The sequence below is a fragment of the Leucobacter sp. L43 genome (assembly GCF_016597785.1).
GTDB lineage: Bacteria > Actinomycetota > Actinomycetes > Actinomycetales > Microbacteriaceae > Leucobacter > Leucobacter alluvii.
In genome coordinates this window covers 171,801-229,471 of the sequence record NZ_JAENJG010000001.1, presented here as the reverse complement: position 1 = coordinate 229,471, position 57,671 = coordinate 171,801, and the positions used below count along the sequence as shown (strand labels likewise).

The 57,671-nt window shown below is 66.9% G+C and carries 50 protein-coding genes and 3 tRNA genes (2 of these 53 cut by a window edge); 36 read left to right on the top strand and 17 right to left on the bottom strand.

Annotated elements, in window-relative coordinates; genetic code table 11:
* The 10 genes from dnaG to clpX all read left to right on the top strand — a co-directional run.
* Positions 1–1,409 carry the 3' portion of a DNA primase gene (dnaG, locus tag JE033_RS01065; RefSeq protein ID WP_200328874.1) on the top strand. Its footprint begins 643 nt before the window's first position, so 1,409 of the gene's 2,052 nt are visible here — the last part of the coding sequence; its start codon lies off the left edge, out of view; the stop codon is at positions 1,407–1,409.
* A gap of 94 nt (positions 1,410–1,503) precedes the next feature.
* Positions 1,504–2,352 (top strand): ABC transporter ATP-binding protein, encoded by an 849-nt coding sequence (locus JE033_RS01060; RefSeq protein WP_090148883.1) that lies wholly within the window; start codon positions 1,504–1,506, stop codon positions 2,350–2,352.
* Positions 2,353–2,442: 90 nt separating this feature from the next.
* Positions 2,443–2,515, top strand: a tRNA-Asn gene (locus JE033_RS01055).
* Positions 2,516–2,579: 64 nt separating this feature from the next.
* Positions 2,580–3,137: a gamma carbonic anhydrase family protein gene (locus JE033_RS01050; protein WP_090148885.1), complete on the top strand. Its 558-nt coding sequence runs from the start codon at positions 2,580–2,582 to the stop codon at positions 3,135–3,137.
* A 72-nt stretch (positions 3,138–3,209) separates the two neighbouring features.
* Positions 3,210–3,280, top strand: a tRNA-Gly gene (locus JE033_RS01045).
* 176 nt (positions 3,281–3,456) lie between these two features.
* Positions 3,457–3,534 (top strand) — tRNA-Pro (locus JE033_RS01040).
* Positions 3,535–3,590: 56 nt separating this feature from the next.
* Entirely contained in the window at positions 3,591–5,120 is a 1,530-nt protein-coding gene (tig, locus tag JE033_RS01035) for a trigger factor (RefSeq protein WP_200328872.1), read from the top strand.
* A gap of 55 nt (positions 5,121–5,175) precedes the next feature.
* Positions 5,176–5,856 (top strand): ATP-dependent Clp protease proteolytic subunit, encoded by a 681-nt coding sequence (locus JE033_RS01030; RefSeq protein ID WP_255536937.1) that lies wholly within the window; start codon positions 5,176–5,178, stop codon positions 5,854–5,856.
* Between the two features lie 27 nt (positions 5,857–5,883).
* A complete protein-coding gene (locus tag JE033_RS01025; RefSeq protein ID WP_090148892.1) occupies positions 5,884–6,555 on the top strand; it encodes an ATP-dependent Clp protease proteolytic subunit in 672 nt (223 codons plus the stop codon).
* Positions 6,556–6,670: 115 nt separating this feature from the next.
* Positions 6,671–7,942, top strand: coding sequence for an ATP-dependent Clp protease ATP-binding subunit ClpX (gene clpX, locus JE033_RS01020; RefSeq protein ID WP_090148894.1), 1,272 nt, complete (start codon positions 6,671–6,673; stop codon positions 7,940–7,942).
* Positions 7,943–8,005: 63 nt separating this feature from the next.
* Here the strand turns inward: clpX and JE033_RS01015 are convergent, their stop codons facing one another.
* The 9 genes from JE033_RS01015 to JE033_RS00975 form a co-directional block, all read right to left on the bottom strand.
* On the bottom strand, positions 8,006–8,596 hold the full coding sequence (locus tag JE033_RS01015) for a histidine phosphatase family protein (protein ID WP_370567878.1): 591 nt from the start codon (positions 8,594–8,596) through the stop codon (positions 8,006–8,008).
* A gap of 2 nt (positions 8,597–8,598) precedes the next feature.
* Complete coding sequence (locus JE033_RS01010; protein ID WP_200328868.1) at positions 8,599–9,258, bottom strand: hypothetical protein; 660 nt, start codon at positions 9,256–9,258, stop codon at positions 8,599–8,601.
* 8 nt (positions 9,259–9,266) lie between these two features.
* Positions 9,267–9,563: a Fe-S oxidoreductase gene (locus JE033_RS01005; RefSeq protein WP_090148905.1), complete on the bottom strand. Its 297-nt coding sequence runs from the start codon at positions 9,561–9,563 to the stop codon at positions 9,267–9,269.
* 2 nt (positions 9,564–9,565) lie between these two features.
* Positions 9,566–12,160: a valine--tRNA ligase gene (gene valS / locus JE033_RS01000; RefSeq protein ID WP_200328866.1), complete on the bottom strand. Its 2,595-nt coding sequence runs from the start codon at positions 12,158–12,160 to the stop codon at positions 9,566–9,568.
* A 130-nt stretch (positions 12,161–12,290) separates the two neighbouring features.
* On the bottom strand, positions 12,291–12,773 hold the full coding sequence (locus JE033_RS00995; protein WP_200328864.1) for a GyrI-like domain-containing protein: 483 nt from the start codon (positions 12,771–12,773) through the stop codon (positions 12,291–12,293).
* An 85-nt stretch (positions 12,774–12,858) separates the two neighbouring features.
* Positions 12,859–13,749 (bottom strand): glycine betaine ABC transporter substrate-binding protein, encoded by an 891-nt coding sequence (locus JE033_RS00990; protein WP_200328862.1) that lies wholly within the window; start codon positions 13,747–13,749, stop codon positions 12,859–12,861.
* Between the two features lie 125 nt (positions 13,750–13,874).
* On the bottom strand, positions 13,875–14,786 hold the full coding sequence (locus JE033_RS00985) for a glycine betaine ABC transporter substrate-binding protein (RefSeq protein ID WP_200328860.1): 912 nt from the start codon (positions 14,784–14,786) through the stop codon (positions 13,875–13,877).
* A gap of 74 nt (positions 14,787–14,860) precedes the next feature.
* Positions 14,861–15,766, bottom strand: a complete 906-nt coding sequence (locus JE033_RS00980) for a proline/glycine betaine ABC transporter permease (protein WP_090148919.1) — start codon at positions 15,764–15,766, stop codon at positions 14,861–14,863.
* Positions 15,766–17,142, bottom strand: coding sequence for a glycine betaine/L-proline ABC transporter ATP-binding protein (locus tag JE033_RS00975; RefSeq protein ID WP_370567877.1), 1,377 nt, complete (start codon positions 17,140–17,142; stop codon positions 15,766–15,768). The genes JE033_RS00980 and JE033_RS00975 overlap by 1 nt, the downstream gene beginning before the upstream one ends.
* A 681-nt stretch (positions 17,143–17,823) precedes the next feature.
* On the opposite strand from JE033_RS00975, the gene ileS reads away from it, so the two are divergent.
* The 5 genes from ileS to JE033_RS00950 all read left to right on the top strand — a co-directional run bounded on the left by ileS (position 17,824) and on the right by JE033_RS00950 (position 24,870).
* On the top strand, positions 17,824–21,219 hold the full coding sequence (gene ileS, locus JE033_RS00970) for an isoleucine--tRNA ligase (RefSeq protein WP_200328858.1): 3,396 nt from the start codon (positions 17,824–17,826) through the stop codon (positions 21,217–21,219).
* Positions 21,216–22,556, top strand: coding sequence for a folylpolyglutamate synthase/dihydrofolate synthase family protein (locus JE033_RS00965; RefSeq protein WP_200328856.1), 1,341 nt, complete (start codon positions 21,216–21,218; stop codon positions 22,554–22,556). Before ileS ends, JE033_RS00965 begins: the two co-directional genes overlap by 4 nt.
* Positions 22,553–23,035, top strand: a complete 483-nt coding sequence (locus JE033_RS00960; protein ID WP_336662038.1) for a DUF4233 domain-containing protein — start codon at positions 22,553–22,555, stop codon at positions 23,033–23,035. The genes JE033_RS00965 and JE033_RS00960 overlap by 4 nt, the downstream gene beginning before the upstream one ends.
* Before the next feature lie 78 nt (positions 23,036–23,113).
* Positions 23,114–23,530 (top strand): nucleoside-diphosphate kinase, encoded by a 417-nt coding sequence (gene ndk / locus JE033_RS00955; RefSeq protein ID WP_200328852.1) that lies wholly within the window; start codon positions 23,114–23,116, stop codon positions 23,528–23,530.
* A gap of 146 nt (positions 23,531–23,676) precedes the next feature.
* Positions 23,677–24,870, top strand: a complete 1,194-nt coding sequence (locus JE033_RS00950; protein WP_200328850.1) for a winged helix-turn-helix domain-containing protein — start codon at positions 23,677–23,679, stop codon at positions 24,868–24,870.
* On the opposite strand, the gene JE033_RS00945 is transcribed toward JE033_RS00950, so the two are convergent.
* Positions 24,871–26,007: a serine hydrolase gene (locus JE033_RS00945; protein ID WP_176698324.1), complete on the bottom strand. Its 1,137-nt coding sequence runs from the start codon at positions 26,005–26,007 to the stop codon at positions 24,871–24,873.
* 101 nt (positions 26,008–26,108) lie between these two features.
* Between JE033_RS00945 and uvrB the strand changes: the two genes are divergently transcribed.
* Both uvrB and JE033_RS00935 read left to right on the top strand, forming a co-directional pair.
* Positions 26,109–28,199, top strand: a complete 2,091-nt coding sequence (gene uvrB / locus JE033_RS00940) for an excinuclease ABC subunit UvrB (RefSeq protein WP_200328848.1) — start codon at positions 26,109–26,111, stop codon at positions 28,197–28,199.
* Between the two features lie 5 nt (positions 28,200–28,204).
* Entirely contained in the window at positions 28,205–28,996 is a 792-nt protein-coding gene (locus JE033_RS00935) for an AraC family transcriptional regulator (RefSeq protein WP_200328846.1), read from the top strand.
* Here the strand turns inward: JE033_RS00935 and JE033_RS00930 are convergent.
* The 3 genes from JE033_RS00930 to JE033_RS00920 form a co-directional block, all read right to left on the bottom strand.
* Positions 28,948–29,373 carry a VOC family protein gene (locus tag JE033_RS00930; RefSeq protein WP_200328844.1) on the bottom strand — a complete coding sequence of 142 codons (426 nt, stop codon included), beginning with the start codon at positions 29,371–29,373 and terminating at the stop codon, positions 28,948–28,950. The two genes, JE033_RS00935 and JE033_RS00930, sit on opposite strands and share 49 nt — an antisense overlap.
* 100 nt (positions 29,374–29,473) lie before the next feature.
* Entirely contained in the window at positions 29,474–30,145 is a 672-nt protein-coding gene (locus tag JE033_RS00925) for an RES domain-containing protein (protein WP_200328842.1), read from the bottom strand.
* Complete coding sequence (locus tag JE033_RS00920) at positions 30,142–30,777, bottom strand: helix-turn-helix domain-containing protein (RefSeq protein ID WP_200328840.1); 636 nt, start codon at positions 30,775–30,777, stop codon at positions 30,142–30,144. The genes JE033_RS00925 and JE033_RS00920 overlap by 4 nt, the downstream gene beginning before the upstream one ends.
* A 120-nt stretch (positions 30,778–30,897) precedes the next feature.
* Here JE033_RS00920 and uvrA point away from each other — a divergent pair, with 120 nt between their 5' ends.
* From uvrA to JE033_RS00875, 9 genes are all read left to right on the top strand, one after another.
* Positions 30,898–33,804 (top strand): excinuclease ABC subunit UvrA, encoded by a 2,907-nt coding sequence (gene uvrA / locus JE033_RS00915; RefSeq protein WP_176698325.1) that lies wholly within the window; start codon positions 30,898–30,900, stop codon positions 33,802–33,804.
* Positions 33,801–35,729, top strand: coding sequence for an excinuclease ABC subunit UvrC (gene uvrC, locus JE033_RS00910; RefSeq protein WP_200328838.1), 1,929 nt, complete (start codon positions 33,801–33,803; stop codon positions 35,727–35,729). The genes uvrA and uvrC overlap by 4 nt, the downstream gene beginning before the upstream one ends.
* The gene (gene rapZ / locus JE033_RS00905; protein ID WP_200328836.1) at positions 35,726–36,604 is read left to right on the top strand and encodes an RNase adapter RapZ; all 879 of its coding nucleotides are present in this window, start codon (positions 35,726–35,728) and stop codon (positions 36,602–36,604) included. The genes uvrC and rapZ overlap by 4 nt, the downstream gene beginning before the upstream one ends.
* A 57-nt stretch (positions 36,605–36,661) precedes the next feature.
* Positions 36,662–37,642, top strand: a complete 981-nt coding sequence (whiA, locus tag JE033_RS00900) for a DNA-binding protein WhiA (protein ID WP_090148955.1) — start codon at positions 36,662–36,664, stop codon at positions 37,640–37,642.
* Between the two features lie 115 nt (positions 37,643–37,757).
* Positions 37,758–38,375, top strand: coding sequence for a superoxide dismutase (locus JE033_RS00895; protein ID WP_090148957.1), 618 nt, complete (start codon positions 37,758–37,760; stop codon positions 38,373–38,375).
* Between the two features lie 29 nt (positions 38,376–38,404).
* The gene (gene pgk / locus JE033_RS00890; RefSeq protein ID WP_370567876.1) at positions 38,405–39,607 is read left to right on the top strand and encodes a phosphoglycerate kinase; all 1,203 of its coding nucleotides are present in this window, start codon (positions 38,405–38,407) and stop codon (positions 39,605–39,607) included.
* Complete coding sequence (gene tpiA / locus JE033_RS00885) at positions 39,604–40,440, top strand: triose-phosphate isomerase (protein WP_200328834.1); 837 nt, start codon at positions 39,604–39,606, stop codon at positions 40,438–40,440. Before pgk ends, tpiA begins: the two co-directional genes overlap by 4 nt.
* Positions 40,441–40,502: 62 nt before the next feature.
* The gene (gene secG / locus JE033_RS00880) at positions 40,503–40,751 is read left to right on the top strand and encodes a preprotein translocase subunit SecG (protein ID WP_090149806.1); all 249 of its coding nucleotides are present in this window, start codon (positions 40,503–40,505) and stop codon (positions 40,749–40,751) included.
* Positions 40,752–40,790: 39 nt separating this feature from the next.
* Positions 40,791–41,156: an RNA polymerase-binding protein RbpA gene (locus JE033_RS00875; RefSeq protein ID WP_090148964.1), complete on the top strand. Its 366-nt coding sequence runs from the start codon at positions 40,791–40,793 to the stop codon at positions 41,154–41,156.
* Positions 41,157–41,224: 68 nt separating this feature from the next.
* Here JE033_RS00875 and JE033_RS00870 read toward each other — a convergent pair whose 3' ends face one another.
* From JE033_RS00870 to tkt, 3 genes are read right to left on the bottom strand one after another with little or no spacing between them, the layout of a single operon-like run.
* The gene (locus JE033_RS00870) at positions 41,225–42,853 is read right to left on the bottom strand and encodes a glucose-6-phosphate isomerase (RefSeq protein WP_200328832.1); all 1,629 of its coding nucleotides are present in this window, start codon (positions 42,851–42,853) and stop codon (positions 41,225–41,227) included.
* 2 nt (positions 42,854–42,855) lie between these two features.
* Positions 42,856–43,965, bottom strand: coding sequence for a transaldolase (tal, locus tag JE033_RS00865; protein ID WP_200328830.1), 1,110 nt, complete (start codon positions 43,963–43,965; stop codon positions 42,856–42,858).
* A gap of 29 nt (positions 43,966–43,994) precedes the next feature.
* Positions 43,995–46,082: a transketolase gene (tkt, locus tag JE033_RS00860; RefSeq protein ID WP_200328828.1), complete on the bottom strand. Its 2,088-nt coding sequence runs from the start codon at positions 46,080–46,082 to the stop codon at positions 43,995–43,997.
* A gap of 88 nt (positions 46,083–46,170) precedes the next feature.
* On the opposite strand from tkt, the gene JE033_RS00855 reads away from it, so the two are divergent.
* Positions 46,171–47,103 (top strand): heme o synthase, encoded by a 933-nt coding sequence (locus tag JE033_RS00855; protein WP_200328826.1) that lies wholly within the window; start codon positions 46,171–46,173, stop codon positions 47,101–47,103.
* A gap of 593 nt (positions 47,104–47,696) precedes the next feature.
* Positions 47,697–48,725, top strand: a complete 1,029-nt coding sequence (locus JE033_RS00850; protein WP_200328824.1) for a hypothetical protein — start codon at positions 47,697–47,699, stop codon at positions 48,723–48,725.
* A gap of 229 nt (positions 48,726–48,954) precedes the next feature.
* Here JE033_RS00850 and JE033_RS00845 read toward each other — a convergent pair whose 3' ends face one another.
* Positions 48,955–49,905, bottom strand: coding sequence for a heme A synthase (locus tag JE033_RS00845; RefSeq protein WP_234037036.1), 951 nt, complete (start codon positions 49,903–49,905; stop codon positions 48,955–48,957).
* A 284-nt stretch (positions 49,906–50,189) separates the two neighbouring features.
* Here JE033_RS00845 and sufB point away from each other — a divergent pair, with 284 nt between their 5' ends.
* The 8 genes from sufB to gndA form a co-directional block, all read left to right on the top strand.
* Positions 50,190–51,608, top strand: a complete 1,419-nt coding sequence (gene sufB, locus JE033_RS00840) for a Fe-S cluster assembly protein SufB (RefSeq protein WP_090149813.1) — start codon at positions 50,190–50,192, stop codon at positions 51,606–51,608.
* Positions 51,608–52,795 carry a Fe-S cluster assembly protein SufD gene (gene sufD / locus JE033_RS00835; RefSeq protein WP_200328821.1) on the top strand — a complete coding sequence of 396 codons (1,188 nt, stop codon included), beginning with the start codon at positions 51,608–51,610 and terminating at the stop codon, positions 52,793–52,795. Before sufB ends, sufD begins: the two co-directional genes overlap by 1 nt.
* Positions 52,795–53,121 (top strand): non-heme iron oxygenase ferredoxin subunit, encoded by a 327-nt coding sequence (locus JE033_RS00830; protein ID WP_090148983.1) that lies wholly within the window; start codon positions 52,795–52,797, stop codon positions 53,119–53,121. Before sufD ends, JE033_RS00830 begins: the two co-directional genes overlap by 1 nt.
* A 3-nt stretch (positions 53,122–53,124) precedes the next feature.
* Entirely contained in the window at positions 53,125–53,883 is a 759-nt protein-coding gene (sufC, locus tag JE033_RS00825; RefSeq protein ID WP_090148986.1) for a Fe-S cluster assembly ATPase SufC, read from the top strand.
* 17 nt (positions 53,884–53,900) lie between these two features.
* Positions 53,901–54,251, top strand: a complete 351-nt coding sequence (locus JE033_RS00820) for a metal-sulfur cluster assembly factor (RefSeq protein WP_234037035.1) — start codon at positions 53,901–53,903, stop codon at positions 54,249–54,251.
* A 153-nt stretch (positions 54,252–54,404) separates the two neighbouring features.
* Positions 54,405–55,940 carry a glucose-6-phosphate dehydrogenase gene (zwf, locus tag JE033_RS00815; protein WP_200328819.1) on the top strand — a complete coding sequence of 512 codons (1,536 nt, stop codon included), beginning with the start codon at positions 54,405–54,407 and terminating at the stop codon, positions 55,938–55,940.
* Complete coding sequence (locus tag JE033_RS00810) at positions 55,937–56,875, top strand: glucose-6-phosphate dehydrogenase assembly protein OpcA (RefSeq protein ID WP_090148993.1); 939 nt, start codon at positions 55,937–55,939, stop codon at positions 56,873–56,875. Before zwf ends, JE033_RS00810 begins: the two co-directional genes overlap by 4 nt.
* Positions 56,872–57,671: the 5' portion of an NADP-dependent phosphogluconate dehydrogenase gene (gndA, locus tag JE033_RS00805; protein WP_200328817.1), read on the top strand. It continues 655 nt past the right edge of the window; the window shows 800 of its 1,455 coding nt (coding positions 1–800); it begins with the start codon at positions 56,872–56,874; the stop codon falls past the right edge of the window. Before JE033_RS00810 ends, gndA begins: the two co-directional genes overlap by 4 nt.

Genomic DNA, 57,671 nt, shown 5'->3' with positions numbered 1-57,671 from the left:
TCGGCTTCGGAGCGCGCAAGCTCTACGAGGACGACAACGGCCCCAAGTATCTCAATACGCCTGAATCCCCGGTTTACCACAAGTCGCAGGTGCTGTACGGCCTCGATCTCGCGAAGCGGGCGATCTCGCGCGGCAAACGCGCCGTGGTCGTCGAGGGATACACCGATGTCATGGCCTGTCATCTCGCGGGCGTGGAGACCGCGGTGGCGACCTGCGGAACGGCGTTCGGCAAGGATCACATCGCCGTGCTCCGACGCATCATGGGCGATGATTCCGCCGCCGAGGTCGTGTTCACCTTCGACCCGGATGAGGCCGGGCAGAAAGCCGCGCTCCGCGCCTTCAGCGAGGAGAAGCGCTTCACTGCGCAGACCTACGTCGCTGTCGCGCCGGAAGGGCTCGATCCCTCCGATCTGCGTCAGCATCGCGGGGACGAGGCGGTTCGCGAGCTGTTCACGCGCAAGATTCCGCTCTTCGAGTTCGCGCTGAGGCAGGCGATCGCGCGTTTCGACCTGAACAGCGTGGAAGGGCGGGTCGCCGCGCTGCGCGAGGCCGCGCCGATCATCGCGGAGATCAGGGACCCGTCGCTCCGCCCGGGATACACGCGAGAGCTCGCGCGCCTGCTGGGCGCCGAGCTGAATGAGGTGCAGCATGCCGTGCGCAGCGCCGAGCGCAGCCCTCGGGGCAGCGATCGCGGCGGCCAGGACCGGTCGGGTCAGGGCCAGAACGGGCCGCAACGGCAGGGCCAGCACGTGCAGAACCAACGACAGCAGCAGCGCGGCGGGTACGGGCAGCGCGGGGCCGCGCGCCGGCCAGGGTCGTCGGGGCAGCAGGAGGATCCGTACGCCTCCGGCCCGAGTGCCCAGTACGACGACGCTTCGGACCCGTACGGCGGACCCTCCGATCCGCAGCGTGATCCGACACCCGCCGCGCCGCGTCGTATCGGACTCTCTTCGCTTCGCAACGCCCCTACGACCTGGCTCGAACGCGACGCCCTGATGGCGATGCTGCAGCAGGGCGAATCGGTGGGCCCTGACCTGCTGCAGCAGGCGGTGACGGCGCAGGTGCTCGAACCCGACCTGCGTGTCGTGCGCGATGCACTCGGCGCCGCATTGCCGGTACTCGGCACGCCGGCGTGGTGGGACGCCGTCATGGCGGCTGCACCCGAGTCGCATCACGGACTCATCCGCGAGCTCGCCATGGCCCCCATGCCGCAGCGAAATCTCGATCAGCTGGCGGCGTACGCCCGCGACGTGGTGGTCTCGCTGCTCGACCGGGATCTCGTGGAGCTCAAACGCGAACTGCTCGCACGCCATCAGCGCATCGGCGACTCCGCAGACCCGCGCGCTCGTCAGATTCAGGAGCAGCTCGTCGCGCTCGAATCAGCTCGCCGCAGTCTGCGCGCAGATTGAGCGGCGTGCCGAAACCGCTCCCGCCGTGCGCATCCCGATGCCCTAGGCTGCTGGTCAGCCGGAGCGCACCACGAGCCACCGAGGAGAATTCAGGATGCCCCACCCCGTAGTCGACGCCGATCCGATGATTCGGGTCTCGGACCTCTCGCTCTCGTACCCGGCGCACGCGGGGGGCCGGGAGTTCGAGGCCGTCGAGGGGCTTTCCTTCGATGTCGCGCGCGGCGACGTGTTCGCCCTCCTCGGCGAGAGCGGTTCGGGCAAGTCGACGCTTGCGAAGTTCTTGGCGGGCCGCGGGCCGGACGCCAGCGAGAAGTCGAGCCGCATTCGGCTCACCGGCGGTGAAGCCACCGTGATGGACGTGCCCATGAACCGCCTGTGGCGCCGCACCCGCGCGCGTTTGACGGCGTACGTCGGCCACCTCGCCCAGGATGCCGGCGCCACGCTCACGCCCGAGCTCAACGTCGGCGACATCCTCTTCGAGCCGATCGTCGAGCGAAGCAAGCACTTCGACCGCGATGAGCTCGGCGAGCGCATCGCGGAGATGATGGACATCGTCGCCCTTCCGCTCGCGAAACTGCAGGAGTATCCGTACGAGCTGTCGAAAGGCCAGCGGCAGCGCGTCGCGGTGATGCGCTCGCTCATGCTCGACCCGCGGCTGCTGATCGCGGATGAGCCCACACTCGGCGTCGACGCGAACAACCGGCCGAAGATCGTCGAGCTGCTGCGGTGGTACCGAGAGCGCAGCGGTGCCACGATGCTGCTGATCAGCCACGACATCGGCATGCTCGAGGCCCTGGTGCAGGAGGTGCTCGTCATGCAGCAGGGCCGGCTCGTGGGGCGCGGGGAGATCAATGAGATCTTCCGCAACGCCGACCACGGGTACGTGCAGCGTCTCGCGCAGGCGCTGCGCGCGACGGCGTACGACGAGATCGCGGAAGAATAGCGTCCGCTCGGCGGGCGAATCGCCCGAACCGGGACGATTTGCACACCCGCTTCGGGGCTTGCTAACCTAGTCTGGTTGCAGTCGCAATGATCCCCTGTAGCTCAGTTGGCAGAGCGCTTGACTGTTAATCAGGATGTCGCTGGTTCGAGCCCAGCCGGGGGAGCGAGCGAAGCCCTTACCCTTGCGGTAAGGGCTTTTTCGTTTCATCCGACGCGCAGGGAGGCGCTATGACTTCGAACGATTCCTCCGCTCAGGCGGGTGCACGCGTGATCAGTGTGCCTCCGTACGGAACACCCGTCGTGGACGAGCGCGCCTGGATCGCGCCTGGAGCCGTGGTCGTCGGAGACGTTCGCATCGGCGCGCAGTCGAGCGTCTGGTACAACGCAGTGCTGCGCGGCGACTCCGACTCCGTGCGGGTGGGGGAGCGGAGCAACATTCAGGACGGTGCGGTCGTGCACACGCAACGCGGGGATGCGGCGATCATCGGCGACGACGTCTCGGTCGGTCACCTGGCGATGATCCACGGTGCCACCATCGAGAACGGCTGCCTCATCGGGATGCACGCCACCGTGCTCACCGGCGCCGTCGTGGGGTCGGGCAGTCTCGTAGCCGCGGGAGCCGTCGTGCCGCAGGGCATGATCGTCCCGCCGCACTCGCTCGTCGTCGGCGTGCCCGGTCGAGTGGTGCGCGAACTGCGGGACGAGGACCGCGAGGCGGTGCGCCTCAACTCGGCGCGCTACCTGGAGACCACCGAGAATCATCGGGCCGCGACACGCGACGAGTGACGGCGCGTTCGTGTCGGGCTCGACGATGCAGTATGATCGGTGAGGTGCTTCGGCACGCGCTGCACGCAGCACGGGGATGTAGCTCAATGGTAGAGCCTCAGTCTTCCAAACTGATTACGCGGGTTCGATTCCCGTCATCCCCTCCGCCGAGAAGGCCCCGCTCACGCGGGGCCTTCTCCGTTTCTCCCGTCGCCGCGCCTCCGTGCGCGCGGATTCCGGCGCTTCTCCGGGCACCTGCAGCGCAGCGGTTCGCGCATCGGCTAGACTTGCTCGGGTTGCGCGCGACCGCGCGCCAGCACGATGGAACTCCCGGGTACACCGGGGCGTAGCTCAGCTTGGCTAGAGCGCCCGCTTTGGGAGCGGGAGGTCGCAGGTTCGAATCCTGTCGCCCCGACCAGGGTCCGCCGGCCCGAAACCGGCATCCGAACGACATTCTGATGATGAGAGGCCAAATTGCCGAAGACGACAGCTGAGAAGCTCACTGCGACCCGCGCCAAGCTGAGCGTGGAAGTTACGCTCGACGAGCTGGAGCCCTACCTCAAGCAGGCGTACAAGACCATCTCCGAGCAGGTTTCGGTGCCCGGATTCCGCAAGGGCAAGGTCCCCGCGCCGATCATCGATCAGCGCGTCGGCCGTGAAGCAGTCATCCAGGAGGCTGTCAACAGCTCGCTGGACGACTTCTACCAGGCTGCTCTCGCCGAGGCGGACGAGCGCCCCATGGGCCGCCCCACCGCGGATGTCGAGCAGTGGCCGGAAGCCAAGGATCCGGAGAGCACCCTTGTGCTCGCGTTCGAGGTCGAGGTGCGCCCCGACTTCACGCTGCCCAAGTACGACGGCCTGAAGCTGACCGTCGACAACGTCGAGGTGGACGAGGATGCGGTCGAGGCCGAGATGACCAAGCTCCGCGAGCGCTTCGGCACCCTCGTGACCGTGGATCGCCCCGCGAAGACCGGCGACTTCGTCGAGCTGGACCTCACCGCGACCATCGACGGCAACGAGGTCGATCAGGCGAGCGGCGTCTCCTACGAGGTCGGCGCTGGCAACCTGCTCGCAGGTACGGATGAGGCAGTCGAGACCCTCACCGCCGGCGAGACGACGAATTTCACCTCGCAGCTGCTGGGCGGGGAGTACGAGGGCCAGGACGCCGAGGTCGAGCTCACGGTCACCGCGGTCAAGGAGCGCGAGCTTCCCGAGGCCGACGACGAGTTCGCGCAGCTCGCGAGCGAGTTCGACACGATCGACGAGCTCCGCGAGAGCCTGAAGGATCAGGTTTCGAAGGCCTCCGTCTTCGCGCAGGGTCAGCAGGCACGCGATCTCTTCACCGCAACGCTCATCGAGCAGGCCGGCATCCCCGTCTCCGAAGAGCTGGTGGAGGAAGAGGTGCACCGTCACCTCGAGGGCGAAGGCCGCCTCGAGGACGACGAGCACCGCGCCGAGGTGCGGAAGTCGTCGGAGGAGCAGATCCAGCTCCAGCTGCTGCTGGACGCGATCGTCGAAGCTGAAGGCGTGACGCCGACGCAGAACGAGCTCTCGCAGTACATCTTCCAGTCGGCGCAGCAGTACGGCATGGAGCCGACGCAGTTCCTCCAGGCCATCAGCCAGGGCAACCAGATGGGCGTGATCCTCGGAGAGGTCACGCGCAACAAGGCTCTCGCGGTCGCGCTCGCAAAGGTGGAGGTCGTGGATCAGGACGGCAACGCCGTCGATCTGAGCGAGTTCACGGCCGTCGATTCCGATGAGGAAGCCGACGCATCGGACGACGCCGCTGAGGCGGTCGAGACCGAAGCCGCTCCGGAGTCAGAGGCTCCGGCTCCCGCTGCGAAGAAGTCCGCCGCGAAGAAGCCGGCCGCCGCGTCGGCCGAGAGCGCTCCCGCTGACGACGAGGCCGCGAAGAAGGCCGCTCGTTCGGCTGCCGCCAAGAAGGCTGCCGCCACGCGCGCCGCCAAGAAGGCCGCCGCCGAGGCTGAAGAGGCCGGCAAGTAGGTCGCCTCCCGCCGCATCCGCGATCCCCTGCCTCGAACTTCGAGGCGGGGGATCGTTGCGTATCGGCGGCCATGCGCCCACGGCGAACACGGCTCACGAGGCGCGAACGACTCGGTACGCTCGAACCAAGCAACAACGAATGGAGCGCCGCATGGCTGAACAGACGCCACCGAACAGCGTGTTCGAACGACTGCTGAAGGACCGTATCATCTGGCTCGGTTCCGAAGTCCGTGACGACAACGCGAATGAGATCTGCGCCAAGATCCTGCTGCTGGCTGCAGAGGATCCCAAGGCCGACATCTACCTCTACATCAACTCTCCCGGCGGCTCGATCACCGCGGGCATGGCGATCTACGACACGATGTCATTCGTTCCGAATGACATCGTCACCGTCGGCATCGGCATGGCCGCGTCGATGGGCCAGTTCCTGCTCACCGCCGGCACCAGGGGCAAGCGCTACATCACCCCGAACGCCCGCGTGCTGCTGCACCAGCCGCACGGCGGATTCGGCGGCACGGCGAGCGACATCCAGACCCAGGCGCAGCTCATCACCTCGATGAAGAACCGCCTCGCCGAGATCACCGCGGCGCAGACCGGGAAGACGCTGGAGCAGATCAATGAGGACGGCGACCGCGATCGCTGGTTCACCGCAGATGAGGCGCTCGAGTACGGCTTCATCGACTTCATCCGCGATTCAGCCACCGATGTCATCGGCGGCGGCGGCACCAGTAACTAACGTGACGGACAGGAAGCAACTCACTCGATGAATACTCCATACATGCCCCAGTCCGGCGGATCGAGCCTGCAGATGCCCGATGCGCGCTACGTGCTCCCGACCTTCGAAGAGCGCACGGCCTACGGCTACAAGCGTCAGGATCCGTACGCCAAGCTCTTCGAGGATCGCATCATCTTCCTCGGCGTGCAGGTCGACGATGCGTCAGCCGACGACGTCATGGCCCAGCTCCTGGTGCTCGAGAGCCAGGACCCTGAGCGGGACATCACCATGTACATCAACTCGCCGGGCGGCTCCTTCACCGCCATGACGGCGATCTACGACACGATGCAGTACATTCGCCCGCACGTGCAGACGGTGTGCCTCGGCCAGGCGGCGTCGGCTGCGGCGGTGCTGCTCGCCGGTGGAACCCCGGGGAAGCGGCTCGCGCTGCCCAACGCGCGCGTGCTGATCCACCAGCCATCCAGCGGTCAGGGCGGCCACGGCCAGGCCTCGGACATCGAGATCCAGGCCCGCGAGATCCTGCGGATGCGCGAATGGCTCGAGGAGACGCTGTCGAAGCACTCCAAGCGCAGCATCGAAGAGGTGAATCGCGACATCGATCGCGATAAGATTCTCAGCGCACAGGAGGCGTTCGAATACGGGCTCGTCGACCAGGTGCTGACGAGTCGGAAGAACCCGCAGCCGGTCATCGCGAAGTAGTCACACGGAGCCTCGGGGGCGACCCCGGGGCTCCGGCGCGCCGCCCATCAATGTCTGAGGCTCCCGCTAGTCTCGAAGGCATCGGATCAGACCGAGTTAGGTGAAGGAGCTCCGCATGGCGAAGATCGGCGAAAGCAGCGAGCTGCTCAAGTGCTCCTTCTGCGGCAAGTCGCAGAAGCAAGTGCAGCAGCTCATCGCCGGCCCGCAGATCTACATCTGCGATGAGTGCGTGGCGCTCTGCAATGAGATCATCGAGGAGCGCCTCGCGGAGCACCAGACGGGGGAGACCTCCGACTTCACTCTGCACAAGCCTCGTGAGATCGCCGACTTCCTCGACCAGTACGTCATCGGGCAGGACCGGGCCAAGCAGTCACTCGCCGTTGCGGTGTACAACCACTACAAGCGTGTGCGCGCGCTCTCGTCGCTCGCGAGCGCTGAGGTCGCCTCGGAGCAGGTGGAGATCGCGAAGTCGAATATTCTGCTCATCGGCCCGACCGGGTGCGGCAAGACGTATCTCGCGCAGTCGCTGGCACGACAGCTCGGTGTGCCGTTCGCGGTTGCTGACGCCACGGCCCTCACCGAAGCGGGGTACGTCGGCGAAGACGTCGAAAACATCCTCCTGAAGCTTCTGCAGGCAGCCGATTTCGATGTCGCGCGCGCAGAGATGGGCATCATCTACATCGATGAGATCGACAAGATCTCTCGTAAAGCCGAGAACCCCTCGATCACGCGCGATGTCTCGGGCGAAGGCGTGCAGCAGGCGCTCCTCAAGATCCTGGAGGGCACGGTCGCATCGATTCCTCCGCAGGGCGGGCGCAAGCACCCGAATCAGGAGTTCATCCAACTCGACACCACGAACGTGCTCTTCATCGTCGCCGGCGCATTCGCCGGTCTCGAGGAGATCGTCGGGTCTCGCCTCGGCAAGGGCGGCATCGGGTTCGGTGCGCCGGTATCGAGCAAGCGCAACGACGATCAGCTCTTCGCTCAGGTGCAACCTGAAGATCTGCATAAGTTCGGTCTCATTCCCGAGTTCATCGGACGCCTGCCGATCGTAGCGACGGTCGATCCGCTCGACGTCGAAGCGCTGACGCGCATTCTCACCGAGCCGAAGAATGCACTCGTGAAGCAGTACCAGCGCATGTTCGAACTCGACGGCGTGAGTCTCGAGTTCGAGGATGCCGCGCTTGAAGCCATCGCTGAACTCGCCGTCGAACGCAAGACCGGCGCTCGTGGGCTCCGTGCGATCCTCGAAGGGATCCTCGGGCCCGTCATGTTCGAGGTGCCTTCCGACGGTGACATCACGAAGGTCATCGTGACCCGGGAATCGGTGAACGGGGAAGCTGCGCCGCGCGTGCTGCAGGCCCGTGGAGGCCGCGAGAGCGCGTAAGTCATCGGCCTCTCTGTTGAGAGCTCGGGCGCGCCCGCGGCACGACTCCTGCGGTACGCGACGTCAAGCGCGGCGAATGCCCTCGCCAGGCTCCCAGGCGCGGCCTGCGATGGAACGCACGTGCCACGTTCCTGACTCGTCGCGCTCGACCTCGGAGATGGCGAGATTCTCGGCCCGGGGCACCTCATCTGCCGGCAGCCCGGAAATGTCCGCGAGCAGATGCCGGATGAACGAACCGTGCGTCACAGCGATGACGCGGCCGTTCCGAAACTGATCGGCGATGCGGTCGAGCGCCGATACCCCCCGCTCAGCGACCTCGTCATGACCCTCCATGCTCGGGTACTGGCGCGACGGCCAGTGCTCGAGGGCGACACTGTGCGACAAGCCTTCCGCATCGCCGAAGGAGCGCTCGACGAGCCCCTCGCACGTCACCGCCTCGAGACCGAGCCGCTCGGCGAGGATCTCAGCCGTCTGCCGAGCTCGGAGCAGCGGACTCGTCACGACCGCGTCCCACCCGCCTGCTCGTGAGAGTCGCTCGGCGAGGACGCTGGCCTGCTCTCGGCCGGTGGCGTTCAGCGGAATGTCGGTGCGACCCTGCATGCGACCGGAGAGATTCCAGTCGGTCTGCCCGTGCCGGATGAGAGCGATGCGCACGCTCAACCGCCCACTGCGGTGATATCGAAGCTCAGCAGTACGGACCCGTTCTTCTGGGGGATCTGCAGAGCGGTGACGCTCAGCGTGCCGTGTGTGAGTGTGGCGGCGACGCCGCCATCACCGGTCTCGGATCGCTCCGATTCGGCGAACCCGCTCGCGCTGACGATCGACTGCCACAGCGCATCAGCGGCAGCCCGGTCCTCAGCGGTGAGCACGAGATACCATTCGCTCGCCGATCGCTCACCGGCATCGTCGATGCGGGCGCCGTCGGGCACGACGAAATCGGCCACCGGGAATGACGCGGGGAGCGTCGTCGATTTCGACGTGTCCTGCGGATCGCCCTGCTGCGGCCATCCGCCCTCGCTGCTCCCGGAGGCGGCGCCGTTCGCTTTGCGGTCGCCCTCGCCGACGCTCGATGCATCGCTGCCCGCTTCATCGTCCGCCCCGGCGTCCTCACCGGCAGTCGCACTCTCGTCAGACCCGGAGGAGTCGGCGTCCGCCTCCGCGGAGGCCGAGGCGGACGCCGACGACGATCCGTCGCCGCGCGCACCGCCGTCCGCCGCAGGCTCGGGAGCACAGGCGCTCAGCCCCATGAGGGCGATGACTGCCACCGCCATGCTTGCGCCGAATCGGCGCCCGACCAGGTCGTCTCCGCGAAACATCGAACTCCTCAACTCAGCCAGTCATCATCGTCGGCGTCGTCGTCTGCGCTGTGGGCCAGACGCTCCTCCGCGAGCCCCGGCTCGCCGCTCCCGCTCACGGGCCCGGTGCGCACGCGACCGACCACGTCGAGCGCGACGAACACGAGGTCATCGAGCTCGCAGCGCGGCCGGCCTTCGAGCCAGGTCAGCGTCCACGAATCAGCCTCCGGATGCCCGTTCTCCTGCTCGGCGATCGCGGCATGCAGCGCTTCGGGCACGCTGCGGTGCGGGGGAGTGCCCCTCTGCCAGCGCGCCCCGAGCTGCATCGTCACGCCTCCACTGGTGCGAGCTGGATGTCGGCGACGGTGACTCCGCTCAGATCGTCCGGGCCGGCCTCGATCCGAAGCTCGGCGATCTTTCCGACTGCGGCGAGATCAGCCGAGGCCGACTCGAGGCGGGCGAGATCGGGCTGCCGGGCCTGCACGACCGCGATCGACACCGGGGTCTTCTGCGAAGCCTTTGCGGCCGTCTTCGCTCCGCGGATGCCCACGAGCGCCTCGCCGACGAGGCCGAGCAATGCGGCGTCGGAGTCGTCCCCGGCGAGCGAGGCGGCCTCCTCCGGCACGGGCCAGTCGGCCTGGTGCACAGACCCTTCGCCGAACCACGACCACACTTCCTCCGTGGCATACGGCAGGAACGGCGCGAGCAGGCGCACGAACACGGAGAGCGAGGTGCGCAGGGCGGTCACTGCCGACGCCTGCGACTGGCCTTGACCGTTGTGCGCGCGCTCCTTCACGAGCTCGAGATAGTCGTCGCAGAAGGTCCAGAAATACGATTCGGTCAGCTCGAGTGCACGGGCATGGTCGTAGTTCTCGAATGCGCGCGTCGCCTGCTCGATCACTCCCGCGAGTCCGGCGAGCACGGCGCGGTCGAGCGCTTCCGTGACGGTCCCGGCGCCCGAGTCGTCGAAACTGAGGGTGAATTTCGCCGCGTTCAGCAGCTTGATCGCCAGACGACGGCCGATCTTGATCTGCGTCGGATTCTGCGGGTCGAACGCCGCATCCGTGCCGAGCTTCGCCGAGGCCGCCCAGTAGCGCACGGCGTCCGACCCGTGCTGCTCGAGCATGCCGGCGGGCGTCACCACGTTGCCCTTCGACTTCGACATCTTCTTCCGATCGGGATCCAGGATCCACCCGGAGATGCCCGCGTGCTGCCACGGCAGCTGGCCGCACTCGAGCTCCGAACGCAGCAGCGTCGAGAACAACCACGTCCGGATGATGTCCTGACCCTGCGGCCTGAGACTGAACGGGTACACGAGATCGAACAGCTCCGGGTCGCGCTCCCAGCCGCCCGCGAGCTGCGGGGTGAGCGAAGAGGTCGCCCACGTGTCCATCACGTCGACCTCGCCCTGGAACCCGCCTGCGACTCCGCGCTGATCGGCCGTGTACCCGGCGGGGACGTCACTCGACGGGTCGACGGGCAGCTGATCCTCACTCGGCAGGATCGGCTCGTCGAAGACCGGATTGCCGTCGGCGTCGAGCGGGTACCACACCGGGATCGCGACACCGAAGAAGCGCTGACGCGAGATCAGCCAATCACCGGAGAGGCCCTCGACCCAGTTCTCGTAGCGCACGCGCATGAAGTCGGGATGCCACTCGAGCTCTCGCCCGTGCGCGAGCAGGCGATCGCGGAGCGCCTCATCGCGAGCACCGTTCACGACGTACCACTGGCGGGTCGAAACGATTTCGAGCGGCTTGTCGCCCTTCTCGAAGAACTTGACGGGATGCGTGATCTTGCGGATGTCGCCGACGAGCTCGCCGGAAGCGCGCAGCGAGTCGACGACGATCTGCTTCGCACTGAACACGGTCTTGCCCGCGATCTCCGCGTAGGCTGCACGCCCGGTCTCGCTCGTGATGACGTCGGGCGCCTCAGAGATCACGCGGCCGTCGAATCCGAGGATGGCACGATTCGGCAGGTCGAGTTCGCGCCACCAGACCACATCGGTCACATCGCCGAACGTGCAGATCATCGCGATTCCGGTGCCCTTGTCCTTCTGCGCGAGATGGTGGGCCAGGATCGGCACCTCGACGTCGAACAGGGGAGTGCGCACTGTCGAGCCGAAGAGCGGCTGGAAGCGCTCATCGTCGGGGTGCGCGACGAGCGCGACGCACGCTGCGAGCAGTTCGGGACGCGTGGTATCGATGAGGATGTCGCCCGATCCGTCCGACTTGTGGAAGGCGAGCGTGTGATAGGCGCTCGGCTGATCGCGATCCTCGAGCTCCGCCTGGGCGACCGCCGTGCGGAACGTCACGTCCCACAGGGTCGGCGCCTGGGCCTGGTAGGCCTCGCCGCGCTGGACGTTGCGGAGGAAGGCGAGCTGGGACGCGCGCAGCGACTCGGCTCCGATTGTTCGGTAGCTCTGCTTCCAGTCGACGGAGAGCCCGAGCGTGCGCCAGAGCGCCTCGAACTGCTGCTCGTCCTCCTCGGTGAGGCGCTCGCACAGCTCGATGAAGTTGCGGCGGGAGATCGGCTGCTGATCCGCCGCCTTGATGCTCTTGCCGTCGCCCCCTTCGTGCGGAGGGACGAATCCCTCGACGTACGGCAGCGACGGATCGCAGCGCACGCCGTAGTAGTTCTGCACGCGTCGCTCCGTCGGCAGCCCGTTGTCGTCCCACCCCATCGGGTAGAAGACGGCCTTGCCCTGCATGCGCTGGTACCGCGCGATGGTATCGGTGTGCGTGTACGAGAAGACGTGTCCCACGTGCAGCGATCCCGACGCCGTCGGCGGGGGCGTGTCGATGCTGTAGACGTTCTCCCGGGAAGCGCGCGCTCGCGGGAAGGCGTACGTGCCGGCTTCCTCCCACACCGGGCCCCATTTCGCTTCGAGGCCTTCGAGTACGGGCTTGTCGGGAATCGCGCTCATGCGTGGGGCTCCGCTTCTCGATACCGCGCTCAGCTGCGGCATCGGGGTTCGATGTGGACGGCACCGCGTGGTCGCGCGGCAGCTCATCGCCGCGCTGGTGCCTGATGGTGTGGATCCAGCTTACCGGCCATCAGTCACCGGCGAGCTGCACCCCGATCAGCGTCTCGTTGAGGGCAGGGTCACCGCCGGGCTCGGGTTCGGTGAGGTACTGCTCCCACGCGATGCCGGTCGGCTGCTCTCCCCGCTCGCTGATCCAGGCGTAGAGACGCTCATATGCGGCCGACAGTCCGCTGAAGTCGCCGCGCAGCAGCATCGTGGCGGTGCGGGCGGCCGGAATCGTCTCGGCCGTGATCCCGCCGCCGGTTCCGGTGTATGGCTGAGGGATCGGCACGGCCACCGACAGGTCGAGGCCCTCCGCCGCCGGGGAGCCGTGCATCACGCCCATCGGGGCGGCGGCCGGAGACACGCCTGTCTCTGCCAACGCCTGGAAGATCGCTGGGTACGCGCGGTCGTAGAGCTCGGGAATGCGGTCGAACGGAACGGTCTCCCGCACGACGGCCAGATGCACTTCGGGTCGGGATTCGATCTCGGGTGCGAGGGCTGAATCGCTCATGGTCTCTCCTCGATGACAGGCCGAGCCGGAAGCGCCCGACGTCGCCGATCCTACGCGGCAACGGCGCCGGGCGCTCCTGATTTCTCTATTCGGCGAGCAGGCCGGGGAATGCGTCGGGGTGCTCGTCGATCCAGGCGTCGACGGCCTCGGCCTCTTCACCCACCTCGTATTCGTTCGTCATCGCGTTCTCGAGCGTGCTGAAGGCCTCGTCGTTCAGCTTGAAATCTGCGGCGTAGTCTGCCGCGTCGGAAAAGCGCTCGGTGAATCCCTGGGTCGCGAGCACATGAATGCCCTCGGGGGTGCCCATGACACCCTTCGGGTCTTCGAGGTCGCGCAGGCCGTACACCTCGTTCGCCCAGAACGGGCGCCAGCTCGTCACGACGATGTCGTCGCCGGTCTCGACCGCGTCGCTCACCGAGGCGAGCATCGCCGCCGTCGACGAGGACACGAGGGAGAACTCACTGTCGAGTCCGTAGGCAGGCATGCCGACTTCCTCCGTGTGCTTCATCTGACCCGCGCTCGGCTCGATGCCGATGATCTTCCCGTCGAATCGATCGGCATTCGGCGCGAGTTCTTCGAGTGACGTGATATCGACATAGTCGGGCACCGAGAGGGTGATCGTGCCGTTGTCGTACCAGGTGCCGAGATCCTCGAAATCATCTTCCCGCCCCGCGACGTACTCGGCCTGCGTGCGCTCGGTCCAAGCACCCGAGAAGACGTCGATGCTGCCCTCCGCGAGACTCGTGTACAGCACGGCTGCCTCAGTGAGCTCCTGCATCTCGACGTCGTAGCCGAGCTTTTCGAACTGGTCCTTGAGGAGGAAGCCGCTGGTCTTGCCATCGCTCCAGGAGGGGACGTAGCCGATGGTGATGCTGTCTGCGCTGGCATCGGCGGCGTCCTCGGCAGAACATCCGGCGAGCGCCAGAGCGGCTGCTGCGGTGAGTGCGAGAGCAGAAGTGAGGGTGCGGAAATGCAAATGGTGTCCTTTCGTAAAGCGTGGTGCCGCTGTGCGGCATGAAAAAAGGAGCCCTTCCCGGAACTGTGTTTCGGGAAGGGCTCCTTTCGTACTGCGTGATTCCCCGAAGGGAAACGACGGATCGGTCAGCTGGTGATCAGACCCGGGTACGCATCTCCGTACTCCTCGAGCCATGCATCGACCGCCGCCTCGGGGTCGTCCTTGTACTCGTCACCGGTGACCATGCTCTCGAGCGCGCCGTAGGCGACGTCGTCGAGCTTGATGTCGGCGATGTAGTCGGCGACCTCGGGGTACTCCTCCGAGAGACCCTTCTTCCCCAGGAAGTGCAGGGTCTCGGGCTCGCCCATCGCACCCTTCGGGTCCTCGAGATCCTTCAGCGGGAAGGCATCGTTCGCCCAGAACGGGCGCCAGAGCGTCACGACGACGTCTTCTTCGTTGTCGATCTTGTCCTGCAGCGTCGCGAGCATGGTCGCGGTGGAGGAGGTCACGAGCTCGAAGTCGCCGTCCAGGCCGTACTCCGGCATCGCGACGTCCTGCGTCTGCGCGGTCAGCCCGGCGCCCGGCTCGATGCCGATGATCTCGCCGCCGAATCGATCCGCTTCACCGGCGAGGTCTTCGATGGAGTCGATGTCGACGTACTCGGGCACCGCGAGCGTCAGCACGGCGCCGTCGTAGTAGCCGCCGAGATCCTCGATCTGGTCGCCGAATTCCTCCATGTAAGAGGCGTGCGTCACCTCCGGCCATGCGGAGGGGTAGATGTCGAAGTCTCCACCGGCGAGTCCTGCGTAGAGCACGCCCGCATCGGTCAACTCTTCCATCTCGACGTCGTAGCCCATCTTGCCGAGCTGATCCTCGAGCAGGTAGGCGGTGCTGAGCCCGTCCGTCCAACCCGGCAGGTAGCCCAGTGTGACGGTGCCGTTCTCGCCGCCGCCGTCGCCGTCGGAGCCGCTGCCGGACCCATTGCCGGAGCAGCCTGCAAGGGCGAGGGTTGCGGCGGCTCCCAGAGCCAACATTCCGGTGAGAGTGCGCTTCTGCATACTTCGTCCTTTCGTTTCGTGCGCGGGGCGCACGGTGTGGGGGTACGTGTGTTGCGAGGGGTACGTGCGGTGCGTCATGCAGCCTTGGCGAGCGCGCCCGTGCGGCGCGCGTCACGGCGGCGGCGGATGCCGCCCAGCAACGAGTGCTTGTAGTCGCCGGGATTGCCGAGGGCCGCGGTCACGCGGTCGAGGAAGACGGCGAGGATCACGACGCTCAGGCCGGCCTCGACGCCCTGCGCGATGTTCAGGGTCGAGATGGCTGCGACGACCTCCTTGCCGAGTCCGTTCGCGCCGGCCATACCGGCGACGACGGCCATCGAGAGGGCGAGCATGATCACCTGGTTGATGCCGGCCATGATGGTCGGCATCGCGAGCGGCAGCTGGATGCCTCGGAGGATCTTCCCCGGTGCGGCTCCGAATGCGTAGCCGGCCTCGACCGTCTCGGAGTCGACTCCGCGGATGCCGAGTTCGGTGAACCTCACGCCGGGAGCGACCGAAAACAGGACCGTTGCGAAGACGCCCGGCACGAACCCGATGCTGAAGAAGATCACGGCGGGGATCAGGTAGACGAAGGCCGGCATCGTCTGCATGAAGTCGAGCACGGGCTTCAGGATCGCGCTGAACGTATCGCTCCGCGCTGCCGCGATGCCGAGCGGGATCGCGACGACAATGGCGATGAGGGCTGCGATGAGCACGAGCGCGAGCGTCAGCATCGCGTTCTCCCACTGGCCCATGCCGACGACGAGGAGCATCGTGATGACGGTGCCGACCGCGAGCTGCCAGGAGCGCAGCAGCCAGCCGATCAGCCCGAACACGATGATGAGGACGGGGAAGGGAACGGACGTCAGTCCGTCGGCCAGCCCCTCGACGAGGAACTTGATCACCAGGGTGACCACGTCGAGGAAGCCGTCGAACGTCGCCTTGAACCAGTTGAGTCCATCGGCTACCCAGTCGCCGAGAGGAATGCGGAAGTCGTCCATCAGCGCACCTCCTCATTCTCGGGTGCGAACCCGGCTCCGGCGGCGCTCTCCGGAGCATCGCCCAGTGTCTCTGAGATCATCGCCGCCGACACGGTGGGTGTCGGTTCGATGATCGGAATCTCCGTCGTCATAGTCGGGAGGTCGGTCAGTGCTGCGAGGAGCGTGACGCGCGGAACGACGCCGATGAGCCGATCCTGGTCGTCGGTCACAGCCACGGGCAGCGGACTCTCCACTGCGAGCTCGAAGAGCTCGGAGATGTACTGATCGCGCTTCACGATCGAGGGCGTGGGCCGGAGGCGCTCCGTGATGTCGGTACCGCCTTCGCGGACCTGGCGCAGCACATCCTTATCGCGGACGACGCCGAGCAGCTTGCGCGACGAGGACGTGACGAAGCACGCCGACGTCTGCAGATCGCGCATGGTGCGCAGCGCGGTGCGCGGGCCGGCGGTCGCCGGGACCACGGCGCGGGGCGGCTCCATCACGTCTCCCGCGGTGAGCACCCGGGCGCGATCGACGTCCTGCACGAACTGGGCGACGTAATCGTTGGCCGGGTCGGTGAGGATGTCGTTCGGCGTTCCGACCTGCACGATCCTCCCATCGCGCATGACGGCGATGCGGTCGCCCAGGAACATCGCCTCATTCAGGTCGTGCGTGATGAAGACGATCGTCTTGTTGAGCTCCTGCTGCAGTTCGACGAGCTGCTCCTGCATCTCTCGCCGAATCAGCGGGTCGAGCGCTGAGAACGCTTCATCCATGAGCAGGATGTCGGTGTCAGCGGCGAACGCGCGGGCGATGCCGACGCGCTGCTGCATGCCGCCCGAGAGCTCACCGGGCAAGTGCTCCTCCCAGCCGCCCAGGCCGACGCGCGTGAGCCAGTGCTGCGCTCGCTCTCGACGCTCCGCTGGAGCAACGCCCTGCAACTCGAGACCGTAGGCGACGTTGTCGAGGACACTGCGGTGGGGGAGCAGTGCGAAGTGCTGGAACACCATCGACATCCGGTCGCGACGCAACTCGCGCAGTTCTTGTCCGCTCAGGCCGACGACCTCGGTGCCGAAGACCGTGATCGACCCGTCAGTCGTGTCATTCAGGCCGTTGAGCATGCGGATCAGGGTCGACTTGCCGGAACCCGACAGCCCCATCACCACGAAGATCTCGCCTTGATTGACGCTGAAGCTCGTGTCGATCACAGCCGCGGTGCCCTGCCCGCGGACCTCTTCGCGCGTTGCGCCCTTCCGGAGGCGCTTGACGACCTCTCTGGGGCGTCGCCCGAACACCTTGTAGGCGTGGGAGACCGCGATCGCGGGCGACACCGTGTCTGGGGTCTCACCCGGCCGCACTTCGCCCGCAACCCCGGGCTGTTCCGTTGTACTGGTCACTGTAAACTCCTCGTTCTTGGCACGACGAAATCGGAGGCACGCCGGCGACTCGCGGGATCGCGGCGATCGCGGCGCAAGCGTCGCCCGGCAGCCTCTCAATTGGCCAGTTCGTATTGCGGAGGATCGGGCCGCACTCGACTTCCCGCACTCCGGGGCACCGAATTTCGGCGCTGGATGTCCCGGAGCGGATCAGGAAGAATGGCACGCGGCCGCCCTCAACGCTGAGACGACGCTAACAACGTCGTGCAATGGAGTGCAAGGCGCGCCCGGGTGCATGCGACGCTCAGGCGAGGTGATTCTCTGCGCTGATCTGGTATTTATCACTAACCGCATCGTTACTCGTTCGTTACCAACGGCGCACTTCCGGCCCGCCGCCGAGGCCCCTCGTCGCATGGTGAAGACCGGCCAACGCTGCGCTAGACTGGCTTCAACGACTGCGAACCGACCATCATCGGGGAGTCTTCGGAAGAACAGCGGCTCGACGCTCTCGGATGTAACAGGGTGCGGGCCGCCCAGTAGAACCGAACGGGTCGGGCCCGTCATCGCCCAATGAAGTGGTCGACGTGTCTCCCGACGGGAGCCGCGAGCGGCAAGCGGGGTGGTACCGCGGGTGACGGAGAGCGATCCGGACCTCGTCCCGGCGCAGGCAACAACACTCACGCCGGAACCGAGAAGGAACCCATGCCGTACCCTCAGCAGCCCACGGGAACCCCGTCCACCGCATCAGCCGCAGACCCGAACGCGGGTGCCGCCTTCGGCGTCGCCGCTTCGCCGCGGCTTCCCGAGATCGAACAACGCGTGCTCGACTTCTGGGCGGCGGACGACACGTTCCGCGCCTCGATTCGTCAGCGAGAGAGCGCACCGGAATGGGTCTTCAACGACGGACCGCCGTTCGCGAACGGCCTGCCTCACTACGGTCACTTGCTGACCGGGTACGCGAAGGACGTCTTCCCGCGATTCCAGACGATGCGCGGCAAGAAGGTGGAGCGACGCTTCGGTTGGGACACGCACGGCCTCCCCGCTGAACTCGAGGCGATGAAGCAGCTCGGCATCACCGAGAAGTCGGAGATCGAGGAGATGGGCGTCGCGGCGTTCAACGGGAAGGCGCGCGCCTCTGTGCTGCAGTACACGCGCGAGTGGGAGGAGTACGTCACGCGTCAGGCCCGGTGGGTGGACTTCGAGAACGGCTACAAGACTCTCGATCTCAGCTACATGGAAAGTGTCATCTGGGCGTTCAAGAAGCTCTACGACGACGGGCTCGCGTACGAAGGCTCGCGCATTCTTCCGTATTGCTGGCGCGATGAGACCCCGCTGTCGAACCACGAGCTGCGCATGGACGACGATGTCTATCAGATGCGCCAGGATCCCTCGGTCACCGTCGCGTTCCCGCTCTCGGGGGACCGCGCGGCACAGCTCGATCTGACCGGCGTTCGCGCCCTCGCCTGGACGACGACTCCATGGACGCTGCCGACGAATGCCGCTCTCGCGGTGGGGCCTGACATCGACTACGCCGTGGTGCCCGCCGGACCCGGCGGCGCCGGCGACGGCGGTGCGGCCGGAACGGCGCAGTACCTGCTCGCGCAGGATCTGGTCGGAGCGCATGCCAAGGACCTGGGATACGCCTCGATCGAGGATGCCGTCTCCGCGGTGTCCCGCACGGTGAGCGGTTCCGACCTTTCGGGTGTGACGTACGCCCCGCTCTTCGACTACTTCGCAGATGCCGAGACCTGGGGCACGGAGAACTGCTGGCAGATCCTCGTCGATGACTACGTCTCGACCACCGACGGCACCGGCATCGTGCACCAGTCGCCAGCGTACGGCGAGGACGACTACCGGATCACGACGGCGGCGGGAATGCCGACGATCGTCAGCGTCGATGCCGGGGGCCGCTTCATCAGCGCGGTGACCGACGTCGCCGGTGAGCTCTGGATGGACGCGAACCGCCCATTGATCCGCCTGGTGCGCGAGCGCGGGCGGCTGCTCCGCGAGCAGAGCTACGAGCACTCGTACCCGCACTGCTGGCGCTGCCGCAACCCGCTCATCTACAAGGCGGTGTCCAGCTGGTTCGTGCGCGTCACCGACATCAAGGAACGCATGCTCGAGACGAACGAGCAGATCACCTGGGTGCCCGAGAACGTCAAGCACGGTCAGTTCGGGAAATGGCTCGAGGGGGCGCGCGACTGGTCGATCAGTCGCAACCGCTACTGGGGCAGCCCCATTCCGGTGTGGAAGAGCGATGACCCGGAGTACCCGAGGGTCGACGTGTACGGCTCCGTCGCAGAACTCGAAGCCGACTTCGGAGCATTGCCCCGCAACGAATCCGGCGACATCGACCTGCACCGCCCCTACATCGACGGACTCACGCGCCCCAATCCCGACGATCCGACCGGGCGCTCCACCATGCGCCGGATCGAGGACGTGCTCGACGTGTGGTTCGACTCCGGATCGATGCCGTTCGCCCAAGCCCACTACCCGTTCGAGAACCAGGAGTGGTTCGAGACCCATCAGCCCGCGGACTTCATCGTCGAGTACATCGGCCAGACGCGGGGATGGTTCTACGTCCAGCATGTGCTCGCGACCGCGCTGTTCGACCGCCCGGCGTTCACGAACGTGATCAGCCACGGCATCGTGCTCGGCTCCGACGGCAACAAGATGTCGAAGTCGCTCCGCAACTATCCCGACGTGAACGAAGTCTTCGATCGCGACGGGTCGGACGCGATGCGCTGGTTCCTCATGGCTTCGCCCGTCGTGCGCGGCGGCAACCTCGTCGTGACTGAGGAGGGAATCCGGGAGGGCGTTCGACAGTTCATCCTGCCCCTCTGGAACACGTGGTACTTCTTCTCGCTCTACGCGAACGCCGACGGCGTCACGGCCGAGCGCCGCACCGACTCCGTCGATCCGCTCGACCGCTACATCCTCGCCAAGACCGGACGGCTCGTACGAGATGTCGAGGCCCATCTCGACGCGCTCGACACCACCTCCGCCGCCGACGCCCTGCGAGGGTTCGCAGAGGTGCTCACGAACTGGTACGTGCGCCGCTCGCGCGATCGCTTCTGGGCGGGGACCGGCGGGGATCAGGGCGCGGGCGAGAATCGCCAGGCCTTCGACACGCTGTTCACCGTGCTCGAAACCGTCGCGCGCGTCGCGGCTCCTCTCGCGCCCCTCGTCACCGAAGAACTGTGGCGCGGGCTCACCGGCGGCCGATCGGTGCACCTCGCGGACTGGCCCGAGGCGGCCGAGTTCCCCGCGGATGACACCCTGGTGCAGGCGATGGACGAAGTGCGACAGATCACCTCCCAGACCCTCGCTCTGCGCAAGAGCCGCGGCCTTCGCGTCCGCCTCCCGCTCGCCGAGCTGACGGTCGTGGTCGAGCACCCGGACGCCGTTGCCCCGTTTGCGGACATTCTCCGGGAAGAGCTGAACGTCAAATCGGTCACGCTCGTCGAGCAGACGGAGACGAGCGCGCAGGAGCACGGCATCGTGCAGACGCTCGCCGTCAACGCACGCGCCGCTGGGCCCCGTCTCGGCAAGCAGGTGCAGCAGGCGATCAAGGCGGCGAAGTCGGGCGATTGGAGCGAGGACGGCGGAGTCGTCATCGCGGGCGGTATCGCCCTCGAACCGCACGAGTACGAGCTCACGCTTCGAGCGGGAGACGACGCCGAGGGCGGTCCGGCGCTCACCCTGCTGCCAGGGGGCGGTTTTGCGCTGCTCGACACGACGCTGACCCCCGAACTCGAGACTGAGGGCATCGCTCGTGACGCGATCCGTGCGGTGCAGGAGGCGCGGAAGAACGCCGGGCTCGAGGTCAGCGATCGGATCGTGCTGGCGTTGAACGCAGAGCCCGAGCACGCCGCCGCACTGCAGATGCACTCCTCGCTCATCGCCGCCGAAACGCTGGCTGAAGGGTTCGCCGTGCAGGAGGCCATCGGCATCGATGCGATCGCCGACGATATCTCCTCGCCAGGCAACGGCGTTCACGTGTCGGCAGCGCGGGCGATCGGCGCCGAGAAGGCGGCGATCGTCATCACCATCGATGCCACGGAAGCGGCATCGCAGCAGGCGGGAGTCGTGGCATGACCGGCGCGGAACGCGTCTACGCCGCTCTGCTCGAGCGCGTCGGAGAGGCGCAGCCGCGACCGCGCATCGACCCGGTGCGGCGGCTCGCCGAACTCGCGGGGTCGCCGCAGCTCTCGTTCCCCGTCATCCAGGTCGCGGGAACGAACGGGAAGACCTCGACCAGCCGCGCCATCGCGTCGTTGATGCGGGCGCACGGTCTGCGGACGGGGCTCTTCACCAGTCCGCATCTCGTCGATTTCACCGAGCGGTTCCAGCTCGACGGCGAGTCCGTCGACGGCGATGTGCTCGCCGCGGCATGGGATGAATTGCAGGTGCCGCTCGAAGTCGTCGATGCAGAACTCGCCGAGGCCGGCCACGGTCGGATCACGTTCTTCGAGGCCCTCGCTGTGCTCGCCTTCGCCGTCTTCGCCGACGCGCCGGTCGACGTGGCGGTCGTCGAGGTCGGCATGGGCGGCGAGTGGGATGCGACGAACATCGTGGATGCTCGCGTCGCCGTGTTCACCCCGATCGACCTCGACCACACGAGCATTCTGGGATCCGACGTCGCGACGATCGCACGCACCAAGGCGGGCATCATCAAGAGCGGATCCGTGGTCGTGTCAGCGGCGCAGGAACCCGACGCGCTCGCCGAGCTCGCAGAAGCGGCGGAGCGGCACGATGCGGCGCTTGCGGCGCTGGGGCGCGACTTCGCGCTCGTCGACGATCGTCTCGCGGTCGGCGGCCGGCAGATCGATGTCGTCGGTCTCAGCGGCCAGTCGTACGATCCGATCTTCGTACCGTTGTTCGGTCACCACCAGGCGGAGAATGCAGCACTTGCGATCGCAGCGGCCGAGGCGTTCTTCGGCGCGAGTCGCCCGCTGCCGGAAGAAGTGCTCGACGACGGCTTCGGATCGCTGACCTCGCCCGGACGTCTGCAGCTCATCGGCACCGACCCCGTCGTCTATGTGGATGCGGCGCACAACCCCCACGGTGCTGCGGCGCTCGTCTCGGCGGTGTCTGAGTCCTTCACCTTCGCAGAGCTCGCCCTGGTCGTCGGCGTCCTCGAGGAGAAGGACGTCTCCGGCCTGATGGCGACGCTCGCGCCCATCGCGCATCGCGTGACCGTCGCACCCGTCGACTCGCCGCGGAGCATCCCGGCTGGTGATCTCCAGCAGATCGCCGAGGACGAGATCCCCGGCACCCCGATCGAGATCGCCGAGTCGCTCCCCGAGGCGCTCGAAGAAGCACGAGGATGGGCGATGCGCGCCGAGGGACGGGCAGTACTCGTCGTCGGTTCAGTGCTCCTCGCGGGCGAGGCCATCGAGTTCGCCCGCTCCGAGGGCTGGGGCGCAGCGTGAACGGCGCTGAGGCATCACGCCGGCCGGATGACGACGGCGAGCCGGAACTCGTCCTCTCTCCTTCGGAGACCGTCGCGCACAACTCCGCGATGCGCATCGCCGGGGCACGGCGCGGACCCACATCGACGCAGAAGGCCCTCGCCTCGATCGTTTTGGGCTTCGAACTCTTCATCGTGGCGCTCTTCGGCCTGACGATCTTCGGGCTGAGCGCGCTCGAACCGCGGGAGCTGGGGCTCGTCCTCGGCGGTGGACTCGGAGTCGCGATCCTGATCGCCCTCGTCGGTATGCGGCGCGGCCGTTTCGGCATCCTGGTCGGATGGGTCGTGCACGTCTTGATGCTGCTCACCGCGATCATCCTGCCGATGTCGCTCATCGTGAGCGTGCTGTTCACCGCCCTCTGGGTCTACTGCATGGTGCGCGGCGCGCGCATCGACCGCGACCGCGCGGCCTGGGTGGCGGCACAGGGCGGCGCCGCCTGATTCGATACACTCTCAGATCGGAGCGCATCTGCGCGGCCACTTGCGAGTTTTCCCGCCCCCGACCCATGAGGAGTACGTATGTCGGTTGAAGAAACACTGATCCTGGTGAAGCCCGACGGTGTCGCTCGCGGCCTCACCGGCGAGATCATCCGGCGCATCGAGGCGAAGGGCTATCGCCTCGCGGATCTCCGTCTCGTCGCCCCCGATCGCGAACTGCTCGCCGCGCACTACGCGGAGCACGAGGGCAAGCCGTTCTACGAGCCGTTGCTCGAATTCATGGCCTCGGGCCCGGCCGTCGCGATTCGTGCGCAGGGCGAGCGAGTCATCGAGGGCTTCCGGTCGCTCGCCGGCACGACCGATCCGACGACCGCGGCTCCGGGAACGATCCGCGGCGACCTCGGCCGCGACTGGGGCCTGAAGGTGCAGCAGAACCTCGTGCACGGCTCCGATTCGCCGGAGTCGGCCTCGCGCGAGCTCGCGCTCTGGTTCGCCTGAGGTCAGGCACGAGATTGCCGGTGCGCGGTCGCGGGGGAGTTCACTCCGCGGCCGCGTCGCCGTGTGCGGAGATCCTCTGCGCAGGACGCGTCCCGGCCGCGCACGAAGCGATCCAGCGCGTCCGTGGCTCGCGGTAGCGTACGCTCATGCTTTCAATCTCAGCTGGAGAGGCGCGGCGCATAGCGCTCGCCGCGCAAGGCTTCGCGAATACCGCGCGCATCGGCAAACGCCGCCCGTTCGACGCCGCCCTCGAGCGCTTGCACGTGCTGCAGATCGATTCGGTCAATGTCTTCGCACGGAGCCACTATCTTCCGGTGTTCTCCCGTCATGGGAGCTACGACGCCACGGCGCTCGATCGGCATCTGTGGCAGAGCGGCCGGTTCACCGAGTACTGGGCCCACGAGGCGGCGTTCATTCCCGTGCAGGATCGGCCGCTCTTCGGCTGGCGCATGGCCGAGCGCAGAGCTCGCGACGAGCGGACGGGCAGAGCGGCAGAGCTCGCGCCCGCGCTCGACCGGGTGCGGGCCCGGCTGAAGAGCGATGGCCCCTCGTTCGTACGCGACCTCGAGGACGGTCCGCGCGCGAATCGCGGGCCGTGGTGGGACTGGAGCGAAACGAAACGCGCCGTCGAAACGCTCTTCGCCTGGGGCGAGGTGGCTTCTGCGGGCCGTGAGGGCTTCCAGCGCCGGTATGCGCTCGCCGATCACGTGCTCCCGGAGCAGCATCTCGGCAGCGCTCCAGTTGGAGACGCTCAACGCGAGCTCATCTCTCGCGCTGCCCGCTCCCTCGGCATCGGCACGCTGGCCGACTTCGCGGACTATCACCGGCTCCGGCTGGGGCCGGCGAGAGCGGCCGTCGCAGACCTCGTCGAGGCGGGCGAACTGCTCCCGGTCCAGGTCGAGGGGTGGACCTCCGCTGCCGGCGAGTTCTCCGAGGCGTGGGTGCACCGCGACGCCAGCGTGCCCTCGCGGCTCGCCCCCGATGCGCTGCTCACGCCGTTCGATCCCATGGTCTGGTACCGGCCCCGCGCGGAGCGGATGTTCGGTTTCCACTACCGCATCGAGATCTACACCCCCAAAGAGCAGCGGCAGTTCGGGTACTACTGCCTTCCGCTCATGGTGGGCGGGCGCATGGCCGGGCGCCTCGATCTGAAGGCGGACCGCGCGGGCGGCGCGCTGCTCGTGCAGGCCGCGTGGCGGGAATCGCGCGCGCCAGTTCGAACGGGCAGCGCGGCACGCGCGCTGCTCGCCCGGGCGGCGGCATGGCAGGGCCTTGCCGAGGTGCGCTGGTCCGGCGCGGGCAATCTGGAGCTGCCTCTGCGGTTCGAAGCAGCCGAGTGATCAGGGCGCGTCATCGATGACCGGCAGGATCTCTGTGAAGACGTGGGCCGGGAGATCCGGGTCCTCGCCGGTGCCGTTGATCAGCAGGGCGACCGTTCTCCCCGAATCGGGATCGTGCATCACGAGACCCTGGAATCCGAGACCGTTGCCCGTGTGCCCGACCCAGCCGTCGATCTCGCCGATGGCGAAGCCGTACGCATCGTACTCCGGACTGCGCGCGTCATCGTCCGTCGCGCCGAAGGAGTCGAGCCTCCACTGCTGCGTGTCGGCAGCGAGCTCGGCGCCCGTGCCCAGCGCACGGCCCCAGACGGCCAGATCCCCGACGTCTCCGGCCAGTGCGCCGGCGGCCCCGAACCAGCCGGGAGCGACCCACGGGAGTTCCTCCACGACGGCGCCGTCGGCGAGTTGGTACCCGGCCGCATCGCGATCGCTGTCGCTGAGACCATCGGTGACGGAATCGAGATCGAGGGCGGCGAGCAGGCGGTCGTCGACCTCGTCGTACCATGGTCGTCCCGTCGCAGACGTGATGACCTCGCCGAGCAGCAGCGTATTCGTGTTCGAGTACTCGTACGCAGCGCCTGGGGCGAATTCGGGAGAATCCGGGAACGCGAGATCCAGGAGCTCGGTCACAGCGGGCTCTCGCGCCGGATCGACGACGAGAAGGTCGGTGAGTCGAGGGGAGCCCGAGTAGTTCGCGACCCCGCTGCGCATCGTTCCGAGCTGCTCGATCGTGATCTCATCGCCGTTCGGCACGCCGTCCACGTACAGACTCACCGGGTCGGAGAGCGAGAGGACGCCCTCGTCGGCGAGCTGGAGGACGACCGTCCCCACGAACGACTTCGTCATGCTGCGATACGCGAACGGTGTCTGCAGTGTGACGTCGCGACCCTCCGCTGCTCTGCCGAAGGCGTACTCGAACGCATTGCCGCCGTCGGAGCCCGTTACGACGATCGCACCCCCAGGAACACCACTCCCGGCGAGTGCCGCATCGACGGCTGACGCGAACGTCTCGGCATCACCGGAGGCATGCGGGGCATCCTCGCCGTGCTTCGCGTCAGCAGCGAGCGGCGCGCAGCCCGCCACCAGGAATCCGCTCAGCAGAACTGCGCTCAGGCCCCACCTCGCGCGCGTACTCATGCGGCAAGTGAAACACACGAGAGATGGTCGCACCAGAGCGGACGCGCAACCCTCTCGACGCGGAATCATGAATGTCGGTGGTCCCGAGTACTCTCGAAGACATGGAACCCACCCGTAGCGTCCGCCCATTCGAAGTGGTCAGCGACTATGAGCCGAGCGGTGATCAGCCCGGCGCGATCGAAGATCTGACGCGTCGCATCAACGCCGGCGAGACCGATGTGGTCCTGCTCGGCGCGACGGGCACCGGTAAGTCCGCGACGACGGCCTGGTTGATCGAAGCGGTGCAGCGCCCGACGCTCGTGCTCGCGCACAACAAGACCCTCGCCGCCCAGTTGGCCAGCGAGCTTCGAGAGCTCTTTCCGCACAACGCCGTCGAGTACTTCGTCAGTTATTACGACTATTACCAGCCTGAGGCCTACGTGCCGCAGACCGATACGTTCATCGAAAAAGACTCCTCGGTGAACGCAGAGGTCGAGCGGCTCCGTCACTCGACGACGAATGCCCTGCTCAGCAGGCGCGACACCATCGTCGTGTCGACCGTCTCATGCATCTACGGCTTGGGCAAGCCTGAGGAATACTACGAGGCGATGGTGCCGCTCGCGGTGGGCGATCGGCTCGACCGCGATGTGCTCCTGCGCCGATTCGTCGACATGCAGTACCAGCGCAACGACATCGAGTTCGTGCGCGGCAACTTCCGTGTCCGGGGCGACACGGTCGAGATCATCCCGATGTACGAAGAGCTCGCGGTGCGCATCGAGTTCTTCGGCGATGAGATCGAGGCACTGTACTACCTGCACCCGCTGACAGGCGAGGTGATCAAGCAGGTGGAGACGATCTCCGTGTTCCCCGGGTCGCACTACGTTGCCAGTCGCGACGTGATGAACCGGGCGATGGGCCAGATCACGAACGAACTCGAGAGTCGTACGCGCGAACTCAAACAGCAGAACAAGCTCGTGGAGGAGCAGCGACTGCGCATGCGCACGACCTTCGACCTCGAGATGATGGAGCAGATCGGTTTCTGCTCCGGCATTGAGAATTACTCGATGCACATGGACGGACGGCGACCGGGCGAGGCGCCGCACTGCCTGCTCGACTACTTTCCCGACGACTTCCTCGTCGTCATCGACGAGTCCCACGTGACCGTGCCGCAGATCGGAGCGATGTTCGAGGGCGACGCGTCACGAAAGCGCACCCTCGTCGACCATGGGTTCCGGTTGCCCAGCGCACTCGACAACCGGCCGCTGAAGTTCAGCGAGTTCAAGGAACGGGTCGGTCAGACCGTCTACCTCTCAGCGACCCCGGGAAAGTACGAGCTGGAGCGCGCAGACGGCGTCGTCGAGCAGATCATCCGCCCGACCGGACTCATCGATCCCGAGATCGTGATCAAACCGAGCGAAGGTCAGATCGACGATCTGCTCGAAGAGGTGCGCGTGCGCGCCGAGCGCGATGAGCGAGTGCTCGTCACAACGCTCACGAAGAAGATGGCCGAGCAGCTGACGACCTTCATGGAAGAGGCCGGTGTCAGGGTTCGCTACCTGCACTCGGATGTCGATACGCTGCGACGCGTCGAGCTCCTGACGGAGCTGCGCGCGGGCGTGTACGACGTGCTCATCGGCATCAACCTTCTTCGAGAGGGGCTCGACTTGCCCGAGGTGTCGCTCGTATCGATCCTCGACGCCGACAAAGAGGGGTTCCTGCGATCGAGTACCTCGCTCATTCAGACGATCGGCCGCGCCGCGCGCAACGTCTCGGGCCAGGTGCACATGTACGCAGACACGATTACGCGCTCGATGCGCGAGGCCATCGATGAGACGAACCGTCGTCGCGAGATTCAGGTCGCCTACAACACCGAACGCGGCCTCGACCCGCAACCGCTGCGCAAGAAGATCGGCGACATCACAGCGATGCTCAATCGCGAAGCGGCCGACACCGAAGACATCCTCTCGCGTTCCGGTGCACACGCGCAGCGAAAGAGTCCATCGCCGCAGCGCGGCAAGAGCAAGTCGGCAGCGCGCGCCGGAGCGATCGCGGGCGAGGGCGCTGCGAAGCTCGAAGAGCTCATCAGCGACCTCACCGACCAGATGCTGGCCGCGGCCGAGGAGCTGAAGTTCGAGCTCGCCGCGCGACTGCGCGACGAGCTCTCGGAGATCAAGCGCGAACTCCGCAGCATGGACCAAGCGGGACACCTGTAACGTCGATGTACTCGGAATGGGCGGTTCAGGGGCTCGGCGTCGTATGGCGGGTCGAGCCGCCGACGCCGCACGAGCACTCGGAGCCGGCGTCCACGATCGTTCCCGCTGACGGCTGCGCCGACTTCGTGCTGCGGGGAGATGCACTCCTCATCGCCGGCCCTTCGACGACCTGGCTGCGGAGCCCCGTCGAACTGGCGGGTCCAACTGTGGGCATGCGCTTCGCCCCCGGGACCGCCGCGACGGCGTTTCAACGCCCGCTCCGAGCACTCCGCGACGAGCTGGTGCTCGCGGAGGACGCCGTCGAACGTGCGGCAGCCCATCGCACTGCCGGAGTGCTGCGCGCACTCGCAGCTGGCACAGTGTCGGCCGCTCGGCACCTGATGCACGACCGCACCTACATCGAGACCCTGATGACCTCGATCGACACCGAGGGCGACGCCGGCGGCTCGCCGCCCCTCTGGACGCGCACCGTGATTCGCGCAGCCGATCGGGAGGAGGCGTTCGGCCCCCTCGCCCGTCGGCTCGGACGATCGGAACGACAGCTGCACCGGAGCATGATCAGCGAGTTCGGATACGGGTACGCGGCGCTGCGCCGCGTACGTCGAGGACAACGCGCCCGCGCCCGGTTGCAGGCCGGCGATACGCTCGCCGAAGTCGCGGTTGAGGCGGGCTACAGCGATCAAGCCCACTTCACGAGGGAGTTCTCACGACTGACCGGCGAGTCGCCCTCCCGATACGCACGCTCGATTCAGGCTGTCGCGGAGTCGTCTGCCGGGGCCGTCGGGAGCGGTGCGTAGATGTCGACGGAGTTGCCGTCGGGATCCCGCACGGTGGCGTACCGCTGCCCCCACGGTGCGTCCCACGGCTCCGTGTCCGCCGCAGCGGGGTGCCGCTCGACGATCTCGGCGTAGGCGGAGTCCACCTCGGCCGGTGACGCCGCACTGCACGCAAAGGCGATGCGGTTCTCGCCCTCCGGGAGCTCGAACCCGGGGGAGAAGCTCTCGATCGTCGCCACCGGGTCCCACGCGAGCTTCATGCCGCCGGGCAGCTGAACCTCCACATGAGGCGCGTCATCCAGCCCTTCTGGAATCGGGACCCCCAGCGAACGATAGAAGTCGAGAGAACGCCCCAGATCCGCGGTGACGATGCCGATGAAATCAAAATTCAGTGTCATGGGCTCAGGTTACGCGGAGGGCGCGATCCCCGTCTTGTATGAATCGGACACGCGGCAAGCCGTCGTGACACCGGGGGAGGCGCCGCGCCACGACGGGGCTTCACACGACCACATAGCCGTACCGCGCTGCGATCCGGTCGATCACGCCGGTGAGTTCGTCTCGATCCAGACGCAGCTGGGCGATCGGATGGCGCGGCAGCGCGTCCTCCGCCGGCGACCAGAGCGCGACGACGCGCGCACTGGGAACGACGGACGACGCGGAGACCACGCCGTCGAGGCTGGGATACCGGGTGCGAATCGCCCGCGCCCAGGCGCGGGACGCCATGCGGTCTCCCGACGAGATCGCCGCGTTGCCGCCCGCCACCGCGACCCAGTCGCTATCGCTCAGGTCGAGGAGGCGCAACGTCCTCGACGTCTCGAAGATGGCGAGTGTGGGTGTTCCGTCGGAGCGGCGCACGATTCGGGTGGACTGAAACACCTCCAGGAGACACGCAGCGAGTGGTGAAGCAGATTCTCGTGCAGCGCCGGGCAGTTCGAGCGCGGCGTAGAGCACGCCGGAATCCGCATACTCAGCAGGCGGCTCGGGATGCGGATCGAAACGTGCATCGACCGGTCCGTACGTGCGGAACTCGTGCCACGCGACCGGATAGCGTCCGCCCGCTGTGAAAATGCGCGCCAGCGCTGTGCCGCTGGGAACCTCTCGCACCCATCCGGGATCCCGCGCGAGGTCGGGGAGTGCGTCCGCTCGGGGCGGCGGCAGGTACTCGCTCACGGGAGCCGATGCAGTGCGTCGTCCACCGCCGTCGCCGCGACCTGAGGATCTCCGCCCTGCGCCAGCCATTCGAAGGGTGCGAGTTCTTCACCATCACTCAGCAGCGCGGGGGCGGGCGAAGTCAATACACGTTCGGCGAACAGCAGAGGGGTGCCGCGCGGGATCACCAGCGCGACCGATGCCCACCCCGGCAGCTCACGATCCTCGGGGAACTGGAAGCGGGGGAGATGCCACCCGTCGCTGCGTCGCTGCGCGAGGAGGGTGCCAGCAGCGCAGCGTTGACGCACCCGAGCCGGAGTGACGCCGAGCATGTCCGCAGCCTCCGCCACGGTCGCGCTCCGAGCGGCCAACGACTGGTCTGCCATGAGCCCCTGTGTCGTCGCCTCCAGTGCGTCCGGTCGACGCAACGCATCTTCAGACACCCCGAAACGAGCGAGCGCCGAGACCTCCGTCTCCGTGAGCGCCCGAGTTCCCGCCTGCTGATGCGCGAGCAGCCCCGAGAGAAGCGCTTCCGCTGAATCCATCCGCGATGAATCGAGGTGAGCCACGAGATCGATCAGACGCTTCCGAGTGGGGTCGCCCGCGCGCGACGCCGCGCTGATCGGGGACGGGCTGAGATGCGCGATCGACATGAGTACTCCTTGCATGTGCTTACGACAATAGTAACCGATAATGCCGTCGATCGGTGCGCTCCTGGCGAAAGCATCGTAGGTATGTTCGAATTCGGACGCAGGAGCGGATAGAATGGGTCGGTGACTTCGAAGCACTCAACTCCGATCCGATCCTCCGCAGCCCACGCGCAGATCAGCGTGCAGGGCGCCCGTGTGCATAACCTGCAGAACGTCGATCTTGCCATCCCGCGGGACTCGATGGTGGTCTTCACGGGGTTGTCGGGGAGCGGGAAGTCGAGTCTCGCCTTCGACACGATCTTCGCGGAGGGCCAGCGGAGATACGTGGAATCGCTGAGCGCTTACGCTCGGCAGTTCCTCGGGCAGGTCGACCGACCCGACGTCGATTTCATCGAGGGACTGAGCCCGGCGGTCTCCATCGATCAGAAGTCGACGAACCGCAATCCGCGATCCACGGTCGGCACGATCACCGAGATCTACGACTACATGCGTCTCCTCTGGGCGCGCATCGGCGTCCCGCACTGCGCCGTCTGCGGTGAGCGGATCGAGGCGCAGACGGTCCAGCAGATCGCAGATCGCCTCATGGGACTCGAGGAGCGGACGCGGTACCAGGTGCTCGCGCCGGTCGTCAGCAAGAAGAAGGGAGAGTTCGTCGATCTCTTCCAGGACCTCGCCGCGAGCGGATACTCCCGCGCGATCGTGGACGGCGACGTGATCCAGCTCTCCGACCCGCCGAAGCTCAAGAAGCAGGTCAAGCACGACATCTCGGTCGTGATCGATCGCCTCGTGGCAGGTCCCGATATTCTCGGCCGTCTCACCGACTCGCTCGAGACCGCTCTGCGCCTCGCCGGAGGCATCGTCGCCGTCGACTTCGTCGACCGTGAGGCGAAGGCTGACGATCGCGTGCAGCAGTTCTCGGAGCAGCTCTCATGCCCGAACCAGCACCCGGTGCAGCTCACCGAGATCGAGCCGCGAACGTTCTCATTCAACGCGCCGTTCGGTGCATGCCCGGTCTGCTCGGGGCTGGGCACGAGCATGTCCGTGGACGAGGATCTCGTGCTCGGCGATCCGCAACTCTCCATCTCAGAGGGCGTCATCGTGCCTTGGACGAGCCAGGGGAAGAGCCTTTACCAGTACTACGAGAAGCTCCTGATCGGCCTCTCCGACGATCTGAAGTTCTCGTTGCAGACGCCTTGGTCGGGCCTGAGCGAGGACGTGCAGCAGGCGGTCCTGTACGGCAACGACTTCAAGGTGAACGTGCGGTGGCGCAACCGCTTCGGCCGGGAGGTGAAGTACTCCTCGGGATTCGAAGGTGTCATCCCGTTCATCGAGCGCCAGTACGCGGAGGCTGAATCCGACGCCAAGCGCGATCGCTGGGCGGAGTTCCTCCGTGAGGTTCCGTGTCATGCGTGCCAGGGGCAGCGGCTCAAGCCCGAGGTGCTCGCGGTGACGGTCAATGATCGGTCGATCGCTTCGGTCGGCGAGCTCAGCCTACTCAATGCGAAGACCTTCTTCGACGATGTCGTGCTCACCGAGCGAGAGGCGAAGATCGCGGCGCAGGTGCTCCGCGAGATCCGGCTCCGGTTCGACTTCCTGATCGAGGTCGGCCTCGGCTACCTCACGCTGGCGCGTGCGGCCGGGACGCTGTCCGGCGGCGAGGCGCAGCGCATCCGCCTGGCCACGCAGATCGGGTCAGGACTCACCGGCGTGCTCTACGTGCTCGACGAGCCGAGCATCGGACTGCACCAGCGCGACAATCGGCGCCTGATCGAGACGCTGATGAAGTTGCGCGATCTCGGGAATACGCTCATCGTCGTCGAGCACGACGAGGAGACCATCGAAGCGGCCGACTGGATCGTCGACATCGGCCCAGGGGCGGGCGTCGAGGGCGGGACCGTGGTGCACTCGGGGCACTACGATGAACTGCTGAACAACCGCGACTCCATGACGGGGGACTACCTCGCCGGGCGGCGGAGCATCGAAACCCCGAAGCGTCGTCGCAAGCGAGACCGCAAGCGAGAGCTCAAGGTCGTGGGTGCTCGCTCGAACAACCTCCGGAACGTCGATGCCACATTCCCCCTGGGCGTCATGACCGCCGTGACCGGGGTCTCCGGATCGGGCAAATCGACGCTCGTCAACGACATCCTCTACCGGGTGCTCGCGAACCAGCTGAACGGTGCGCGACTCGTCCCAGGGAAGCACACGCGCGTCACCGGGCTCGAGCACCTCGACAAGGTCGTCCATGTCGATCAAGCGCCCATCGGTCGCACACCGCGATCGAATCCCGCGACGTACACGGGGGTCTTCGACAAGATCCGCAACCTCTTCGCCGAGACCCAGGAGGCGAAGACGCGAGGCTACCTTCCCGGAAGGTTCAGCTTCAACGTGAAGGGCGGCCGGTGCGAGGCGTGCTCCGGCGACGGCACGCTCAAGATCGAGATGAACTTCCTCCCCGACGTGTACGTGGCATGCGAGGTCTGCGGTGGGTCGCGCTACAACCGCGAGACCCTGCAGGTGCGCTACAAGGGCAAGAACATCTCCGAGGTGCTCGAGATGCCGATCGCCGAAGCTGAGCAGTTCTTCGAGCCGATCTCCTCGATTCATCGCTATATGAAGACGCTTGTCGATGTCGGACTGGGCTACGTGCGGCTCGGTCAGAGCGCGACAACACTCTCGGGCGGTGAAGCCCAGCGCGTGAAGCTCGCCACCGAGTTGCAGAAGCGATCGAACGGCCGCAGCATCTACGTGCTCGACGAGCCGACGACGGGTCTCCACTTCGAAGACGTGCGCAAGCTCCTGCTCGTGCTCAACGGTCTCGTCGACAAGGGCAATACGGTGATCACGATCGAGCACAACCTCGACGTCATCAGAAGCGCCGACTGGGTCATCGATCTCGGTCCGGAGGGCGGATCGGGCGGCGGCATGATCATCGCCGAGGGCACACCCGAGCAACTGGTGAACGCATCCGAGAGCCACACCGGTCAGTTCCTGAACGAGGTGCTGAACGGTCGGGCGAAAGCCTCCGCTTGAACGGCACCGATAACCGCGCGTCGTTCCGACCCGCCCAGGGAGAGATCCCGACGTCGCCCGGCGTGTACCGGTTCAGCGACCGGCATGGGCGAGTGCTCTACATCGGCAAGGCGAAGAACCTGCGAGCCCGCCTCGCGAACTACTTCCAGCCGCTGCACTCGCTCATGCCGCGCACGCGCACGATGCTCTCCATCGCCGCCAAGGTGGATTGGACGGTCGTCGCAACCGACACCGAGTCGCTCATCCTCGAGCACACGTGGATCACCGAGTACAAACCGCCGTTCAACGTCCAGTTCAAGGACGACAAGACCTATCCGTACCTCGCGGTGACGTTGCGCGAGGAGGCGCCGCGCCTCGTCATCACCCGGAACGAACGCATCCGCGGAGCGCGCTACTTCGGCCCATACCCGAAGGTGTGGGCGCTGCGCGAGACCACCGCGTTGCTGCAGCAGGCGTTTCCGATCCGCACCTGCAACGACGCCGATTACCAGCGCGCGATGAGCTCCGGCAAGCCCTGCCTCGCCGGGCAGATTGGGCGCTGCAGCGGCCCCTGCTCGCAGAAGCTCACCGTGGAGGAGCACCGCGCACGAGTGGGCGAACTGGTCGCCTTCCTCGGAGGCAGCGACACGAGCCATCTGAAGGCTCTGCAGCGCGCCATGCGCGAGGCCGCGAGCGAGCAGCGGTACGAGGAGGCCGCCCGTCTCCGCGACCAGGCGCAAGCGGTGGAGCACGTCATGGAGAAGAACGCCGTCGTGCTCGGACTCGACGTGAATCTCGACGTGTTCGGGCTCCGATCGGACGAACTCGCCGCCGCTGCGCATCAGTTCATCATCCGCGGCGGGCGCATCCGCGGCGAACGCAGCTGGATCGTCGACGTCGAACTCGACGATTCGCCCGAGACGCTGCTCGAGCAGGTACTGCAATCCGCGTACGAGGGCGATCGCGAGCCGCCGCCGCAGATCCTCGTCCCCCAGCTCCCGGCGAACTCGGCAGCGCTCGAGGAGGCGCTCGGTGTACGCCGACCTCGTCGCGGGCGCGTCACCGTGCGCGTGCCGGAGCGCGGCGACAAGGTGCAGCTGATGGATCGAGCGATGCGCAACGCCGGTGAGCACCTGATCCGGCACAAACTCAAACGAGCTGCAGACCTCACCGCACGCACCGACGCGCTCGCCGAGCTGCAGCGCGCCCTCGACATGGACGAAGCGCCGCTGCGCATCGAGTGCATCGACGTGTCGCATCTTCAGGGCACGGGCGTCGTCGCGTCACTGGTCGTTTTCGAGGACGGGCTGCCGGCGAAAGGCGCCTATCGCAAGTACCGCATCGAGCAGACGACGGACGACACGGATTCCATCTACCAGGTCGTTTCGCGCCGTGCCGCACAGCTGAACGCCGCTCGGGAAGCGGGGGAGCAGCCGAGCGGCATCTACCGCGATCGACCGCAGCTACTGATAGTCGACGGCGGTGAGCCGCAGGTGAAGGCCGCAGCTCGGGCGCTCGCAGAGGCGGGAATCACCGATATCGCCCTGTGCGGGATCGCGAAGCGACTCGAGGAGATCTGGCTGCCAGGCGACCCGTTCCCGGTCATCCTGCCGCGCACCAGCGAGGCGCTCTTCCTGGTGCAGCGCGTCCGTGACGAAGCGCACCGGTTCGCGATCACATTCCAGCGTCAGCGTCGCAGTACTTCGATCTCGAGCCGACTCTCAGAAATCCCCGGGCTCGGCCCCAAACGCGTTCAGGCCCTGCTCAAGTACTTCGGCTCGGTGACACGGCTCCGTGCGGCGTCACTCGCCGAGCTCGCCGCCGCGCCAGGCGTCGGACCGAAACTGGGAGAGCAGATCCTGGCCCATCTGCGATCGGACGCAGGGGCGGGCGCTAAGCTAGAAGCTCACGTGGACGCGAAGCAGGGAGAGGAACTCGGCGCATGAACGACGCGGCATCCCAGCAGGAGATCCTCATCGTCACCGGCATGTCCGGAGCCGGCCGTAGCACGGTCGCCAACACGCTGGAAGACCTCGGTTGGTACGTCGTCGACAATCTCCCGCTCCCGATGTTGAAGACGCTCGCCGACATGGCCGACCGTTCGGGCGGCGCTCTGCCGCGCATCGTGGCGGTCGTCGACGTTCGCGGCCGCGACCTGTTCGCCGACATTCAGGAGACAGTCGACGAGCTTCGCGACAACGCGACGGTGCGCGTCGTCTTCCTCGACGCGACCGACGAGATTCTCGTGCGCCGGTACGAGTCGGTGCGTCGTCCGCACCCGCTGCAGGGCGAAGAGCGCAGTCTGCTCGAGGGCATCCGCCTCGAGCGCGAACGTCTGCAGGAGCTCCGCGCATCGTGCGATGTGGTCATCGACACCTCGCGCTACAACGTTCACGATCTCTCGACCGCAACGCGGGAGCTGTTCTCCGATGACAACACCCCCGGGCTGCAGCTCTCGGTGTCGAGTTTCGGGTTCAAGTACGGCGCGCCGACCGATGTCGACCTGATGGTCGACATGCGCTTTCTCCCGAATCCGTTCTGGGAGCCGGAGCTCCGGGCCCTCACCGGAGTCGATCCCGAGGTCAAAGAATACGTACTCGGCCGCGAGGGTGCCGCCGAGTTCCTCGATAATTATGTCGCTGCGCTCACTCCGGTCCTGGCCGGATTCCAGCGCGAGAACAAACGACATGCATCGCTCGCGGTAGGATGCACCGGCGGCAAGCACCGCTCGGTCGCCACCGCTCGAGAGCTCGCCGACCGACTTGCCGGGCTTCCCGGCGTCAGCGTGAGCCTGCGCCACCGCGACCTCGGTCGCGAGTAGTCGACGTTCCGCACGTCGACCGATTCATTGAAACACCCTCTCCGAAAGGACTCATTCGTGCTGTCTACCCCCGAGGTCAAGAGCGAACTCGTGCGATTCCCGGTGCAGAGCACCGGCGAACGCGTTGCCGAGGTTGCCACGATCCTCCGTCTTGCAGGCGGGCTGCACACCATTTCCGGCCGCATCGCTCTGGAGGCCGAGCTTCACACCCCCCAAATCGTGCAGCGCGTGCGCAAGGATCTCGCCGAATTGTACGGAATCCGCTCCGACGCCAAGCAGCTGCCCCCTTCGAGCACCCGACCCGGCGCGCCGCAGTTCCTCGTCCGCGTCCTCGACGGCGAGACACTCGCCCGACAGCTCGGACTGCTCGACCAGCGGCGCCGACAGATTCGCGGCCTGCCGAATCGACTGACCACAGGCGCGCAGGCCGAACTCGCAGCGATCTGGCGAGGCGCGTTCCTCGCCAGGGGCGGGCTGACCGCACCGGGTCGTTCCGCGAACCTCGAGATCGTGTGCCCGAGCAACGAGGTCGCCATGGCGCTCGTGGGAGCGGCGAGCCGCATCGGCGTCGACGCGAAGAGCCGTGAGATCCGCGGGCAGCACAAGGTGCTCATTCGCGACAGCGAAGCGATCAGCGAGATGCTGGGCTTGATCGGCGCCCAGGAGGCGCGGAAGAACTGGGACGAACTGCGTCGCGCCCGGGAGACTCGCGCAACCGCGAACCGCCTCGTGAACTTCGACGATGCGAACCTTCGCCGCTCCGCGCAGGCGTCGGTTGCTGCGTGCGCCCGAGTGGAGCGAGCCATGGAGCTGCTCGGAGACAGCATTCCCGAGCATCTGCGCTACGCCGGCGAACTGCGACTCACACATCGGGAGGCGAGCCTCGACGACCTCGGGGCACGGGCTGATCCGCCGCTCACGAAGGATGCCGTGGCCGGCCGCATCAGGCGGTTGCTCGCGATGGCCGACAAGGAAGCGGAAGTGCGCGGCGTACCGGGCACGGAGGCGAGCCTGCCCGACGAACTCGACAGAATTTAGCGTCTGGCGAACAGCGGCGATCAGACGGTCGTCTCGGACTGCCTTTCCCACCACGGGGAGAGCTCCCGCCATAGACTGAATCCGACAACTGTTCACCGAGAGATTGGATCGCCACATGGCCGCCTACTCACTTCCCGAGCTTCCTTATGATTACGCCGCTCTCGAGCCGCACATCAGCGGCAAGATCATGCAGTTGCATCACGACAAGCACCACCAGGCCTACGTGACCGGAGCGAACACCGCTCTCGAGCAGCTGGCAGAGGCGCGCGAGTCGAACAACCTCGCGGCCGTCAACAAGCTGGAGAAGGACCTCGCGTTCAACCTCGGCGGCCACGTCAACCACACGATCTTCTGGAACAACCTCTCGCCGGAGGGTGGAGACCGCCCCGAAGGCGAGCTCGCCGCCGCGATCGACGAGTACTTCGGCGGTTTCGAGAAGTTCCAGGCGCATTTCACCGCGACGGCTCTCGGCGTTCAGGGCTCGGGATGGGCAGTGCTCGCGTGGGACGTGCTCGGTCAGCGCCCGAACATCGTGCAGCTCTTCGACCAGCAGGGCAACCTCCCCGCGGGCACGATTCCGCTGCTGCAGCTCGATGTCTGGGAGCACGCCTACTACCTCGACTACCTCAACGTGCGCGCCGACTACGTCAAGGCGTTCTGGAACATCGCGAACTGGCAGGATGTGGCACGTCGCTTCGAAGCGGCGCGCACGCAGACGTCCGGCCTGATCTGAATTCCGCACCTCGAGGAGCCCACCTGTTCATGCGCACCATAGAATCACTCGGATCGCTGCGATCGAAGACGGTCGTCGTCCGATGCGATCTCAATGTTCCTCTGAGCGACGGCGTCATCTCGGATGACGGCCGTATCCGTGCTTCGCTCTCGACCATCCGCGAATTGCGCGATGCCGGGGCGAAGCTCGTGCTCATCAGCCATCTCGGTCGCCCGAAGGGCGAACCGGACGCTCGGTACTCGTTGCGTCCGGTCGCTGAGCGCATGAGCGAACTGCTCGGGGCACCGGTGCGCTTCGTCGAAGAGACCATCGGAGACGCCGCCTCGGCTGCGGTCTCCGGTCTCTCCGACGGCGAGGTGGTGCTCCTCGAGAATCTGCGGTTCTCGGCCGCGGAAACAAGCGCCGATGCTGCCGAGCGACGTGCCTTCGCTGAGCGTTTGGCAGCCTTCGGGGACGCCTTCGTCTCGGACGGCTTCGGCGTCGTGCACCGGCAGCAGGCGAGCGTCTACGAACTCGCGCAGTTGCTGCCGAGCGCTGCCGGTCGTCTCGTCGCCGCAGAGTTGGACGTGCTGCAGCGCCTGACCGTGAACGCGGCTCGGCCGTACACCGTGGTGCTCGGCGGCTCGAAAGTCTCCGACAAGCTCGGTGTGATCTCCCATCTGCTCGAGCGGGTCGACACGCTGCTCATCGGCGGAGGGATGCTGTTCACATTCCTCGCCGCACAAGGTCACGCGGTCGCTGCGAGCCTCCTCGAAGCCGACCAGCTCGACACCGTGCGCGGGTACCTCTCGGAGGCTGAACGTCGCGGGGTGCGCATCGTGCTCCCCACGGACATCATCGTGGCCGAGAAGTTCGCCGCCGACGCCGCGCATGAGACGGTGCCGGCCGATGCGATCGAGTCCTCGAGCTTCGGAGCGAAGGGCCTCGGTCTCGACATCGGCCCGAAGTCAGCAGACGCCTTTGCCGCCGTCATCGCCGAATCGGCGACCGTCTTCTGGAACGGCCCGATGGGCGTGTTCGAACTCGATGCGTTCGCGTCGGGCACTCGGACCGTCGCACGCGCTTTGACGGAGACCGACGGCTTCACCGTCGTCGGGGGCGGTGACTCCGCTGCAGCGGTCCGCGCGCTGGGGTTCTCGGACGACCAGTTCGGCCACATCTCCACCGGCGGCGGTGCGAGTCTCGAATACTTGGAGGGCAAGTCACTGCCCGGCTTGGAGGTACTGGCATGACCGGAAACACCCAGGAAGGCGCGGATGCCAGGCAGCCGCTGCCGTTCACGGAGCGCACGCCGCTGATCGCGGGCAATTGGAAGATGAACCTCGACCATCTTCAGGCGATCGCACTCGTGCAGAAGCTCGCTTGGGGCCTGTCAGATGTGCGGCATGATTTCTCGGCCGCCGAAGTGGCCGTCTTCCCTCCGTTCACCGATCTCCGCTCGGTGCAGACCCTGCTCGCAGCCGACAAGCTCTCGCTCACCCTCGGAGCACAGGATGTCTCGCCGCACGAAGCCGGTGCGTACACCGGAGACATCTCCGCGGCGATGCTCGCGAAGCTCGACGTATCGTATGTACTCGTCGGGCACTCCGAGCGACGTCAGGGACACGGTGAGAGCGATGAGACCGTCGGGCTGAAGGCCCGGGCCGCTCATGCTTCGGGAATGGTGCCGATGATCTGCGTCGGTGAGACGGCTGCGGACTTGGAGGAGCACGGCGCTGCGGCGATCCCCGTCGCTCAGCTGACGACCGCTCTGGCGCACCTCCCGGAGGATGCGGAGTTCGTCGTTGCCTACGAGCCCGTGTGGGCGATCGGCAGCGGGCAGGCGGCCACCCCGGAGCAGGCGGAAGACGTCGCTCGGGCGCTGCGCGAGCACCTGCGCGATCTGCGAGGCGATGACCGCGCCGCGCGCACGCGCATTCTCTACGGAGGATCAGTCGCCAGCCAGAACATCGCCGGATTCATGCGCCAGCCCAATGTCGACGGTGCTCTTGTCGGCGGAGCGAGCTTGAAGGTCGACGAGTTCACTCGGATCATTCAGTTCCAGAAGCATGTGACGGCCGGCTAAAACGACTCCACGCTATACTGGACGTTGGCCTTACGCGCCCGCGACCTCGAAAGGTGCACTTCGTGCTCATTCTGAAGATCATTCTGCTCGTCATCCTCGTGATCACGAGCCTGCTGCTCACCCTGTTCATCCTGCTCCACAAGGGGCGCGGGGGAGGGCTCTCCGACATGTTCGGAGGCGGGGTGACGTCGAGCCTCGGCTCATCGGGAGTCGCGGAGCGCAACCTCAATCGCATCACCGTCGTCGTGTCCCTCATTTGGGGAGCTTCGATCATCGCGCTCGGGCTCATCGCGCGCTTCTCCGTCGTCTAGACGGCGCGCTCACCCGATCCAGCAGCAGAAAGGCAATTCGTGGCAGGCAGTAACGCCATCCGTGGCGCCCGCGTCGGTTCCGGCCCCATGGGGGAGAAGGATCACGGCTCACGCGCCGAACGCACGCAGATCTCATACTGGGATGCCCTCGGAAACGAAACGGTGCGCTATTTCGCATCCGACGTTCCCGATGAGGAGATTCCCGAGCAGATCGATTCTCCGACGACCGGCCTCCCCGCCGGGCGCGACAAGGAGAATCCTCCGCTGCTTCCGAAGAACGAACCGTTCAAGACGCACCTCGCGTACGTGAAGGAGCGTCGCACGCCCGAGGAGGCGGAAGAGCTTCTCGAGGCTGCGCTGCAGAAGCTGCGCACTCGACGAGGCACCGCGCGCAAGTCAGCGTAGCCCGCAGACGAAAACGGCCCCAGAGCACTGCGCTCTGGGGCCGTTTTTGTCGATCGGCGCTGTCGCACTCAGTCGAGCGACGACAACGCCTCGGTGAGTGCGCGGACCGTAGCTGCAGGGTCGGCGCACTCGATCGCGAACACCGGCCGATCGCGCTCGGCGAGAACTGAGCGATCGCCGCGGGCCTGCGCTGTGATCAGAGCGTCGAAGCCGCGATCCGAGCCTGGGATCGGCAGCGGTTCCGGATCCGCCTCCGTGAGCTGCAGGAAGACTGCCGCTGCAGGACCGCCCTTGTGCAGCTGGCCGGTGGAGTGCAGATAGCTCGGGCCCCACCCGAGGGCGACCGGGCAGCCGGTCGCCTCCGCGAGCCGGTCGCGAAGCGTGTGCAACGGTTCCGACTCGTCGCCCTGCGGGTCGAGGTACGCCTGGAGCGAGAGATACCCCGCATGCTGAGCCGCCTGGCGCACCTGCCCGATGAATCCCGTCACGTCGGACACGTCCACTCCGGACGGCGTCGAGAGTACCCGGGCGCCTCCGGAGCCGGCGAGTTCGGCTCCATCGTCACCGCCCGGTGCAGCTGTGTCACTGTCGAGCGCCGACCGCGCAGCGACCTTCGCCGACTCGACATCGGGCTGGTTGAACGGGTCGATGCCCATGAGCCGGCCCAGCACTGCAGTTGCGACTTCCCAGGTGAGCACCTGCGCGCCCAGCGTGCCTGCGACGCCGATCGACGCGCGCTGGCCGGAGACCTCAGCTACTTCGCCACCGTCGCCGGCAAGCCTGACCACGGTCACGCTCGCGGGCACGGTCGCGAATTCCGGAGCACCCGCATCGAGTGCGACCGGCAAGACGCCCTGCCCCTCCTTGCCGGTCGATTCGGCGACGAGCTGCTCGATCCAGTGGCCGAGCCCCCAAGCGGCCGAACCGTCTTCCACGAGAGCCAGCACGAAGCGACGCGGCAGCCCGGCGTAGATCGCCGAAGCGAGGCGCAACGCGGGGTTCTCCGCGTGGTCTGAGGAGACGCTGGCGCGCACAGCCTCCGCATCCTGGAGGAGGCGCCCCAGGTCGGCTCCGGCGAGCCCGGCGGGCACCAGGCCGAATGCGGTCAGTGCTGAGAATCGGCCTCCCACATTCGGGTCGGCCGTGAACACGCGACGGCCGGCGGCACGGGACTCCTCGTCGAGCGGGGAGCCAGGGTCGGTCACGATGATGATGCGCTCAGACGGCTCGATCCCGGCCACCCGGAACGCATCCTCGAACGCGGCGAGGTGGCTGCGGGTCTCGATCGTTCCACCCGACTTCGAGCTCACGACGACCGCGGTGCGGGCCAAATCTCCGGCGAGCGCGCGTCGCACCACATCGGGATGGGTGGAGTCGATCATGGTGAGATCGACTCCGGCCCAGCGAGTGATGACTGCAGGAGCCAGGCTCGATCCGCCCATGCCGCAGAGCACGACGCGATCGACGCCATCGGCGCGCAGGTCGGAGCGCAGCTGCTCGATCTCCGCGATCAGGCGCTCAGCGGTAGCGGCGACATCGGTCCAGCCGAGCCGAATCGCGGCTTCCGCCGCAGCCGCTTCACCCCAGAGGGTCGCGTCGTGGGCGAAGATACGTCCCGCGACACGATCCTCGACGAGCGTCGCGAGCGCTGCTTCCGCGTCCCGCAGACCGCCATCGACGGTGACCTCCAGGGCCATGCTCAACGAGCCTCTCGAAGTGCCTGCTCGACCGTGCCGAGCAGCTCCGACCAGGAAGCCTCGAACTTCTGCAGGCCCTCCTGCTCCAGCAGCTCGGTGACCTCGGCGTAGTCGACGCCGAGGGCGTCGATCGCGTTGAGCACCTGGTTCGACTCCAGGTACGATCCCGTGATCGTGTCGCCGGGGACGTGCCCGTGGTCGGCGAATGCCCGCAGCGTCGCCTCCGGCATCGTATTCACGGTGTTCGGAGCGATGAGACCCGTCACATACGCCGTATCCGCGAGCGCGGGATCCTTCACGCCCGTCGACGCCCACAGCGGACGCTGCGGATTCGCGCCGAGCCCGACGAGGAACCGAGCACGTTCGGTGTCGAACGACTGCTCGAACACCTCGTATGCGAGGCGGGCGTTCGCGATGCCCGCCTGCCCGGTGAGCGCGAGCGCCTCCGGTGTGCCGATCTCGCGAAGTCGACGGTCGATCTCGGAGTCGACGCGAGACACGAAGAAGGACGCGACCGAATGAATCGTCGAGAGATCGATGCCCGCAGCACGAGCGCGCTCGAGGCCAGCGAGGTACGCATTGATCACCTGGCGGTAGCGCTCGAGGCTGAAGATCAACGTGACGTTGACGCTGATCCCCGCCGCGATGGTCTCGGTGATCGCATCGAGCCCCTCGACGGTCGCCGGAATCTTGATCATGGCGTTCGGACGGTCGACGCGAGCCCAGAGATCCTGAGCCTGGGTCGCCGTACCGGCCGTGTCGCGGGCCAGGCCCGGCTCGACCTCGATCGACACCCGGCCGTCTCGTCCGCCGGTCGACGCGTACACGTCGGCGAGCAGGTCGCATGCGTCGGCCACATCCGCGGTCGTGAGCTCCACGATCGCCGCATCCGTGTCGAGTCCGCGCGCAGCGGCGTCCTTGAGCCGGTCTCCGTAGCCGTCGCCGCCGCCGATGGCGTTTGCGAAGATCGTCGGATTCGTGGTCACACCGACCACGTTCACCGTTTCCACCATCGAGGCGAGCTCGCCGCTCTCGAGGCGATGGCGCGACAGATCGTCGAGCCAGATGCTGACTCCGGCCTCACTGAGGGCGGAGGTATGAGGGTTCGTCATCCTGTGCTGATCCTTTCAGAGATGCGGGTTCAGGCGGCGAGCGACGCGTGCGCAGCTGCGACGACGGCGTCGGTCGTGATGCCGAACTCGCGGAAGAGTGTCTGGTAGTCGGCGGAGGCGCCGAAGTGCTCGATCGACACGGAGCGACCGCGGTCGCCCACGATCCGGTCCCAGCCGAGGGAAAGACCGGCCTCGACGCTCACGCGCGCGGTCACCGCCTTCGGGAGCACGCTCTCGCGGTACTCCTCCGTCTGCTCGGCGAACCACTCGAGGCTCGGCGCCGACACGACGCGCGCTCCCACGCCCTCGGCGGCGAGACGCTCGCGCGCCTCGACGGCGAGCTGCACCTCTGAGCCGGTGGCGATCAGCAGGACGTCCGTCGAATCCGTGGGGGAGTCGGCGAGCACGTAGGCGCCCCTTCGCACTCCCTCCGCGGCCTGCTCGACGCTCGCGAAATCTCCGCCGCGCGGCAGCACCGGCACGTTCTGCCGGGTGAGCGCGAGGCCCGACGGGCCCGCATTGCGCGTGAGGATCTCGTGCCAAGCGATGGCCGTCTCGTTGGCGTCGGCAGGGCGCACCACTGCGAGATTCGGAATCGCGCGGAGCGTGGCGAGCTGCTCGATCGGCTGGTGCGTCGGTCCGTCCTCTCCGAGGGCGACCGAATCGTGCGTCCAGACGAACACGCTGGGCACGTTCATCAGGGCGGCGAGGCGCACAGCGGGCCGCATGTAGTCGCTGAAGATCAGGAAGGTGCCGCCGTAGCTGCGCGTCTTCCCGTGCAGCTGGATGCCGTTGAGGATCGCGCCCATCGCGTGCTCGCGAATGCCGAAGTGCAGCACACGGCCGTAGGGATCGCCCTGCCACGCGTTGGTGGAGCGCTCCGCAGGGACGAAGGACGGCGCGTTCGGGATGGTCGTGTTGTTCGATCCGGCGAGGTCGGCGGATCCGCCCCAGAGCTCGGGCATCACGGGGCCGAGCGCGGCGAGCACCTTGCCGCTCGCGGAACGGGTCGCGATGCTCTCGCCGGGCTCGAACGTCGGCAGCACCTCGAGCGCTTCGGCCGGAAGCTGCTGGGCTTCGACCCGGTCGAAGAGCGCCTTGCGATCCGGATTCGCGGTCGCCCACGCATCGAATCCCACCTGCCACTCAGCACGCTTCTCCGCCCCGCGCTGCACGGCCGCGCGGGTGTGCTCGATCACCTCAGGCGCGACGGCGAAATGCTGCTCCGGATCGAACCCGAGCGCGGTCTTCAGGCCGGCGAGCTCCTCGGAGCCGAGCTTCGCGCCGTGAATGCCGCCGGTGTTCTGTTTCCCGGGGGAGGGCCAGCCGATGATCGTGTTGACGATGATGAGCGAGGGCTTCGAGGTCTCCGCCTGAGCGGCTTCGATCGCTCCGTGCAGCTCGGCGATGTCCTCGACGTACGACCCCGACTTCTTCCAGTCGACCTCGATGACCTGCCACCCGTAGGCCTCGTAGCGCTTCGCCACGTCCTCGGAGAACGAGATGTTCGTGTCGTCCTCGATCGAGATCTGGTTGGAGTCGTAGATCGCGATGAGATTGCCGAGCTCCTGGTGACCGGCGAGCGACGACGCCTCGCTCGTCACGCCCTCCTGCAGATCGCCGTCTCCGGCGACGACGTAGATGAAGTGATCGAAGGGGCTCGTCCCGGGTGCCGCCTCCGGGTCGAACAGGCCGCGCTCGTAGCGCGCGGCGTACGCGAACCCGACTGCCGAAGCGAGGCCCTGCCCGAGGGGGCCGGTGGTGATCTCGACACCGTCGGTGTGACCGTACTCGGGGTGGCCCGGCGTCTTCGAACCCCAGGTGCGCAACGACTTCAGATCGTCGAGCTCGAGACCGTACCCGCCGAGGTACAGCTGCACGTACTGCGTGAGCGACGAGTGGCCAACGGAGAGGATGAACCGGTCGCGCCCGACCCAGTGAGGATCCGACGGATCGTGACGGAGCACCTTCTGGTGCAGCAGGTACGAGACCGGAGCGAGGCTGATCGCCGTGCCCGGGTGCCCGTTGCCCACCTGTTCCACGGCATCCGCCGCAAGTACCCGCGCGGTGTCGACCGCGCGATCGTCGAGTTCATCCCACTGCAGTTCGTTCGCCAAGACGTTCCTTTCCGGCTGAATCGGGGTGAACGCCGCCCTGGCGCACCCCCGCACAATCTTATCGAACGGCGGGGTACCATAGAAGGTGATGTCCACGCAGATCCCAGCCCAGACTCAGGCCCGCGCTACCGCAGGGCGACCCTCGTTCGGCCGTACGGTCAAGAACTACGTCGCCCTGACGAAACCCCGGGTCATGGAGCTGTTGCTGGTGGTCACCGTTCCCGCGATGATCCTCGCGCAGGGCGGCCTCCCCAACCTGTGGCTCGTGCTCGCGACCCTCATCGGCGGCGCCATGAGCGCCGGGTCGGCGGGAGCGTTCAATTGCTACATCGACCGCGACATGGATCGCAAGATGAAGCGCACGGAGAACCGCCCCCTCGTCACCGGTGAGATCTCCGATCGCAACGCCCTGATCTTCTCCTGGGTGATGGGCTTCCTCTCCGTCGTATGGCTGGCGCTGACGACGAACCTGCTCGCCGCCGCGCTCTCCGCAGGTGCGATCTTCTTCTACGTCGTCATCTACACGATCGTGCTGAAGCGTCACAGCGAGCAGAACATCGTCTGGGGCGGGATCGCCGGCTGCTTCCCCGTGCTCATCGGGTGGGCCGCGGTCACCGGCACACTGGACTGGCCCGCGTGGGTGCTGTTCCTCGTCATCTTCCTCTGGACGCCGGCGCACTACTGGCCGCTCTCGATGAAGTACCGCAACGACTACGCAGCCGCCGGCGTGCCGATGCTCGGAGTCGTGCGCGGTCGGGTCACCGTCGGGCTGCAAGTCATCCTGTACACCTGGGCGACCGTCGCGGCGAGCCTGCTGCTGATCCCCGTCGCCGAGATGGGCTGGACCTACACCGTCGCGTCACTCGTATTCGGCGGATACTTCATCGTGCAGGCGCACCGGCTGTACGCGCACGCGATCCGGGGCGAGGCCGGGAAGCCGATGCAGGTGTTCCACACGGCGAACATCTACCTCTCGGTCATCTCGCTCGTGATCGCGGTCGACGCACTGCTGCCCTTCTAAGCGGCGCGCGCCGCTTCGCTCAGCACGCGCGCTCCCGGTCCTTCGCGTCCCGCGCGCGCTCCGCCCGCGCGCGCCCCGCCCGCTCCCGTGCGCCCTGCCCGCTCCCGCTCGCCCTGCCCGCTCCCGCTCGCCCTGCCCGCTCCCGCGCGCCGCCCGCTCCCGCTCAAGCGCGCCCCGCCCGCTCCCGCGCGCCGTTCGAGAGCGCAATTGGTGCTCGATTTAGGGCGCGCTGCATGCCGAACTGCGCTCTCGAGCGCCTTCTCCAGGCCGCCGTCGTTCCCTCCGTGCCACTCCGCTCCCGTGCAACGCCGCGCGCGCCTCCGCACCTCTTCGCGTCCGCACCTTCGCCCCACCGCACCTCTTCGCGTCCGCGCCTCCGTCGAAAGCGCGGTTCATGCTCGGTCCGAGAGCGGTTCGCTGCCGAACTGCGCTCTCGCGCACAGACTCTGGGGCGGCCGAGACCCACAGACCAATCGAAGTCCTCCACATCGCGCATTGCACGTCGCGCATCGCACCTCGCGCGGCGCGCTGTAGGCTGGCGGGCCTGTGGATAACACCTGCGCGACCAGTCCCCACAGTGACAAGCTCTCCGCATGTCACGACAACTCCTGAGGATCACGCAGACATTCGGCACGCAACCGTTCTCCGTCACAACGGCACTCGACGCCGGTTTCGGCAGGGGAGCGCTGCGCAACCGCACGCTCACTCGCCCGCACCGCGGCGTGCGCACGGCATGCGAGGTCGATCCCTCACTCGTGAGCCGGGCAATCGCCCTCCGGCCGAAGCTTCGCCCGGGCGACCGCTTCAGCCACGCGACCGCCCTTGCACTTCTGGGCTGTCCGCTTCACGTCGCGCCCGGAACCCCAGTGGATGTGGCCTCCGCACCGGGTACCACGCCGATGCGCAGGGCTGGCGTGGCCGGGCACCGCACGACGAACGGACTCGCGCTCGAGCTGCAGGTGCCCGCAGGATTGTGGACGAATGAAAGTGCACTTGGCCTCCCCGTTTCGCTCCCGGCCGACGCTGTGAGGGAAGCGGCCACCATGCTTCCCGGGCCGGAGCTGGTCGTCGCGCTCGACTCGCTCCTGCACAGAGGCCCCGCTCACTTCGACAACGCGGTGGCGATTCTCTCAGAGCACCTGATGGAGGATCTTCGTGCAGCCCGTCGCACGCGGGGCGCCGTGCGCCTCAGTATCGCGCTGAGACTCGCGAGGCACGGCGCTGAGTCGCGATTGGAGACGCTCTTGCGGCTCATCGGCGAAAGCGTCGGAATCTCGGACCTCATGACTCAGGGCGCGATTCGAACCGTGTACGAGGAGATCGGCCGGTTCGACCTCACCGACGAGGCGACGCGGAGCTTCTTCGAGTACGACGGAGCGCAGCACCGGACCTCTCGCACGCAGTACCTCCGGGACATCGCCCGCTATGACGGTGCGCGTGATGCCGGATGGCGCGGGCTGCGCTTCCATGCGGAGGACGTGCTCCTCATGCCCGATCGCACGGCGGCGCGCATGCTGGTTCGGCTCGGACGCGAACCGGAGCGCATTCCGAGGTCCGTCGCGAAGTTTCTCTCGGAGGGCCGCACGTCGTCGCTCGAGCCAGCCGCACCGCGCCAAAGATAGTCGCCGAAAGCGCGGTTGGTGCTCAGCGGGGACAAACTCAGGTGCCGAAATGCGCTTTCGGGGAGGGTGAGGCAGGGATCGGACTCCGCTAGGCGCCAGGCGCCAGGCGCCAGGCCCGTAGGCGGCGGGCCTGCAGGCGGCAGGCGGCAGGGCTCGGCAGGCGTCTGCGCCCCGGGCCGCTGCTGAGCGGCGCGCGCATTGCCGGAGAACGACGGGAGAGCGAGCAGCCCTATTCGACCTCGATCGCCGCCGCGGGTGCAGCTGCCGGCCGCTTGAGACGCAGCACTACGACCGTCATGGCCGCAGCGGTGAGCGCCGCGAGCACCATGTGCACCCCGACGGCGAACGGGGGGAGCCCGGCGCGCGCCTGGTAGATCCCGATCGCAATCTGCACGATGAGTGCCGCGAACAGCGCGATGACCCAGCGGAGCGGACGCAGGCGGCGAGCCGCGGCCCACACGAGGAGAGCCAGCGTCAACGCGAAGGCGATGTACCCGGGCCACGCGTGGATGTGGCTCATGAGCACTGCGTCGATGCCATCGCGTTGGATGGTCGAGTCGCCCGAGTGCGGGCCCGACCCGGTCGTCAGCACACCGAAGATCACCGTGACCGCCATCGCGAGCGTGGTCACGTGCGTGAGGATCGCGAACTCCTTCGGCACCACGCGTTCGCGGGGCCCGCCCATCTCGTACATGCGGGTGAGGTAGGCCGCCGTGATGCAGACGAGCGCGAGCGAGATCACGTAGTGAATGCCGACGAGGTTCGCGTTCAGGTGGAGCCAGACGATGATGCCTCCGATGAGGGCCTGCAGCACCACGAGACCCAGGACCACCGACGCGATCGCGAAGAGGTCGCGACGGCTCGCGCGCAGCCGCCACGTGAGCACGAAGACGAGAATCGCGCTGATCAGCAACGGTCCGGAGATGGTGCGGTTTCCGAACTCGATCAGCGAGTGGTAGGTCAGCTCCTCTGTGGGAACGAGCGAGCCGGGGGCGCAGAGCGGCCAGTTCGGGCAGCCGAGGCCGGAGCCGGTGAGCCGCACGGCACCGCCGGTGCCGATGATGAACGTGTTCAGCACGAAGGACGCCCAGGCCACGATCCGGAGGAAGCGCGAGGCGACCCCGAGATGCGGGACGGGCGGCCGCGGGGCGATGGTGCTTGCGGTGGGCGCGCTGGACAACGGGTCTCCTCTCGGCTGCTTCCCAGAGTCATGAGACGCCCTGAGCGGACATCCCCCGAAACTATCGGAAACCTGTAGAATGGGAAGCTGTGGTTGCGAACGTCGAACCGAGCGTTTCGGTGCTCTGCATCGGATCTGCCCGGTGACGTACGAAGCCCAGAATACTGCACCGCTGCAGGGAACCCGATGTGCGCATCCATCCACGGAACGCGCGCACTCCGCCGACCGGATCCCTCCGGCTCGGCCAGGGTTTCCCGGGCGAGACGAAGAATGAGGGAGGGATCATGCCAGAGGTACTGATCGACCGACCCGAGCTCGAAGGCTTGGGCCAGTACGAATTCGGCTGGCACGACAGCGACGAAGCCGGCGCGATTGCAAAGCGCGGACTCAGCGAGCAGGTCGTGCGCGAGATTTCGGCACTGAAGAACGAGCCGGAATGGATGCTCCAGCGTCGCCTGAAAGCGCTGCAGATCTTCGGTCGGAAGCCGATGCCAGCGTGGGGCGCCGACCTCTCCGATATCGACTTCGACAACATCAAGTACTTCGTGCGCTCCACGGAGAAGCAGGCCACCACGTGGGAGGAGCTGCCCGAGGAGATCAAGGAGACCTACGAGCGTCTCGGCATCCCCGAGGCAGAGCGCCAGCGCCTCGTCGCCGGCGTGGCGGCTCAGTACGAGTCGGAGGTCGTCTACCACCAGATCCGCGAGGACCTGGAGGAGCAGGGCGTGCTCTTCCTCGACACCGACACGGCGCTCCGCGAGCACCCCGAGATCTTCGAAGAGTACTTCGGCACCGTCATCCCCTCCGGCGACAACAAGTTCGCGGCGCTGAACACGGCCGTCTGGTCGGGCGGCTCCTTCGTGTACGTTCCCAAGGGCGTCCACGTCGAGATCCCGCTCCAGGCCTACTTCCGCATCAACACGGAGAACATGGGCCAGTTCGAGCGCACGCTCATCATCGCCGACGAGGGCAGCTACGTGCACTACATCGAGGGTTGCACGGCGCCGATCTACAAGTCGGACTCGCTGCACTCCGCCGTCGTCGAGATCATCGTGAAGAAGAACGCGCGAGTGCGCTACACCACGATCCAGAACTGGTCGACCAACGTGTACAACCTGGTCACCAAGCGTGCGATCGCCGAAGAGGGCGCGACCATGGAGTGGGTCGATGGCAACATCGGCTCGAAGGTCACCATGAAGTACCCGTCGATCTACCTCACGGGTGAGCACGCCAAGGGCGAAACGCTGTCGGTCGCCTTCGCGGGACCGGGCCAGCACCAGGACACCGGTGCGAAGATGATCCACCTCGCGCCGAACACGAAGTCCTCGATCCTCGCGAAGTCCATCGCTCGGGGCGGCGGACGCACCGGCTACCGCGGTGAGGTGCGCATCGAGGCTAACGCCCGGCACTCCGCCAACTCGGTGGTCTGCGACGCGCTGCTCGTCGACACGATCTCGCGCAGCGACACCTACCCGGCGATCGACATCCGCACGGATGACGCGGAGCTCGGACACGAAGCCACGGTCTCCCGCGTCAGCGAGGAGCAGCTGTTCTACCTCATGAGCCGCGGGCTCGCCGAGGAAGAGGGCATGGCGATGATCGTCCGCGGCTTCATCGAGCCGATCGCTCGCGAGTTGCCCATGGAGTACGCGCTCGAACTGAACAAGCTCATCGAGATGGGCATGGAAGGATCCGTCGGATAATGACGCAAGCTGTTGCACCGAAGGAAACTGCTCAGCACGGCCTGACCGCGCACTCCGACGGGGACTGGGCGAACCGCGTGCCCGTCCAGACCCGGTCGGAGCGGCCCGTATCGACCGACGTCGCCGACTTCGCCGAGGTGACGGGCCGCGAAGCGGTCTGGAAGTACACGCCCGTCGCGAAACTCGACGCGCTGCTCAACGGCCAGCTCGACGGATCGCGGGTACCCGTGTCCGTTTCGGCGGTCGCCGGCGTGACGTCGGAGTGGGTCGCGCGATCGGACGCGCGCATCGGACGCGCCGGAACGCCCGAGGAGCGCGGCGCTGCTGCGGCCTGGTCGGCGTTCGGTGAGGCGCACGTCGTGACGGTGTCGTCGGAAGAGCCGGTGACCGCTGTGGTCACGCGTGACGCACTCGATACGACGCCGCGCGCCGGCCACACCGTCATCGAAGCTGCCCCGCACTCCCAGGGCCTCGTCATCCTCGAGAACACGGGCGCCGCTCATCTCTCCGAGAATGTCGAAATCGTCGTCGGCGACGGCGCGAAGCTGACGGTCGTGAGCGTGCAGCAGTGGAACGACGAGGCCATTCACCTCGCGAGCCACTACGCGACGGTCGGCCGTGACGCGTCGGTGACGCACATCGTCGTGTCACTCGGCGGGAAGATCGTCCGCTTGAACCCCTCGATCCATCTCGATCACGAGGGCGCCAACGGGGAAGCGCTCGGCGCGTACTTCGCCGACGCCGGTCAGCACCTGGAGCACCAGGTGTACATGGACCACGACGCTCCCCACACGCGCAGCCGCGTCACCTACAAGGGCGCGCTGCAGGGCGAGGGCGCTCACACCGTCTGGATCGGCGACGTGCTGATCCGCAACAACGCCAACGGCACCGACAGCTACGAGCAGAACCGAAACCTGGTGCTGACCGAGGGCACGCGGGCGGATTCGATCCCGAATCTCGAGATCGAGACCGGCGACATCGAGGGAGCCGGTCACGCCAGCGCGACCGGACGCTTCGACGACGAGCACATCTTCTACCTGCAGAGCCGCGGCATCTCCGCGGAGGAGGCGCGCAAGCTCGTGGTGCGCGGCTTCCTGTTCGAGGTCATCGCCCGGATCGGCGACGCAGCGACGGAGGAACGCCTCCACGCCGCCGTCGAATCCGAGCTCGCGGACTCCGTCCGCTGATGCCGCGGCAGAAGGTGCTCGCAGTCAGCGACCTCGTGCAGGACCAAGCGGTCCGCGTCGTCGTCGACGATGTGCCGATCGCGGTCGTGCTCGACGGGACCGGCGCCGTGCACGCGATCGGCGATACGTGCAGCCACGGTCAGGTCAGCCTTGCCGAAGGCTTCGTGGACGGCGACACCCTCGAGTGCTGGGCGCACGGTTCAGCGTTCTCGCTGGTGACCGGAGTGCCCGAGAATTTCCCGGCCTACGAACCGGTTCCCGTCTTCGTCGTCGAGATCGAGGACGGCGACGTGTACATCGACCCCAACGTTACGAAAGAGATTTAACACATGAGCTCCGTTCTTGAAATCAAAGACCTGCACGTCAGCGTCGAGACCGAGCAGGGCGCCAAGCCGATCCTCAAGGGTGTCGACCTCACCATCAAGCAGGGTGAGACCCACGCCATCATGGGACCGAACGGTTCGGGCAAGTCGACGCTCGCCTACGCGATCGCCGGCCACCCGCGCTACGAGGTCACGGGCGGGTCGATCCTGCTCGACGGCGAAGAGGTGCTCGAGATGGGCGTGGACGAGCGTGCGCAGGCCGGCATGTTCCTCGCGATGCAGTACCCCGTCGAGATTCCGGGCGTGACCAACGCGAACTTCCTCCGCACCGCAAAGACCGCGATCGACGGCGAGGCGCCGGCGATCCGCACCTGGATGAAGGACGTGAAGGAGGCCATGGGCAATCTGCGCATGGACGAGTCCTTCGCGGCGCGCAACGTCAACGAGGGCTTCTCGGGCGGCGAGAAGAAGCGCAACGAGATTCTGCAGCTCGAACTGCTGAAGCCGAAGTTCGCGGTGCTCGACGAGACCGATTCCGGCCTCGACGTCGACGCGCTGAAGGTCGTCTCCGAGGGAGTGAACCGCGCGAAGCAGAACACCGGGCTCGGCGTCCTGCTGATCACGCACTACACGCGCATCCTCCGGTACATCCAGCCCGACTTCGTGCACGTCTTCGTCAACGGCCGCGTCGCCGAAGAGGGCGGGCCCGAGCTCGCGAACCGACTCGAGGAAGAGGGCTACGACCGCTTCCTCGAGAGCGCATAAGGCGTAGGCTGGTCGCTATGAGCGAGGAAACCACGACGGTACCCCAGTCGATCGATCCGGAGTTCCGCGAACAGGCGTACGCGGCGCTGAAGAATGTCTCGGACCCCGAGCTCGGCGTGAACATCGTCGATCTCGGGCTGATCTACGATCTCGCCTTCGACGAGGAGCACGACGCGCTCGTGATCAGCATGACGCTGACGAGCGCCGGTTGCCCGCTCACGGACGTGATCGAGAACGACATCGCCGAGGCACTCGACGGTCTCGTGACGGCGTTCCGCATCAATTGGGTGTGGATGCCGCCGTGGACGCCGGAGCGCATCACGGACGACGGCCGCGACATGATGCGGGCACTCGGTTTTGCGATCTGAGAGAGCCCGGTGGGCTCTCTCACAACCGAGTGCCCTGCCGCAGGCAGCTCGGGTTTGCGATCTGAGAGAGCCCGGTGGGCTCTCTCACAACCGAGTGCCCTGCCGCAGGCAGCTCGGGGCGTCTTGAATTCCTGATCTGTGAGAAAGGATGGGATGAAACTTCCTTCCAACCCGCTCCGCTCTGCGGATGATCCCAGGCTCAGTCGTATCGCGGGGCCCAGCTCGCTCGTGATCTTCGGGGTGACGGGTGACCTGTCGCGCAAGAAGTTGATGCCCGCGGTGTACGACCTCGCGAACCGAGGTCTTCTGCCGCCTGGGTTCGCACTTGTGGGGTTCGCTCGCCGCGACTGGAAGGATCGAGATTTCGCGGAGATCGTGCACGATGCTGTGCGTAAGTATGCGCGGACCCCGTTCCGCGAAGAGACGTGGGAGCAGCTCGCGGAGGGTATTCGCTTCGTGCAGGGGCAGTTCGACGACCCCGAGGCGTACGACCGTCTCCGCGACACGGTCGAGACGCTCGACCGTGAGCGCGGCACGATGGGCAATCACGCGTTCTACCTCTCGATTCCGCCGACCGCGTTCCCGGAGGTGGCGAAGCACCTCTCGAGCTCGGGGCTCGTGGATCGCACGGGAGACGATCAGCGATGGCGGCGCGTCGTCATCGAGAAGCCGTTCGGCCATGACCTCGCCTCCGCTCGGGAGCTGAACGATGTGCTCGAATCCGCGTTTCCCGCTGATTCGATCTTCCGCATCGACCACTACCTCGGCAAGGAGACGGTGCAGAACATCCTCGCACTTCGCTTCGCGAATGCGATGTACGAGCCGATCTGGAACCGGAACTACGTCGACCACGTGCAGATCACGATGGCCGAAGACATCGGCGTCGGCGGCCGCGCCGGCTATTACGACGGCGTCGGCGCAGCGCGCGACGTGATCCAGAACCATCTCCTGCAACTCCTCGCACTCACCGCGATGGAGCAGCCGATCAGCCTGGGAGCTCAGCACCTGCGTGCGGAGAAGGAGAAGGTGCTCGAGGCGGTGTCGCTGCCGGAAGATCTCGAGCGATCGACGGCTCGCGGGCAGTACGCGTCCGGGTGGCAGGGCGGCCAGCTCGTGAATGGCTTCCTGGATGAGGACGGCATGGATCCGCAGTCGCGCACGGAGACCTTCGCGGCGATGAAGCTGCACGTCAACACGCGCCGCTGGACGGGGGTGCCTTTCTACCTGCGAACCGGAAAGCGGCTCGGCCGACGCGTCACGGAGATCGCCGTCGTGTTCCGCAAGGAGCCTGGAAACCTCTTCGGTCAGGCGCAGCGTTCTGAGCAGGGATCGAACGCGCTCGTGATCCGCGTCCAGCCCGATGAGGGCATCACCATTCGTTTCGGCGCGAAGGTTCCCGGCAGTGGCACCCGCGTGCGCGACGTGACGATGGACTTCGGCTACGGTCACGCGTTCACCGAGGCCAGCCCGGAGGCGTACGAGCGCCTCATCCTCGATGTGCTCCTGGGTGACGCGCCCCTGTTTCCCCGTCAGGCAGAGGTCGAGCTCTCTTGGCGGATCCTCGACCCGATCGAACGACACTGGGCGGAGAGCGACGCGCCCGTCGAGCAGTACGTTCCGGGGTCCTGGGGCCCGGCGTCGGCCGACGAGATGCTCGCCCGCGACGGACGCACCTGGAGACGGCCATGATCGAGAGTCTGCCTGACACGACGGTCAGCGCGGTGACGCGCCGGCTCGTCTCGATGCGCCAGGAGAGCGGTGTCTCGGCGCTCGGTCACGTGCTCACCCTCGTTATCTCGGCCTCCGGCGAGCTCGACGAGTCGGCGATCGCGGCCGCGAATCACGCGTCCAGCGAGCACCCCATGCGAGTGATCGTGCTGCTCAGCCGCCCCGAGGCGGAGAATCGGCTCGACGCGGAGATCCGCGTGGGCGCGGACGCGGGTGCGAGCGACGTGATCGTGCTGCGCGCTTCCGGTGAGGTCGCCAGCGGAGTCGAGGCGCTCGTCACCGGTTTGCTGCTGCCCGACGCCCCGGTCGCGGTGTGGTGGCCGGAGGAGGCACCGGATCGCCCAGGCGCCGACCCGCTCGGCCGAATCGGGCAGCGGCGCATCACGGACGCCGCAGCTCCCGACGGTTCGGCGTGGGACGTGCGTATCTCCGGGTACTCCGCCGGTGACACCGATCTTGCCTGGACGCGGCTCACGCGCTGGCGCGAGTACCTCGCCGCGGTGCTCGACGAACCGCCGTTCGAGCCGGTGACAGCAGTCGAGGTCGTCGGCTCTGAGGCGTCGCCGTCGACGGAGCTGCTCGCGGCTTGGCTCGAGCTGGCGCTCGGGGTTCCCACGAAGTGCACGCTGCTCGATCGCGCTCTCCACGCGGAGGGGCTGCACTCGGTGACGCTGACGCGCCAGAGCGGCGACGCGGTGCTCAAACGCTTGTCGCCCGTGCACGCGGCGCTCAGCCAGCCAGGGCAACCGACGCACCAGATCGTTCTGCCTCGCCGCACGTTGAGCGAATGCCTCGCGGAGGAACTGCGCGGGCTGGGCGAGGACGTCATGTACGGCCGCGTACTCGAACAACTCGCGCGCAGCCGCGCTGCGCGCACCACCCACACTGACGCATGAATGAAGGAGCTGGCGTGTCTGAAGCCGCAGCGAACATCGGGGTCGTAGGCCTCGCCGTGATGGGCGCGAATCTGTCGCGCAACCTGGCCAGCCGGGAGGGGAACACCGTGGCGGTGTTCAACCGCAGCCCGCAGCGCACCGAGGCGTTGGTCGCAGCTCACCCGGAGGCGCAGTTCGTGCCGGCGTTCACCTACGAGGAGTTCGCGGCGTCGCTGCAGAAGCCGCGAACGGCCATCATCATGGTGCAGGCCGGAGCGGCCACCGATGCGACGATCGATGCCCTCGTCGACGTCTTCGAACCCGGTGACATCATCGTCGACGGCGGCAACGCATACTTCCCTGACACCATCCGGCGCGAGCGCGCCGCGCGGGCGACGGGCATCAACTTCGTGGGCGCCGGCATCTCGGGCGGCGAGGAAGGCGCGCTCAACGGTCCGAGCATCATGCCGGGCGGTTCCGACGAAGCCTGGCAGACGCTCGGCCCGATCCTGCGCTCCATCGCCGCGGTCGCAGAGGGCGAACCGTGCGTGACGCACGTGGGCCACGATGGCGCCGGCCACTTCGTCAAGATGGTCCACAACGGCATCGAGTACGCCGATATGCAGCTCATCGCCGAGGCCTACGACCTCATCCGACGGGGCACCGGAAAGTCGCCTGCGGAGATCGCCGACATCTTCGCCGAGTGGAACGACGGTGAACTCGAGTCGTACCTCATCGAGATCACGGCGGAGGTGCTCCGTCAGAACGATGCCGCGACCGGCAAGCCACTCGTCGACGTGATCCTCGATCAAGCCGG

Excerpts from the sequence above, each read along its gene's own strand:
- JE033_RS01060 (WP_090148883.1), top strand. The coding sequence starts at position 1,504 with ATGCCCCACCCCGTAGTCGACGCCGATCCGATGATTCGGGTCTCGGAC.
- JE033_RS01050 (WP_090148885.1), top strand. The coding sequence starts at position 2,580 with ATGACTTCGAACGATTCCTCCGCTCAGGCGGGTGCACGCGTGATCAGT.
- JE033_RS01025 (WP_090148892.1), top strand. The coding sequence starts at position 5,884 with ATGAATACTCCATACATGCCCCAGTCCGGCGGATCGAGCCTGCAGATG.
- clpX (WP_090148894.1), top strand. The coding sequence starts at position 6,671 with ATGGCGAAGATCGGCGAAAGCAGCGAGCTGCTCAAGTGCTCCTTCTGC.
- JE033_RS01010 (WP_200328868.1), bottom strand. The coding sequence starts at position 9,258 with ATGTTTCGCGGAGACGACCTGGTCGGGCGCCGATTCGGCGCAAGCATG.
- JE033_RS01005 (WP_090148905.1), bottom strand. The coding sequence starts at position 9,563 with ATGCAGCTCGGGGCGCGCTGGCAGAGGGGCACTCCCCCGCACCGCAGC.
- valS (WP_200328866.1), bottom strand. The coding sequence starts at position 12,160 with ATGAGCGCGATTCCCGACAAGCCCGTACTCGAAGGCCTCGAAGCGAAA.
- JE033_RS00995 (WP_200328864.1), bottom strand. The coding sequence starts at position 12,773 with ATGAGCGATTCAGCCCTCGCACCCGAGATCGAATCCCGACCCGAAGTG.
- JE033_RS00985 (WP_200328860.1), bottom strand. The coding sequence starts at position 14,786 with ATGCAGAAGCGCACTCTCACCGGAATGTTGGCTCTGGGAGCCGCCGCA.
- JE033_RS00980 (WP_090148919.1), bottom strand. The coding sequence starts at position 15,766 with ATGGACGACTTCCGCATTCCTCTCGGCGACTGGGTAGCCGATGGACTC.
- ileS (WP_200328858.1), top strand. The coding sequence starts at position 17,824 with ATGCCGTACCCTCAGCAGCCCACGGGAACCCCGTCCACCGCATCAGCC.
- JE033_RS00965 (WP_200328856.1), top strand. The coding sequence starts at position 21,216 with ATGACCGGCGCGGAACGCGTCTACGCCGCTCTGCTCGAGCGCGTCGGA.
- ndk (WP_200328852.1), top strand. The coding sequence starts at position 23,114 with ATGTCGGTTGAAGAAACACTGATCCTGGTGAAGCCCGACGGTGTCGCT.
- JE033_RS00950 (WP_200328850.1), top strand. The coding sequence starts at position 23,677 with ATGCTTTCAATCTCAGCTGGAGAGGCGCGGCGCATAGCGCTCGCCGCG.
- JE033_RS00945 (WP_176698324.1), bottom strand. The coding sequence starts at position 26,007 with ATGAGTACGCGCGCGAGGTGGGGCCTGAGCGCAGTTCTGCTGAGCGGA.
- uvrB (WP_200328848.1), top strand. The coding sequence starts at position 26,109 with ATGGAACCCACCCGTAGCGTCCGCCCATTCGAAGTGGTCAGCGACTAT.
- JE033_RS00935 (WP_200328846.1), top strand. The coding sequence starts at position 28,205 with ATGTACTCGGAATGGGCGGTTCAGGGGCTCGGCGTCGTATGGCGGGTC.
- JE033_RS00930 (WP_200328844.1), bottom strand. The coding sequence starts at position 29,373 with ATGACACTGAATTTTGATTTCATCGGCATCGTCACCGCGGATCTGGGG.
- JE033_RS00920 (WP_200328840.1), bottom strand. The coding sequence starts at position 30,777 with ATGTCGATCGCGCATCTCAGCCCGTCCCCGATCAGCGCGGCGTCGCGC.
- rapZ (WP_200328836.1), top strand. The coding sequence starts at position 35,726 with ATGAACGACGCGGCATCCCAGCAGGAGATCCTCATCGTCACCGGCATG.
- JE033_RS00895 (WP_090148957.1), top strand. The coding sequence starts at position 37,758 with ATGGCCGCCTACTCACTTCCCGAGCTTCCTTATGATTACGCCGCTCTC.
- pgk (WP_370567876.1), top strand. The coding sequence starts at position 38,405 with ATGCGCACCATAGAATCACTCGGATCGCTGCGATCGAAGACGGTCGTC.
- tpiA (WP_200328834.1), top strand. The coding sequence starts at position 39,604 with ATGACCGGAAACACCCAGGAAGGCGCGGATGCCAGGCAGCCGCTGCCG.
- JE033_RS00870 (WP_200328832.1), bottom strand. The coding sequence starts at position 42,853 with ATGGCCCTGGAGGTCACCGTCGATGGCGGTCTGCGGGACGCGGAAGCA.
- tal (WP_200328830.1), bottom strand. The coding sequence starts at position 43,965 with ATGACGAACCCTCATACCTCCGCCCTCAGTGAGGCCGGAGTCAGCATC.
- JE033_RS00855 (WP_200328826.1), top strand. The coding sequence starts at position 46,171 with ATGTCCACGCAGATCCCAGCCCAGACTCAGGCCCGCGCTACCGCAGGG.
- JE033_RS00850 (WP_200328824.1), top strand. The coding sequence starts at position 47,697 with ATGTCACGACAACTCCTGAGGATCACGCAGACATTCGGCACGCAACCG.
- sufB (WP_090149813.1), top strand. The coding sequence starts at position 50,190 with ATGCCAGAGGTACTGATCGACCGACCCGAGCTCGAAGGCTTGGGCCAG.
- sufD (WP_200328821.1), top strand. The coding sequence starts at position 51,608 with ATGACGCAAGCTGTTGCACCGAAGGAAACTGCTCAGCACGGCCTGACC.
- JE033_RS00830 (WP_090148983.1), top strand. The coding sequence starts at position 52,795 with ATGCCGCGGCAGAAGGTGCTCGCAGTCAGCGACCTCGTGCAGGACCAA.
- sufC (WP_090148986.1), top strand. The coding sequence starts at position 53,125 with ATGAGCTCCGTTCTTGAAATCAAAGACCTGCACGTCAGCGTCGAGACC.
- JE033_RS00820 (WP_234037035.1), top strand. The coding sequence starts at position 53,901 with ATGAGCGAGGAAACCACGACGGTACCCCAGTCGATCGATCCGGAGTTC.
- zwf (WP_200328819.1), top strand. The coding sequence starts at position 54,405 with ATGAAACTTCCTTCCAACCCGCTCCGCTCTGCGGATGATCCCAGGCTC.
- JE033_RS00810 (WP_090148993.1), top strand. The coding sequence starts at position 55,937 with ATGATCGAGAGTCTGCCTGACACGACGGTCAGCGCGGTGACGCGCCGG.